47 protein-coding genes (2 of these 47 only partly in view) are annotated in these 57,671 nt (G+C 46.8%); 8 read left to right on the top strand and 39 right to left on the bottom strand.

Annotated elements, in window-relative coordinates; genetic code table 11:
* On the top strand, positions 1–119 hold the 3' portion of the coding sequence (locus tag MHI38_RS21880) for a cold-shock protein (protein ID WP_090917732.1). Its footprint begins 82 nt before the window's first position; 119 of the gene's 201 nt are visible here — the last part of the coding sequence; its start codon lies beyond the left edge, outside the window; its stop codon occupies positions 117–119.
* 484 nt (positions 120–603) lie between these two features.
* On the opposite strand, the gene MHI38_RS21875 is transcribed toward MHI38_RS21880, so the two are convergent.
* From MHI38_RS21875 to MHI38_RS21860, 4 genes are all read right to left on the bottom strand, one after another.
* A complete protein-coding gene (locus MHI38_RS21875; protein WP_154890706.1) occupies positions 604–1,341 on the bottom strand; it encodes a response regulator in 738 nt (245 codons plus the stop codon).
* Positions 1,338–2,552, bottom strand: coding sequence for a sensor histidine kinase (locus tag MHI38_RS21870; protein WP_221790725.1), 1,215 nt, complete (start codon positions 2,550–2,552; stop codon positions 1,338–1,340). The genes MHI38_RS21875 and MHI38_RS21870 overlap by 4 nt, the downstream gene beginning before the upstream one ends.
* Before the next feature lie 124 nt (positions 2,553–2,676).
* Entirely contained in the window at positions 2,677–3,147 is a 471-nt protein-coding gene (locus MHI38_RS21865) for a hypothetical protein (RefSeq protein WP_221790723.1), read from the bottom strand.
* 147 nt (positions 3,148–3,294) lie between these two features.
* Complete coding sequence (locus MHI38_RS21860; RefSeq protein ID WP_154890703.1) at positions 3,295–4,983, bottom strand: methyl-accepting chemotaxis protein; 1,689 nt, start codon at positions 4,981–4,983, stop codon at positions 3,295–3,297.
* A 612-nt stretch (positions 4,984–5,595) separates the two neighbouring features.
* On the opposite strand from MHI38_RS21860, the gene MHI38_RS21855 reads away from it, so the two are divergent.
* Complete coding sequence (locus tag MHI38_RS21855; protein ID WP_154890702.1) at positions 5,596–7,365, top strand: methyl-accepting chemotaxis protein; 1,770 nt, start codon at positions 5,596–5,598, stop codon at positions 7,363–7,365.
* Between the two features lie 433 nt (positions 7,366–7,798).
* Here the strand turns inward: MHI38_RS21855 and MHI38_RS21850 are convergent, their stop codons facing one another.
* The 3 genes from MHI38_RS21850 to MHI38_RS21845 all read right to left on the bottom strand — a co-directional run bounded on the left by MHI38_RS21850 (position 7,799) and on the right by MHI38_RS21845 (position 10,466).
* The gene (locus tag MHI38_RS21850; protein ID WP_154890701.1) at positions 7,799–8,371 is read right to left on the bottom strand and encodes a hypothetical protein; all 573 of its coding nucleotides are present in this window, start codon (positions 8,369–8,371) and stop codon (positions 7,799–7,801) included.
* A gap of 247 nt (positions 8,372–8,618) precedes the next feature.
* Positions 8,619–8,702: a putative holin-like toxin gene (locus MHI38_RS28800; protein WP_353056751.1), complete on the bottom strand. Its 84-nt coding sequence runs from the start codon at positions 8,700–8,702 to the stop codon at positions 8,619–8,621.
* 186 nt (positions 8,703–8,888) lie between these two features.
* Entirely contained in the window at positions 8,889–10,466 is a 1,578-nt protein-coding gene (locus tag MHI38_RS21845) for a hypothetical protein (RefSeq protein ID WP_154890700.1), read from the bottom strand.
* Between the two features lie 530 nt (positions 10,467–10,996).
* Between MHI38_RS21845 and MHI38_RS21840 the strand changes: the two genes are divergently transcribed.
* Both MHI38_RS21840 and MHI38_RS21835 read left to right on the top strand, forming a co-directional pair.
* Complete coding sequence (locus tag MHI38_RS21840) at positions 10,997–11,575, top strand: TetR/AcrR family transcriptional regulator (protein WP_154890699.1); 579 nt, start codon at positions 10,997–10,999, stop codon at positions 11,573–11,575.
* Between the two features lie 76 nt (positions 11,576–11,651).
* On the top strand, positions 11,652–13,838 hold the full coding sequence (locus tag MHI38_RS21835; RefSeq protein WP_154890698.1) for a YhgE/Pip family protein: 2,187 nt from the start codon (positions 11,652–11,654) through the stop codon (positions 13,836–13,838).
* A 219-nt stretch (positions 13,839–14,057) separates the two neighbouring features.
* Here the strand turns inward: MHI38_RS21835 and MHI38_RS21830 are convergent, their stop codons facing one another.
* From MHI38_RS21830 to MHI38_RS21770, 13 genes are all read right to left on the bottom strand, one after another.
* Complete coding sequence (locus MHI38_RS21830) at positions 14,058–14,429, bottom strand: hypothetical protein (RefSeq protein WP_154890697.1); 372 nt, start codon at positions 14,427–14,429, stop codon at positions 14,058–14,060.
* 687 nt (positions 14,430–15,116) lie between these two features.
* Positions 15,117–15,872, bottom strand: a complete 756-nt coding sequence (locus tag MHI38_RS21825) for an amino acid ABC transporter ATP-binding protein (protein ID WP_154890696.1) — start codon at positions 15,870–15,872, stop codon at positions 15,117–15,119.
* Between the two features lie 33 nt (positions 15,873–15,905).
* Positions 15,906–16,565: an amino acid ABC transporter permease gene (locus MHI38_RS21820; RefSeq protein ID WP_090917706.1), complete on the bottom strand. Its 660-nt coding sequence runs from the start codon at positions 16,563–16,565 to the stop codon at positions 15,906–15,908.
* 186 nt (positions 16,566–16,751) lie between these two features.
* Entirely contained in the window at positions 16,752–17,522 is a 771-nt protein-coding gene (locus MHI38_RS21815; RefSeq protein WP_090917704.1) for an amino acid ABC transporter substrate-binding protein, read from the bottom strand.
* A 128-nt stretch (positions 17,523–17,650) separates the two neighbouring features.
* Positions 17,651–18,211: a DUF4825 domain-containing protein gene (locus MHI38_RS21810; protein WP_154890695.1), complete on the bottom strand. Its 561-nt coding sequence runs from the start codon at positions 18,209–18,211 to the stop codon at positions 17,651–17,653.
* Positions 18,208–18,909, bottom strand: coding sequence for a permease prefix domain 1-containing protein (locus MHI38_RS21805; RefSeq protein ID WP_154890694.1), 702 nt, complete (start codon positions 18,907–18,909; stop codon positions 18,208–18,210). The genes MHI38_RS21810 and MHI38_RS21805 overlap by 4 nt, the downstream gene beginning before the upstream one ends.
* Positions 18,910–18,911: 2 nt before the next feature.
* Positions 18,912–19,265: a PadR family transcriptional regulator gene (locus MHI38_RS21800; RefSeq protein WP_154890693.1), complete on the bottom strand. Its 354-nt coding sequence runs from the start codon at positions 19,263–19,265 to the stop codon at positions 18,912–18,914.
* A gap of 262 nt (positions 19,266–19,527) precedes the next feature.
* On the bottom strand, positions 19,528–21,033 hold the full coding sequence (locus MHI38_RS21795; protein ID WP_154890692.1) for an alpha-galactosidase: 1,506 nt from the start codon (positions 21,031–21,033) through the stop codon (positions 19,528–19,530).
* 182 nt (positions 21,034–21,215) lie between these two features.
* A complete protein-coding gene (locus tag MHI38_RS21790; protein ID WP_154890691.1) occupies positions 21,216–21,986 on the bottom strand; it encodes a carbohydrate deacetylase in 771 nt (256 codons plus the stop codon).
* 26 nt (positions 21,987–22,012) lie between these two features.
* Positions 22,013–23,929: a beta-glucoside-specific PTS transporter subunit IIABC gene (locus tag MHI38_RS21785; protein ID WP_154890690.1), complete on the bottom strand. Its 1,917-nt coding sequence runs from the start codon at positions 23,927–23,929 to the stop codon at positions 22,013–22,015.
* A gap of 196 nt (positions 23,930–24,125) precedes the next feature.
* Positions 24,126–24,977, bottom strand: coding sequence for a BglG family transcription antiterminator LicT (gene licT / locus MHI38_RS21780; protein WP_154890689.1), 852 nt, complete (start codon positions 24,975–24,977; stop codon positions 24,126–24,128).
* A gap of 288 nt (positions 24,978–25,265) precedes the next feature.
* A complete protein-coding gene (locus MHI38_RS21775; RefSeq protein ID WP_154890688.1) occupies positions 25,266–26,351 on the bottom strand; it encodes an AraC family transcriptional regulator in 1,086 nt (361 codons plus the stop codon).
* Positions 26,352–26,431: 80 nt separating this feature from the next.
* A complete protein-coding gene (locus tag MHI38_RS21770; RefSeq protein WP_154890687.1) occupies positions 26,432–27,046 on the bottom strand; it encodes a Type 1 glutamine amidotransferase-like domain-containing protein in 615 nt (204 codons plus the stop codon).
* Between the two features lie 116 nt (positions 27,047–27,162).
* Here MHI38_RS21770 and MHI38_RS21765 point away from each other — a divergent pair, with 116 nt between their 5' ends.
* Positions 27,163–27,786, top strand: a complete 624-nt coding sequence (locus tag MHI38_RS21765) for a histidine phosphatase family protein (RefSeq protein WP_090917686.1) — start codon at positions 27,163–27,165, stop codon at positions 27,784–27,786.
* 115 nt (positions 27,787–27,901) lie between these two features.
* Here the strand turns inward: MHI38_RS21765 and MHI38_RS21760 are convergent, their stop codons facing one another.
* The 8 genes from MHI38_RS21760 to MHI38_RS21725 all read right to left on the bottom strand — a co-directional run bounded on the left by MHI38_RS21760 (position 27,902) and on the right by MHI38_RS21725 (position 40,735).
* On the bottom strand, positions 27,902–30,211 hold the full coding sequence (locus MHI38_RS21760) for a rhamnogalacturonan lyase family protein (RefSeq protein WP_154890925.1): 2,310 nt from the start codon (positions 30,209–30,211) through the stop codon (positions 27,902–27,904).
* Positions 30,212–30,926: 715 nt separating this feature from the next.
* Entirely contained in the window at positions 30,927–33,368 is a 2,442-nt protein-coding gene (locus tag MHI38_RS21755; protein ID WP_186809738.1) for a glycoside hydrolase family 6 protein, read from the bottom strand.
* Positions 33,369–33,887: 519 nt separating this feature from the next.
* Positions 33,888–34,964 carry an efflux RND transporter periplasmic adaptor subunit gene (locus MHI38_RS21750; RefSeq protein ID WP_186809737.1) on the bottom strand — a complete coding sequence of 359 codons (1,077 nt, stop codon included), beginning with the start codon at positions 34,962–34,964 and terminating at the stop codon, positions 33,888–33,890.
* 91 nt (positions 34,965–35,055) lie between these two features.
* Positions 35,056–36,426, bottom strand: a complete 1,371-nt coding sequence (locus MHI38_RS21745) for an ABC transporter permease (RefSeq protein ID WP_341181669.1) — start codon at positions 36,424–36,426, stop codon at positions 35,056–35,058.
* Between the two features lie 25 nt (positions 36,427–36,451).
* Entirely contained in the window at positions 36,452–37,147 is a 696-nt protein-coding gene (locus tag MHI38_RS21740; protein ID WP_090917679.1) for an ABC transporter ATP-binding protein, read from the bottom strand.
* Between the two features lie 257 nt (positions 37,148–37,404).
* Positions 37,405–38,562, bottom strand: a complete 1,158-nt coding sequence (locus tag MHI38_RS21735) for a hypothetical protein (protein ID WP_090917677.1) — start codon at positions 38,560–38,562, stop codon at positions 37,405–37,407.
* Complete coding sequence (locus tag MHI38_RS21730) at positions 38,559–40,025, bottom strand: sensor histidine kinase (RefSeq protein ID WP_154890683.1); 1,467 nt, start codon at positions 40,023–40,025, stop codon at positions 38,559–38,561. Before MHI38_RS21730 ends, MHI38_RS21735 begins: the two co-directional genes overlap by 4 nt.
* Positions 40,022–40,735 carry a response regulator transcription factor gene (locus tag MHI38_RS21725; RefSeq protein ID WP_090917674.1) on the bottom strand — a complete coding sequence of 238 codons (714 nt, stop codon included), beginning with the start codon at positions 40,733–40,735 and terminating at the stop codon, positions 40,022–40,024. Before MHI38_RS21725 ends, MHI38_RS21730 begins: the two co-directional genes overlap by 4 nt.
* Positions 40,736–40,946: 211 nt before the next feature.
* Between MHI38_RS21725 and MHI38_RS21720 the strand changes: the two genes are divergently transcribed.
* Together MHI38_RS21720 and MHI38_RS21715 are read left to right on the top strand one after the other, a co-directional pair.
* The gene (locus tag MHI38_RS21720) at positions 40,947–41,423 is read left to right on the top strand and encodes an RNA polymerase sigma factor (protein ID WP_090917672.1); all 477 of its coding nucleotides are present in this window, start codon (positions 40,947–40,949) and stop codon (positions 41,421–41,423) included.
* 229 nt (positions 41,424–41,652) lie between these two features.
* Complete coding sequence (locus MHI38_RS21715) at positions 41,653–44,451, top strand: chitinase N-terminal domain-containing protein (protein WP_445667242.1); 2,799 nt, start codon at positions 41,653–41,655, stop codon at positions 44,449–44,451.
* A gap of 125 nt (positions 44,452–44,576) precedes the next feature.
* On the opposite strand, the gene MHI38_RS21710 is transcribed toward MHI38_RS21715, so the two are convergent.
* From MHI38_RS21710 to MHI38_RS21685, 6 genes are all read right to left on the bottom strand, one after another.
* The gene (locus tag MHI38_RS21710) at positions 44,577–44,837 is read right to left on the bottom strand and encodes a hypothetical protein (RefSeq protein WP_154890682.1); all 261 of its coding nucleotides are present in this window, start codon (positions 44,835–44,837) and stop codon (positions 44,577–44,579) included.
* 515 nt (positions 44,838–45,352) lie between these two features.
* Positions 45,353–45,976 (bottom strand): hypothetical protein, encoded by a 624-nt coding sequence (locus MHI38_RS21705; protein WP_341181668.1) that lies wholly within the window; start codon positions 45,974–45,976, stop codon positions 45,353–45,355.
* A gap of 231 nt (positions 45,977–46,207) precedes the next feature.
* A complete protein-coding gene (gene phnE / locus MHI38_RS21700; protein ID WP_154890680.1) occupies positions 46,208–47,020 on the bottom strand; it encodes a phosphonate ABC transporter, permease protein PhnE in 813 nt (270 codons plus the stop codon).
* A complete protein-coding gene (phnE, locus tag MHI38_RS21695; RefSeq protein ID WP_260510943.1) occupies positions 47,017–47,874 on the bottom strand; it encodes a phosphonate ABC transporter, permease protein PhnE in 858 nt (285 codons plus the stop codon). The genes phnE (MHI38_RS21700) and phnE (MHI38_RS21695) overlap by 4 nt, the downstream gene beginning before the upstream one ends.
* The gene (phnC, locus tag MHI38_RS21690) at positions 47,871–48,668 is read right to left on the bottom strand and encodes a phosphonate ABC transporter ATP-binding protein (protein ID WP_090917664.1); all 798 of its coding nucleotides are present in this window, start codon (positions 48,666–48,668) and stop codon (positions 47,871–47,873) included. Before phnC ends, phnE (MHI38_RS21695) begins: the two co-directional genes overlap by 4 nt.
* 346 nt (positions 48,669–49,014) lie before the next feature.
* The gene (locus MHI38_RS21685) at positions 49,015–50,001 is read right to left on the bottom strand and encodes a phosphate/phosphite/phosphonate ABC transporter substrate-binding protein (RefSeq protein ID WP_154890679.1); all 987 of its coding nucleotides are present in this window, start codon (positions 49,999–50,001) and stop codon (positions 49,015–49,017) included.
* 276 nt (positions 50,002–50,277) lie between these two features.
* On the opposite strand from MHI38_RS21685, the gene MHI38_RS21680 reads away from it, so the two are divergent.
* Entirely contained in the window at positions 50,278–51,900 is a 1,623-nt protein-coding gene (locus tag MHI38_RS21680) for a bifunctional metallophosphatase/5'-nucleotidase (RefSeq protein WP_154890678.1), read from the top strand.
* A gap of 149 nt (positions 51,901–52,049) precedes the next feature.
* Here MHI38_RS21680 and MHI38_RS21675 read toward each other — a convergent pair whose 3' ends face one another.
* The 5 genes from MHI38_RS21675 to MHI38_RS21655 all read right to left on the bottom strand — a co-directional run.
* Positions 52,050–52,364, bottom strand: coding sequence for a hypothetical protein (locus tag MHI38_RS21675; protein ID WP_154890677.1), 315 nt, complete (start codon positions 52,362–52,364; stop codon positions 52,050–52,052).
* A 119-nt stretch (positions 52,365–52,483) separates the two neighbouring features.
* Positions 52,484–53,845, bottom strand: a complete 1,362-nt coding sequence (locus MHI38_RS21670; RefSeq protein WP_154890676.1) for an MATE family efflux transporter — start codon at positions 53,843–53,845, stop codon at positions 52,484–52,486.
* Positions 53,846–54,103: 258 nt separating this feature from the next.
* Positions 54,104–54,526, bottom strand: coding sequence for a MarR family winged helix-turn-helix transcriptional regulator (locus tag MHI38_RS21665; RefSeq protein WP_154890675.1), 423 nt, complete (start codon positions 54,524–54,526; stop codon positions 54,104–54,106).
* Positions 54,527–54,834: 308 nt separating this feature from the next.
* Complete coding sequence (locus MHI38_RS21660) at positions 54,835–56,676, bottom strand: ABC transporter ATP-binding protein (RefSeq protein WP_341181667.1); 1,842 nt, start codon at positions 56,674–56,676, stop codon at positions 54,835–54,837.
* A protein-coding gene (locus MHI38_RS21655) for an ABC transporter ATP-binding protein (RefSeq protein ID WP_341181942.1) crosses the window boundary here: on the bottom strand, positions 56,657–57,671 show its 3' portion. The gene runs 806 nt beyond the window's last position; 1,015 of the gene's 1,821 nt are visible here — the last part of the coding sequence; the start codon falls outside the window, past its right edge; its stop codon occupies positions 56,657–56,659. The genes MHI38_RS21660 and MHI38_RS21655 overlap by 20 nt, the downstream gene beginning before the upstream one ends.

The following is a 57,671-nucleotide window of genomic DNA, read 5'->3' as shown; positions in this document are numbered from 1 at the left end:
TTCACTTCAGCGCCATTCAAGGTGATGGTTACAAAACGTTAGACGAAGGTCAACGTGTAGAGTTCGAAGTAACTCAAGGTAACCGTGGTCCACAAGCGGAGAACGTTACTAAACTGTAATTGATACGAGGGCTGCCTCCGGCAGCCCTTTATTTATGCCCACCGACACTTACTTTTTGTTGTTTGTTAATACCAATTCCTATATAAGTTTGGATTTTCTGTTTATACAATAACGGAGAGGACAGAAAGGTTATTCTGTCATCGGAGTATCCGTATAAGCACCTTCCTTACACTTATATCCATCACAGAAAAGAGGTTTTTATTCCAACAGATCATTATAAATCCAATGAACACGTTGTATTTTCCACGGTTGACGACATCATTAACTTCTACTCGCCTCAGCAAACGAGCACTGAACGTACCGAAGCTCACTCACGTCCTGCGCGTGCGGCTGATCCATCCAAACACACGGATCACACGAATTACAAGGCCGAACGTTAACCACGAAAAGACAGCAACCTATCCGACAAAAGCAGAAGGCCCTGAACCGCTTGAACGGTACAGGGCCTATTTCTATTTTATTTGTAGTCCTACATCTGTATGCTTATTTTACATAACCGTTTCGAATTGCAAAAACCACTGCCTGCGTGCGATCCTCCACCTGAATTTTCTGCAAAATGCGATGCACATGCGTCTTTACGGTGCTCTCGCCAATGAACAACTTTCGGGCAATCTCTTCATTCCTTAGACCGTAAGCCATCTGTTGTAACACTTCAAGTTCACGTCCCGTGAAGGCATCTGCGAGCGATGCGAGCTCTCTCGTTTCCTGTCCGAAGGTTGAATTCACAGCTTCTTTGGCTTCTTTGGCTTCTTTGGCTTTTTTTTCATCCTGGGCCGGTGTTCCGGGTGACCGTACTGCTATTCCGATCACCTTCGCGGCAACAGCGGTTCTGTAGATCGCTTCACCGCGATAAGCCGCCCTGACCGCATCAATCAGTTCTTCCGGCGCGGCGTCCTTCAGCAGATAACCTACGGCCCCGGCACGTATTCCCTGATATACATAATCTTCTTGATCAAACGTCGTTAAGATGACGACCTTGCATTCGGGCTGCAAATCCAGTAAAGCCTGTGTGGCTTCCAGTCCGTCCCCGTCCTCCATCTGCACATCCATAAACACGACGTGGGGGTTTAACTCTGCCGCAAGCCTCACCGCCTCATGTCCACTCCCTGCCTCACCAACCACTTCCATATCTTGCTGGGCATTAATAATAAAACGCAACCCATGCCTGACCAGATGCTGGTCATCCACTAGAAGCACACGAATGGTTGATTTCTCTGTCATAGCTCACCACCTCCTGAAGTCGATTTTATGCCACCATGCGGAATGCAGACAGTCAGCTTCATCCCGTGCGGATGGATCGCTTCGATGGTCATGGATCCTCCAACCCTCTCACACCTTGCTTTCATACTGGATAAACCAAAACCAGGTACAAGCAGTTGTTGCTGGATGAATACGCCGTTATCCTCTACCTGCATGAACAGATCCTCTTCCTGTTCCTTGATATGTACGCTTACTTGGGTAGCTTGGGCATGACGAATAATGTTCGATAACGCCTCCTGTAGAATCCGGTACAGTAGTTCGGACGTCTCCTGTGACCATGCTTCCTTTGGCCCAGCGTAGCGCAGTTCAATGGAACAATCGGTTAGCTTCTGTACTTCACTGACCAGACTGTTCAGCGCAACCAGCCCAAGCCCAGCTTCGCTGCTCCCCATCTGATGAGCCACCGTCCGCACTTCCTGCAAGCTATGCCGCACCACATCCAGCACGGTGCCAATGGCTTTATCCGCTTCAGTCGCGTCCACCTTCATCATATATGGAATAGCTTGAAGTTGCACAATAGCCGATGTCAGACGATTCCCGATACTATCGTGCAAATCCATCGATATTCGTCCCCGCTCTTCAAGCACCGCATAGTGCATTAAACGCACGGTTGCCCGCTCCAGTTCTTCATGCGTATGCTGAAGCTCATCATGTGCCTGGCTCAATTCGTCATGTACAGCCTGTAATTCGGCATAATGACGCTCGCTCTCTCTCCTGCTCTCCCGTTTGATCCATGCTCCCCAGCAGAAAATGTACGTAACAATATAAGCCATCGTATATAACCAAATCAGATGTAACTCCACTCCGGCAGCATACAATAATAGCCCGTTACCCACGAGAATGATTAACCCCAGCCACCAGGAACGGAATACAGGCAGATTCAACGCAGCATATCCGATGAGATAAAAGGTAAGCTCAAAAATACGATACTCTGCATGGAACAATGCCGCATAGAGAAGCGTAGCCGCCCAGGTTAAACCAATCATGATCGTACGAATCCGATCTTTTTTTAGCCAGTTCGGTGTCCAGACCAGTACAAAGTAAGGTAAACGGATAACGAGACCTGCACACAAACCGAGCCAGGTGAATGATTCCATTGGGCTGACCAGATTATACAGTAGCAACAGACTGAGAATCATATCCCCTGTGTGATCAGCTATAAATTTTCGCATGTTATCCAACGTGACCATTTGATTCTGCATAAGTTTCCCTTTCGCATCACTTTGGATCCAGCGAGCCTGATCAGATGACTCCTCGTAAGGATTCCAGTTTAATTTCTTGACTATACGTTGAAAACTATACCTTGGCAGCTTGCATGTGACGAACCCGATAATAAATGATAAACCGACGAGCAGCAATACTTCCGAGCGGTATAAATAGCAATGCACTGCTCAGAGCAACCACACTGTGATGTACATCCAGTGTACTGATGTAATGCTTAACCAGCATAATGATGATAAGTACAATAGCTGTGCCCATGGAACCTTTAGACATCACTTTGCCAGTCAACGCATCCACCCGCAACCGTTCCATCCAGGCACGCCACAAGCCTATACCGCAACCAATGACCAGAAACATAATATAAAAAAGCAACGTCAGCCCTGTAAGAGGTACTTGAGATATATTGAAAAAGATTACAACCGCAACAATCACAGGCAGCATCCACATGCGATCAAGCTTAACCTCTTTTTCCCTCATCGATAACAATACAATAATCAAACCTGTAATCACCATATTCAACATCTTACATTCCTCACTTTCTTTCATATTACGTCTCTTCTTACCGCTCCATCTAGGAACAGTATAACCAGCCCAAAGTAAATAAAAGTCCACCCGCAGGTGGACTTGATGCAATTTCACTTCAATCTGTAGGTGGATCGTGTTGAAAGATTATGGAGAAGCCTAGGCTACATGTTATATCTTAAAAGGTTTCAGGGATGCTTGCAGTTCAGCCGAAACGTCAGACAGCATCGCTGCGGACTCCTTGATCTGCTCCACAGATTTGAGTTGCTCTTGTGCAGACCCGGCGGCATGTTGAGAATTGGTGCTGGCCGTCTGTGCATGACGTGCAATCTCGTTCACCGATGCCACAATCTGCTCTACACCTGCCGACATCTCTTCACTGGTCGCCGCCATATCTTCGATCTCTGTTGCAATGCGCAGGTTCGTATCCCGAATCTGGGTAAAGCTCTGTTCGGTTTCTTTTGTAAGTCGCAAACCCTCGCTTACTTCTTGCTTCACTTTGGCCATCGCTGCCAAGGAATGCAACATGTCCTGTTCCATCGCTCCGACAAGCGCTTCAATCTGGCTCGACGATTGTCCAGCCTGTTCAGCCAGCTTCCGCACTTCGGTAGATACCACGGCAAAACCTCTACCTTGCTCTCCCGCTCTTGCCGCCTCGATGGAAGCATTAAGCGCGAGCAGATTCGTCTGGCCTGCAATCTCATGAATAGCAGATACCATCTGACCGATCTGAGCAGACTTCTCCTCCAGCATACGAATCACTTCATCCGTCGCACTGACGGAAGCTTCAATGGCTGCCATCTGTTCCACCGTTAGCTGTACCGCTTGTCCTCCAGTGTCCGCTTGCTCCCGTGAGTACACTGCGGCATCTGCAATGCTGGAAGCTCTATCTGCTATACGCTGTACGCCGATAGCCACCTCTTCCATCGCTTGCAGATTCTCTTCCGTACTTACAGTCTGACTTACGGCCCCTCGGGCGACCTGTTCCACAGAGACAGCAATCTGTTCTGACACACTTGCGGTCTGTTCCGCAATCTGTAGCAGCAATCCCGTGGAATGACCTGCTTTATCCGCTGCGTCCAGCCCGCCTTGAATAATGCCCTGCAAGCTACTTCTCATTTCATTGTAACCTGCACCTAGCATACCAATCTCATCTCTAACATGATCGACCACTGGCTGTGTGAAGTCTCCCGTTCCTGCACGTTTAATGGCAAGAGATACCCGGTTAATTCTGGCTCTCACCCTCCGGACGTACCAAACAATCAATACAATGGCAATCAACATCGCAATACCAACGACGATCAAAAAGGTTCGAAGAAACGAAGAGATAATCACATCAATTAATGATTGAGAAGCACCCACATAGAAAATACCGATGATCTCTCCTGATGCGTTTTTAATGGGTTCATAAGCAGTTTGAGTCTTCTGTCCGACAACAACAGCTTCCCCGAAATACTTTTCACCCTTCTGCAAAACAGTCTGTGCCACCTGTTCGGACACTTTCGTGCCTATGGCGCGTTTCCCGTCAACCATTACATTCGTAGCGATTCGCTCATCTCCGCGAAAAAGGGTCACGGTATCCCCTGACGCGTTGCCGATTTCGTCCACCAGATCAAAATTTTCTTCCAGCAATGCATCGCCTTTGTACAACTGCCCATCTTTAATGGCCCAGTCTCCCGGGTATTTGTATGACAAAATGTGATTCGCCATCTCGAGGTCCCGTTTCGCCTTTTCGGTAGCGAAGGTCTTAATGCCATTTCGCATCTCCATCACAACGCTGACCGCTACGGCCGAGGAGAACAAAATGAAAATACCGATCACGATCAAACTGATTTTAGTACCAATACTCATGCTACGCATGTGTGTGAGCCATCCTTTTCACGAATAAATTGTCTTGATCTCTGGCAGATTGGGTTCTGCTTAGAGATTTCACATATAGACTTATCGGTGTGGGTATACACATTTTTTATAACCTGACTGTGACCTTTATCACATTTTTTTCTGAAATATTAACTAGTCGTTTACGCATTCTCCGTAATTGTGTCAAAAGATGCATGGGGCTGGGAGATTAGCAGTGATGATTCCATGCCACATGTCCTAAAAGTGCAGATAACTCTTTGTTTAGAAAATAAAATTTTCGTAATTCAAATCAGGAGAGAACACTCATAACAATATGACACTTCTTACGTAAAATACGAAGATAATCCAAAAGTTCCAGTCCATAAGTCCTATTTTGTTTGAAAAATCTAACATTAATATGTCGAAATAACGATATAACTGAGGAGTAGAACTTACCTGGAGTTCATATACGTGAAGAACAAACACAATATAATTAGCAACTATAGTCTTCTTATCTGTAACGACATTGAAAATCTCATCGTAATTGGAGATGTCTATCCATCATGAAAGCAATGCAACACTAGCGTATACGACGTCCAGGTGAAGTCCTTTTTAATTTTACAGGAGGAGTGAATGACCTTGTTTAAAAAGCTTCGCTGGAGCACCATTCCATTTTTCGCCAAAAATCTGATCATTTCATTCGGGAGCATCGCTCTGATTGGAATTATTCTGATCACCGCAGCTTATCAGTTGCAAAAAAGTATATTAATCAAGCAATTGCAAGATCAAGCCGAGATTACGACCTTGAAATGGTCTCAGGATCTGGACACAAGTCAGGTTGAACAGGCCACATCCGAGAAGAGTTATTCCGATACATATCAGAGTAAGCTTAAGGAATATCTAGATTCCATCCACACCTTTAATCCCAATATCGCGCAAGCTTACATTTTCGGTTCACAGCTGGATCAAGAAAAGAGTGCTCCGATTTATGCGATTCCAACCAGTCTGGTTGAACCGTTTGAGAAAGATAAGTATCTGCCCGGTACAAACTATCCGTTATCTCCTCAGATTGAGCATGGTCTCGATGATATGAATGCAACCGGCGCACCTGCGTTTAGTGATTTTTATACCGATGATTTCGGAACATGGACAACACTGATGTATCCAATCAAAAAGGCTGACGGCTCCATCTACGCAGCACTGTACTTTGATGTTGATGCAAGTGCCGTTCCCAATGGGCTGAATAAATTACTGTTGTACGGACTGATGTATCTGGTCGGTTTCCTGATTCTGTTCATGGTACTGCAATTTATTATGCTGAAGAAAACCATGCGCCCGATTCGTGACCTCATGCAAGGCATTGAGGAAGTAAGCACAGGTAATCTGAACGTTACGATTCGGACAGGACGAGATGATCTCGGAGTCATTAACGACAAGTTCAATGAGATGATCGAGCGTTTCAACACGACTCTGTTCAAGGTAAAAAATACATCTCGTCATCTCTCGAATTCGTCGAAAGAACTACTGGATATTTCGGCGAAAAACAACGATAATATTCAATCGATCAGCACCAACATCCGTGAAATCTCAACTGGTCTCGTCTCTCAGGACAAAGCAACTGTAGAAAGTGCACGCGCTATGACCGAGATGTCTACCGTAGTACAGAACATTGCCGGAAGCTCGGCTGAAGTTGCCGATGAAGCGCTCAGCATGGAGCAACGCTCGAACAACGGACATGAAATTATGCAACAGGTTATCGACCAGATGGGCCTGATCTCAAGTGCGGTCCAGAACACTTATGCGTCGATTCAATCTCTAGAGAACCGTTCCAATGAGATCAGTAGCATTGTCGGAATCATTACGGATATCGCTGGACAGACCAACCTGCTCGCCCTGAATGCTTCCATCGAAGCGGCACGCGTTGGGGAGGAAGGCCGAGGCTTCGCAGTCGTGGCTGGAGAAGTACGTAAACTGGCTGAGCAGTCCCAAGAATCTGCAACCCAGATTCGTGTGTTGATCGATGAGATTCAGCGAGATATCGGACAATCGGCAGACGCAATGGAACGGGGTTCGGAAGAAGTACAAAAAGGCCTCAACGTTACACGGAAAACGGGAGTTTTCTTCGAAGATATCTTGACCGCTACCAACAAAGTAGCGAACCAGATTCAGGATATCTCCAGCTCCACCGAGGAAATCTCGGCAAGCACACAAGAAATGTCCGCAACGGCAGACGAACTGTCTGCAAGTGTCAGCAAAGCAGCAAGTAGCAGCAAACTCATCGAGAACTCCATCGCCGAACAGGAAACTTCCATGGCTGCCATCGTCAGCGCATCCGACGAATTAGCTGAAGTATCCGAGCAATTGCAAGAACTCATCTCGTTCTTTAAGGTAAAAGAAGCGTAAGCTGAGAAGTTTGGCTTGGCAGGCATACCGCGGAGGAGAGAAGTACAGATTATGCGGTCGTTGTGAATTGTATTGCATAAGAACCCGCAGAAATTGTGAGGAATTGCAGGCAATCACCAAGTACTGATCATAGGCGGTATGCGCCATAGAAGTACCATCAACCAAGGCATGAGTGTTTGTGCACTCATGCCTTGGTTTTTTAGCTTGCTCTGATTGATGTTAATTCTAACGATCTCAGGAGACGCTATTTGCCTGATTTTTTGCTTCATAGAATTCTAACGATCACCAGAAACCTTATTTGTTCCAAACACCTTGTTTTCCGACGTTTTCTGCTGTATTTCTTCCAAATAACATCTGTGGTGATCGTTAAAATTGGAAAAGGTCATAAACTGACCAAATAAGCTCTCCTATGATCGTTAGCACTCGTCCGAGACTAATTCACCGCATCAGCTATGCGGCTCAGGCCGGCCCTAACTTCGTCCACGCTTCGGTAAGCTCCCGCAATTTTAACCAGCTTCCATCTATTTTGCTGCTTCAAATAGTGTAACGTCACCGCGCTGGGCATCAGGCATACTCGCTCATCACCCATTTCGAACCATTCCAGCTGCATTCCCAAATTTGCCGCAAATTGTTGAATACGTTCTACTGTCTCCATTGCAGCTAATTTAGAAGTAACTAAAGTAGACTCTACTGAACCTGAATCTGACTCTACATCTATTTCTGTCGCTACTCCTACGCTGTTCCCTACTTCGGCCCAAACATCCACACTATCAAACAAGTACGTCCCGTCCATCTGGAATGTCATATTCACCGTGTATCCTTCGTAATCAAAGCTAATTACTTCGAGTTTTTCCGCTTCCACACTCCACACTTCATCCGCCTGTGCTCTAACCTTCTCCAATGTGATCTGAACATCTGCTGGTAAACACTGCGGCAACTTTCCCTTTTGCACATACTCTTCCAAAGAGGTCGCGCCGATAAGTGACTTGGTTTGCTCGTTATTCATCGTTATTGTCAGCACCTTTCTGAGTCTCTATCAATATTGTACTATTGCGCTTCGTTATTAAAGTTAAAGAATAAAAATATGTATACATCGGTTGTATGTCGCATGAATGTTTAATAAAATGAAAGTAAGGAAAAATAAGAGTAGCCAAGCCAATGGCTACTCCTGTACAGCATTTGCGATGGATAATCCTCCAAGTGTGCTTCGTAAGGTGAAGAAATAACCCGCTAGGCCTCCAACCTATGGCGGGTTATTTCTTTTTTCGATCAATGTATGTCAGGAGCGCAATAATTAACGTTGCGAACATGATTACATCTGAAAAAGAGAAATTCATAGACACCACAAATTGGCTGTACATTTTAAATTATCCCAGTGTGTAGGTGCTCAGACGAGCATCTTTTTTTTATTTTTTAACAACTTACTTAAGTTCACATATTTCAATCGACGAACTCCAAACAGAGACGCTCGGTCAGGTGCAATATCCTGTCTAGGCGCCTTGTTTTATGGTGTAGCTCTTTTATTACAGGTATCCTTTGGACTTCCAATATCGCTTCGCAAAGGATTCAACAGCATAGGGCAATTCCCCATCCAGCAAATCCTGATTCGCTTGCATCAGCTCTTTGCGTCCTCGTTCCAGCAATTGAACGGCATGTAGTAATTTAGGACCACCTACATAATGAAGTTCAAGCAACAATGGCTCTTCCTCATCCTCTTGCTCCTGAGCCGAGTATTCAATTAACACAATTTCCGTGCCGTCCGTATGCCGGTGTAGCGTATAGAAGTATTTCTCGACCTTCGTCTCCCCTTGTGTATCCGTATACTCTCTACCAATACGCAGCATAGCTGGCTGGGGAACATCATTATACATTTGACCTGCTTGTCGAAATGCAAAGTAGAAGTCTCCAATCCACAACCCATGCCGGTCATCATCATAATAATCGTCATACGGCTCCGCGATAGGCAACGCTAATAAATCACGAATACGTTGCGGCGAAATCAAGGTGCGTACATACTGGTAATTCGATACAGACTGTAACAAGGTATCCCATCCACGGTTGCTTAACTGCTGAATATCCGAAGGTGAGTCTTCCGTAAATACGCTCCATTCGGAGTTCTCACTGTTCACATAACGATATGCGCCTGAGATCATCCAGACAGGAGTGCCCGCTTGCTCAGCAAGTTCATTAAGAGAGCCTGAAGCTTGGCCTGCTGGCTCTATTTTGAGCAACAATGCACAGCCTTGGTCGTCTTGAAAATACAGACTCCGGAAATAGCCTTCCGTATACTCATCCCCGTAGACAGAACCTCGGCAAAACTGTCCATCCACCCAAAACTCATAGCTGTTCAGCAACTCACCCTGCTCTCTTACAGGTAATAATGAAGGGTGAGTAAGACGCTCAATGTTCTCAGCGGTGAACTTATGATTTTCGAACCAATCCGGTACATCTGGCGCTAGTTCTGCGGCATAAATATACTCTCGTTTAATGATAGGCTGTCCCTGCTGTAACCTCTTTATCATCTCTTCTCGCCATGGAAACGGCTCTTCTGTATCTTCGTCAATTACACACTCAGGAACAAATAACTCCAGCATGTCAAAGCCTTGCCATGGTCCGAGATCCTCCCACTCTTCAAGCTGACGCTTCACTTTCCGCTGTCCTTGGATCTGAATTCTATATTGCTCTGTACTTACTAGCAGCCCACCTTCTACGTTGCCTCTCACCGTCAATTCTCCATGGTTGTAATCTCCCCAGAACATATCCTCCACATAAAGATTACCTGTAATATATATTTCCTGCCCTCCAACGAGCATATAAGGCGTTGTAAGATCACCAAGCACAACCAGGTTAGAAGCAGCCGCGTCCGATCCTGTGTTTCCAATATAACGATCAACGATCAGATTTCCCTCCACCATAATTAAAAAAGGCCCCTCATCCAGCAACAGCTCATTGATATGAAGATCACCCGAATGCAGCCATACTTCCTCGGCATCAAATTCACCATCATGTGCTTCATTCTGTGTATACATCCAGCTCTCGTGAGGCAACCTCGTTTTGATATCGGCAAAAGTAACCTCTTGACCTATGTGATGTATGGACATGTCCTGACACTCCTCATCGGTAGATATATGGATAACATCTTCAAAACTTCTAATCTCGAGTGAGTAGCCGATTGCTCATTTTGATACCGACTCCCCCCCTATGATTTCAATCCACACACTCCATACGGAGTGAGACAGCGAAAAACACATATAGTACGTTCGTACACATCACAAAACTACGTTTTTTCACTACTATTCTATGTGTTCCCGCCTGCGAATTCAATCTTTTTCCAGCATATTGTTGCCAAAAGGCATCAAAATGCCCTATTTTCACTACTTTCAAGGTGCGAATCCCCCGGGGTTTTCATGTGAGCTTCACATTCGCACCTTACTCTACTCTCCCAACTTCTCCCCACCCCATCATCACAACGTTCACTTCCCAAACTATGACATAGATCACATCCAACCCCATACACAAGTGCTACATTAGATAACGACCAACTGACCAAAACAGTAAACTGGTCAATTGTAATTTGTGTTTTACCCTCTTCACCCATTACACACGTCAGACCCCAAGGAGGTGCATAGCCGTGAAAACGATAGATCGAAGGCAACAGGTGATGGACTCTGCCGAGAAATCCTTTGCCCTGTTTGGCTACAAAGCCACAACGATGGAGCAAGTGGCGAGACTGGCCAATGTGGGCAAAGGAACGATCTATACCTTTTTCGAGAACAAAGAAGAATTGTTTGATGAGATCCTGCGCTCGATTATTGCAGACATGAAACGGATTACGGAGCAGACGGTGAAGGAAGAAAACTCTTTTCTGGATAACGTGCATCAGAGTATGGACTCGTTGCTAGAATATCGGGAGGAGCACGAGCTGCTGATCAAGCTTTTCCAAGAGGTCAACGATTTCGGAACACCCCAAGCGAGAGAGGGTCTGCAAAAAGTAGAGAAGGCCATTCTCGAATATCTCGAGCGTCAGGTTAGTCGGGCCATGGAGTTACAGCAGATTCGGAGCGACGATCCCAAGCTGGTCTCGTTTGTGCTACTGAAGTTATACGTCAGCCTAACATCCGATTGGAATAAAGCGCATCCTACCCTGCACAAGGATCAGATCAAAGCGTTTGTAGGTCTTTTTCTCAAAAATGGATTATCCCCCAACTAGAGAGACGCCCGCAGACGCACACATACCATACTAAATAGAGAAACAAGGGATAAGCGTAAGATAGGGAGAGAACATCATGAAATCATTTCGTGTATTTGGGCAGGATCTGAAATCCGCCTTTAAGAAACCAAAAGTATTTATTCCAATTCTCGTGGTGCTGTTCATTCCCGTGTTATATAGCGGACTGTTCCTGAACGCCTTCTGGGACCCATATGGCAAAATGAATGAATTACCTGTCGCCGTGGTCAACACGGATCGGGGTGCAGTTTACAATGACAAATCGCTTGAAGTCGGTCAGAATCTGGTCGATGAGCTGAAAAAAAGCGATGATTTCAACTGGCAGTTCGTCACCCGCGACCAGGCAGAACAAGGCATGAAGGACAACAAATTTTACATGACCATTGTCATTCCGGAGGACTTTTCCTCCAAAGCAACCACCCTGATGGATGAGCATCCGGCTCCGGCAGAATTGATTTACGAGCCCAACGAAGGGTACAACTTCCTTGCGGGTCAGATCGGTGGTACGGCGGTGAAACAGATTCGCTCCAAAGTCTCTGCCAAAGTCACTGAATCATATACCGAAACCCTGCTGGATAAGGTCGAGAAAATCTCGGACGGTTTGGCGGATGCCGGAGATGGCGCAGGTAAAATCCATGATGGAGCAAGCAAACTGGACGAAGGGGCGGCTACGTTAAAAGAAAACCTGGCGAAACTGGCTGACGGTGCAGGCAAGCTGCAAACCGGCGCCGTTTCGTTAAAAGAAGGCACAGCCACCCTCGCCAAAGGCACAGGTGATCTTCACTCCGGCGCGAGCACATTATCCAGTGGTCTCGCACAATTAGCTGCCGCCGGCACCAAGCTGGGTGACGGCGCAACGCAGGCTGCAGCTGGCAGTAAACAGCTGCATGCCGGTATCCAAGCTGCGCAAGAAGGCGCGTCCAAACTGGACGCCGGACTCGCAGCTACCGAACAAGGCAGTGCCAAGCTGACCGCCGGACTGCAAACTTCCGTGGAAGGTAGCGGCAAAGTCAGCGAAGGCGCCAAAACGGTCGCCCAAGGTCTGGCTCAATTAGCAAAGTCCAGTCCCGAACTGGCAGCCAGCCCCGCTGTTCAACAGTTACTCGCGGCTAGTCAGGCCGTTGCCGCTGGCAGTGAGCAGGTATATCAAGGTGGACAGCAACTCGTTGCCGGAAGTCAGCAACTGCAAGCTGCACAGCAACAATTGCATCAAGGCAGTAGCCAGTTGGTTCAAGGTGAAGAACAGCTGGTACAAGGCGCTGCACAGTTATCCGGCGGACAAGAAAAGCTCAGTGCCGGACTCAACCAATTCAATGCCAAATTAAACGAAGCCGCAGCTGGCAGTGCCAAATTGGCAACAGGATCAGAGCAACTGAATACTGGTGCAAGTAAGCTGTTGTCTGGAGTAAGCCAGCTGGAGGGCGGAGTTTCCACCCTTACGGACGGTTCTCATAAGCTGGCTGATGGTGCTGGTAAGCTACAAGAAGGCACGATCAAGTTAACGGACGGTTCCGGTGAACTCGCCACCAAATTAAACGATGCTGCGCAACAAACGAGCAGTGTCAAAAAGACCGATGAACTGGTCACGATGTATGCCGAACCTGTTCATGTCGATGAACACAAATTAAACGAAGTGCCCAACTACGGCACAGGTTTTTCGCCCTATTTTCTATCACTCGGATTATTTGTCGGTGCGTTGATTGCAACGCTGGTTGTGCCAACACGTGGCAGCAGTGTAAGTGACGCAAGTGGCTGGAATCGATTTGTCAGCAAAACCCTTGCCTTCACCATTATGAGTGGCGTTCAATCTTTGCTCGCTTCCGGGCTGGTGTTATACGGACTTGGCCTGAAGGTACAGAGTGTGCCGTTATTCCTTTTGTTCAGCTTTGTGACGAGTCTGAGCTTCATGTACATCATTCAGGCATTGGTCACTTGGCTGGAAAATCCGGGACGATTCATTGCCATCCTGCTGCTCATCTTCCAACTCACCACCAGCGCGGGAACGTTCCCACTGGAACTCATTCCAAACTGGCTGAAAGTGTTCAACCCGTGGCTACCAATGACGTACTCCGTAACGGGATACAAAGCGGTCATCTCCAGCGGACAATTCGGCGTTGCCTGGGATCAGATCGGCATTCTGTGCATCTTCGCTGTTCTCGGTCTGGTCGGTACATTGACGTATTTCCTGAAACATCGCACGGTAGAAAACGAAAGTCTTGGTAGTGAAGCTGTGCTTCAAGCTTAGATAAGATATTCAGCTTTGGTATAAAACTTAGCTATCATGTTGGATTTAATATAAATATCAACACAAACGGTTATAGAAATGTAAAAGGCATATCCTTTATGTCAGACTAGCTGTGATGCAGCGAGTTGGGACAATGGATATGCCTTTTTGAATTTGTTTTTATAATAAAATAACCTTTGCCGGCTTCATGTTATAAGCAAAAAGATTCTATACTTATCGTCAGGCTCTCACAACATGTTCTTCAACAAACGCTAGAAACTCTGCTTGCAAGGAGCCGAGAGTAAGCATTTTTTTGATGATGCTAAACCGATAATGAATACCATGAGACTGAAATGACCATATCGACGCCAACGAAACCCCGGATTTGAGTCGCTGTTGCTCCAGATCTGAAAGTGGTATTCGAACCATTTGAACAACTTTGGAAGAAAATAAATTGAGGAACAAAATTTTAAGCACGTCATGATTGATCAGCAATATAGCTCGAGATGTCGTTGAGGAAATCGCTTGTGACGTAACATAACAGGCCAGCATATCTGCTTCTTTGTAAGGTTCGCTTAGTCGATTTATTAATTTTCTAGTAATAAGTAGCATATTGATCGTACTCCTAATATGTAAAATACACCCGCAGTCAAAACTATAACACTAAAGACTGCATCAACCAACTGGCATAGTTTTATCAAAAATAGTGGTGCGTGTCTCTTGGAAAGATCGTATGAACTCGAGGTTTCTCTCACCTATATTATCTATGGGGAAAGTTTCGTTTTAAATGCACACTAGTGTGGGCGATCTCCGGTTTCCAGATTCTAACGATCACCAGCGACACTATTCAGCCTATTTTAGGCATTTATAAAATCTAACGATCACAAGAAAGCTTATTTACTTGATGTACAGTGATCTACGCTACATTTTGAGGGTTTCAGCCCAAATAACGCTTGTGGTGATCGTTAGAATTCCAAAGGTCGCCGAAACGACAAAATAAGCTTCTCTGTGATCGTTAGCGTGTTGGTTGTAAGCGAAGCCGAGAAAATCAGATTTCAATCCACGCACTCCATACGGAGTGCGACAGCGAAAAAACACGTAATAAAAGCATAGATTGTATACTTTATTACGTGTTCTCGTTTAATTCTTCTACTAATTAGTTTCATCTTAATATAAAGCCCTTAAAATATTCAAGGTAATATGCCAAAAGGGTTCAAATCAGCCTATTCTCAGGTGCGAATCCCCCAGGGATTTCATGGGAGCTTGGCATTCGCACCTGTTTTAAATCACGCTCCACCGTTACTCTTCCATATCTACTCTCTTTAAAAACGTCTGGGTACGTGCGAGCTTGGGTGCACCGAACAGTTGATCGGGTGGGCCTTGCTCGGCAATTTCGCCATTGTCCATGAAGAAGACACGATCCGCAACATCACGAGCAAAGCTCATCTCGTGCGTGACAATCATCATCGTCATGTTTTCCTGTGCCAATTGCTTGATGACGCGAAGCACTTCTCCCGTCAGTTCCGGGTCGAGTGCTGAGGTTGGCTCATCAAAGAGCAGGATGTCCGGTTGCATCATCAGGGCACGGGCAATCGCTACGCGCTGCTTCTGTCCACCGGACAGATTCGCCGGATAAGCATCGGCCTTGTCCGACAATCCGACTTTGGCAAGTAATTCCGCACTGCGGCTACGAATGACTTTGGTACTTTCCTTTTTCAACGTCTTCGGTGCGAGTTCCAGGTTAGCCTGTACAGTCAGATGCGGGAACAAGTTAAAATGCTGAAACACCATGCCCATACGATCGGTAATCTTCCGAATCTCTGCAGCACCTACGTACCTTCCGTCATCCGCCAGTGTCTGATTCTGAATTCGAATCGTTCCGCCTGTAATATCCTCCAAGTGGATCAGGCTGCGCAGCATCGTGCTCTTCCCCGAACCCGAAGGCCCGATGACCGCAATGACTTCCCCTGGCGCCACGTTAAAAGATACCTGTTTCAGCACATCCAGTGTGCCAAATGATTTTTTCAACTGATTTACTTCTATACTATAGGTCATATGCAGACAGTCCTTTGATTGAACAGATTTGATTTATTCATACGAAAAGCGCTTCTCCAGAACCTTGAATAGCAAGGTAAGCACCAGAGTCATAAGCAAATACATAATCGCCGCTACGAAAAATGGAATGAGTTGCAAATCCCGATTCACTGCGGCTTGCGCATAATAGAGCAACTCGGGTACAGCTACAGCGTAGAGCAATGCCGTATCTTTAACCAGCGTAATGGCCTCGTTCGCTGTGGCTGGAAGCACCACCCGAACCATCTGTGGAATGATAACTTTCGTCATGGTCTGCCACTTCGTGAGTCCAAGCACTTTGGCCGCCTCATGCTGACCTTTATCAATGGACAACAATCCGCCCCGAAAGATTTCTGCAAAGTAAGCTGCGTAGTTCAGAATAAATGCGATAGCCGCTGCAATGAAACGATCAAAGACCAGATACTCTCCGATGACAGGAAGTAATGGAAGGCCGAAACAGAAAAATAATACTTGCAAAAGTAACGGTGTCCCACGCATCACATAGACGTATGTGTGTGCAATCCACGCCAGCGGTTTGAACTGGCTCCGCATCGCCAACGTTACCGCGAATCCTAGGGGTACCGATAGCACAATCGCAAGTAAAAATAAGAAAATCGTCGTTTGTGCACCTTCCAGCATCGGTTTTATAATCGTTGAAATATAGTCCCAATTCATGAATTAGTTCTCCTCTAATCTGTTAACCCCGCACTCCTTGGAAGCATATCGCTCCATCATGGAATACGGGGTCATCGTTTTCGTGAGTACAGTTTCCCCAACTGGGAAAAGCTCACATCATTATTTGTCAGGTGTGTTTCACCTGGCTACTTTCAAATTCGCAAATTCAATTCTAAATGATTCTTCTTACTTCAGAACCTTATCCTCACCAAGCCATTTCTTAGAGATTTCAGCGGCTTGGCCGTCCGTGTTCAGCTCATCCAGCGCATTTTGCAGCTGATTGAGAAGTTCTTCATTGCCTTTTTTGATCCCGATGCCATATTGCTCTGGCGCAAGTGATTCATCCAGCAATTTGAAAGTGCCTTCTTCCTTCGACATATAATATCTTGCGACCACTTCATCAATGATGACTGCGTCCAGACGTTTCGTTTTCAGATCAGTCAGTGCCAGTACATTGTCTTTGAATTCTGAAGCTTTGACTTTATCCTTCAGAGGACTTGCCGCCAGCGCATCTGCCGCTGAGGACAGTGCCTGCAAACCTACATTTTTGCCGTCCAGTTCGTCCAGCTTCGTAATCGGGGAGTCTGCCAGAGTAATCGCCACCTGACTGTTCTCCAGATAAGGCTTGGTGAAAAGCACTTTCTCTTTGCGCTCGTCTGTAATTGTATATCCGTTCCAGATCATATCGATCCGGCCGCTGTTCAGCTCCGACTCTTTGGAAGACCAATCAATCGGCTGGAAAGTCACCTTTTTACCCATTTTCTCCGCAGCTGCACGGGCATAATCAATGTCAAATCCAACAATTTCATTCTTCTCATCCCGGAATCCCATTGGAGCAAACTTATCGTCGATCCCTACAATAATCGTATTCTCGTCTTTACTTGCCGAGCTGGAACAGCCCGCCATAATGATCATACATATGCTAATAAATAATAGTAGAATTGCTTTCTTTCTCATCTCTCGTACCCCTCCATGTCTATGACCAAGCTCAAACGCTTTAGTTCGTTACCACGTTATCAGAGACTTATAATAACATAGCATGAGAGAAGAGTCGAGCACCTTGCCCATTTCCAGCGAATTCAACCCTAAGAATTGTCAACAATTTGTGAAAATAAAGCCCGCACGTCAGCCGGTTCCACCAGCTTCTCGCGAACGATAGAATCCCAGAGCTCCGGCTTTTGTAGCGCTTTAAGCTCTGTTCCAGCCCATTGCTGCGCGAGCTTGCGGTCGAACACAACCCGTGTGTCTTTGAACTGGTAGACAATCTGCTCCAGATTATCGATCAGTACAAAGTTTGCAAGAGCGTTATACACGAGGATTCGATCAAGTTGCACCGCATCCATCTCATCTGTATTCAGACTGTAATTAATCTGAGCGGTCAATTTCTCGGGAAACAGCTGATAACCATCCAATTGCTCATGTAACGGCAGATTCTGATTCAGATGACTTAGATTCGAGAAATTCCCCATGTACGCATTTTGATATTTGGCCAAGGCCGTAAAATCATGCGTCAGCGGACTATTCTGCTCGGCTTCATATCGACTCTGATCTGCCGCAATTTTAGGATTAACGAACCCTTCCACCACGACAAGACCCAATAACCCGATAATAAATAAGGAAACAATCCACCGATTCTTTCCGTTCATATGTTATCACTCACTTCGTATTTGCTAACGATCCGGTATGCCCGGTGAACGACCAGAGGAATGAGGATACTAAGTAGCGGTAATGCAAAAGCAAACAAAATGACAGCGAGCTGGTAGGGTCCATTCACCTGAATGGGTCGGTCAAACCAAATATTGCTTCCAAATCGCAATGCTGCCTGCGTACCCCAAAGCACAAGCACAACGGCTGCCCACAGCCACCATGCTCTACGTTGCCACTGCTTCAACACTAACACACGAACCCGTGTGGTCTTTTCTGTATCGGAAGATCCACTGCCATTCTCTCTGTTGCTCATCGAGTAAACTACATAAGCGGCTCCCACAATCAGGCTAATGATCAAAAGCAGATTGTTCAGAGCAGCACCGCCTAACATCACTCGTGTAGGAATCGTGATAATCCAGGCAACCAGGCTGTAGATAAGGGTCGATTGCCACAGCGCTGTCCAATAAGGAACACGTTTCACATGTCGGTAATCACTCATGAATTGTTCCATACCATCCATATGCTGTATCGCTGTCTGGAAAGCTTTCTCCTCGCTCATGCCTTCAGCCAGATAATCATCTATTCGTGCGGCGAGGTTGCTACGAATTTCTTCTTTCAACTCCCGATGCTCCAGTGTATCCTGTGCACCTGCAAATAAACTCTCCAAATGCCGATTCATCCGTCTTTCGAGCGTCATCCTTACTCATCTCCTTCTTCACCGGTGGCAATCATGCAATCGATTAACGTTTTGGCTGCATGCCAAGCTTGAACCTGCAATTGATAAACTTCACGTCCCTGGCTGGAAATCCGGTAGTATTTCCGCCTTCCACCCTGCGTCTCCTCACCCCAATAAGACTCCACGTACCCACTCTTCTCCAGCCGTTTCAGACTGGAATACAGCGTTGGCTCCTTGAGTTCAAACTGCTCCCCGCTTTTACGATATATTTCCTTAATAATGCCATATCCGTAGTTGTCTGCTGGAATAAGCACACTCAAAATAATGGGGTCAATATTTCCCCGAATCAGGTCACTGTTAATCACTTGAACATCCATCTGTGCGTCTCACCGCTCTCCCTCTTACTCTGAGTATACTATAAGACATATTACTATGTCTGTAAAGGTAATATGTTGTGCATTGTAATTGGTTTTATGTGCCCACAACAAAAAGACGAAGCAGTTCTAATGCTGCTCCGTCCTCGTTTCTCTTCTTTTCCGCTTCATTCACGCTGTTATCTATGCCTCATTATCATGCTGTTTTTATGCTTTTGCGCTGGTTATTGTTATCCTGCTATAATGACTTTTGTTTCTGCACTCTCTACCTCTGTACCTTCTCGCGGTCCTTGCCTTTATCGGACTCACCTGCATTTTTATTCGCGGCATCCCGATCTTGTTGCATCTCTTCTACCGTTTTGACCTTCAGACGTGCTGCGCCTTCGTATGCCTTGGTTGGAATAAGATCACCCGTAGCAAGTCTCTCTTCTGCAGCTGTAATCGCATCACTGTACTGTGGCAACCACTTCGCCTGTGCAACCAGCATCTCATCGACCATCTGCCAGATTTCCTTCGGATTACAAACCGCGCCTACCAGCGGGTCCATCATAAATGCCTGTCGTAGCAGCTTATCGTCCCCATGCACTGCTGCCTCCACCGCAAGGCGCTGCACGGAAATACTCACATTGCACACCGCCGCTGGGCCCAGAGGCAGTTCGCCGATATGCGGCATCGAGATGCCGTTACGATCCACATAACCCGGTGCTTCAATGATGGCATCATCCGGCAAGTTGGAGATCACCCCGTTGTTCACAGTGTTAAAATGACCCCGATACACACGTCCCGTCTCCAGGCTCTCTATGATATAGGAGCCGTGCTCTTCGCCGCGTTTCTCCGGTAAATACTGCATCGGATCATCCTTCATCCAGTTTGGGAAATCCGTTTCGAACCAGTTACGCCCCTCGGTACACACGCGCAGATATCCACCCGTTTCACCGTTAATCCAGCTTCCCATGTCAATCCAGTCATTAATCTCTTCAGGACGTTTGCGATACCATGGCACATATTCACTTAAGTGACCATTGGATTCAGTACTGTAATAACCAAAACGGCGTAACATATCGATCCGAACTTTCTCCGTACGACTGTACTCGGGATGCTTCTCAAAAGCTTCCAGCAATTCCCCCGTAAGATCCTTACCTTTGTGGGACGCCTGAATATACCATGTCTGATGATTGATACCTGCACAGATAATATCCACTTCACTCTTTTCTAGCCCGTACACTTCCGCAATCTGATGATGTCCATGCTGAACGCCGTGACATAGTCCGATCGTCCGCACACCACCGTACTTGTTGCACGCCCAGGTCAGCATCGCCATCGGATTGGAGTAATTCAGGAGCAGCACATCCGGCGCACTCTGTTCGCGAATATCTTTGCAGATCTCAAGCATCTCGGCAATCCCGCGCTGTCCATACATAATGCCGCCTGCACACAGCGTATCCCCGACACATTGATCCACCCCGTATTTGAGCGGAATATCGACATCGGTTGCAAAAGCTTCCAGTCCCCCTACACGAATCGTACACAGAACATACTTGGCGTCTTTCAACGCTTCTCTCCGATTGGTTGTCGGCTGAATCTGAATATTCAATCCATTCTCTCGGATATCCCGCTGGCACAGCTCGGTGACCATGTCGAGATTGTGCTGATTAATATCGCAGAATGCGATCTCGATGTTATTAAATTCCGGTACGGTGAGCAGATCACGCAATAATCCTCTTGTAAAACCAATGCTACCCGCCCCGATAAACGCTACTTTGAACGACATGTACATGTCCTCCCGTAATCCGAACCTTCCGGCTTCGGTTAATGACTTGCTTCATGGGTTCATTGTAGCAACAGTAAGACGGAGAGCGTTATCAAAATCATGACCTGTTCGGAGGCAGAGTGTCAAAAATCCTAACTTATCTTATCTTTTCTTATTATTCTCAATTCTTCTCATATCCTCAACTACAGTTGACTATAGCTAATGAGTTGAATCCCTTGTTCCTCCACATATTCCCGTAGTGCCGGATTGAGCAACACCGCAAGATCATGCTCACGCTCCTCTACCAGAGAAGAGATACTTCGCAGTTCATCATCCGCATAACCTGGATGTCCAGCAATCTCAACGATATTTTCCGTATCCGTATCCTTATACTGATCCAGTACCCCGCGCAACCATGATTCCTGCAGAGTAGGCATAGCCGGATCACCACACAATATATCCGTAGACCGAATCCCCGCATCCACAAGCTTGCCGTTCAACTCCGGAGATAAGATATCATCTCTTCTCATAGGAACGTTATATTCCCGAGCCAGTTCCATGACCAAGTCCAACATTTGTGCATCTTTCACACTCACCCCATGATGGGTATCCAGATGATTTAACGTTAACCCGGAAGCGAGAAACTTCTCGATCTGTGCCTTCAACTCCGCGCGTACTTCCCCAGGATCATAGGTCGAAGGAATAAGTCCAGGTTTTCGATAGAAACGGCCCGACTCGTCCACGATACTCTGAACAGCCGAAGCTTCCAGCACAGGGGTCATGAACGTCAGGTTCAGATGAACCCCCATAGACGTAATGCCCGCTTCAAGGGCCATAATGCTACTCTTTTCAAAATGTACCGAATTCACCAACGCCGAGGTATCTGTAATCAGACCCTGTTTCATTCCATGAATGATGCCTTCGCTCACTCTCATCGTGATGCCATAATCATCTGCATTAACAATCAGCTTCATCTCGCTCTACTCCTCTCTGATCTGATTTAGGATCGAACAGATAACAGTTCCTCTGTGACAGCAACCGTTCCTTCTGACAGCAACGGCGTAATATCGCGGAATTGATCGGAGTTCGTCACCACAATTGGCGTGGTCAGCTTAAAGCCTTCGTTCCGAATCTGATCCATATCAAATTCAATCAGTACCCCTCCCTTACGGATTCGGTTCCCTTGCTGAACCTTCTGAGTAAAATACTTCCCTTTTAATCTCACCGTATCTATGCCGATATGCATGAGAATTTCGACACCTTCGTCCGAGGTGACTGCGATGGCATGTGCACTTTTCATCGTGACCGACACGACGCCGTCTACCGGGGATACGAGCTGACCTTTGGACGGAATGATGGCTACGCCCTTCCCCATCGACTCCGAGGAAAATACGACATCCTCCACGTCATGAAGCGGAATGACCGTTCCTTCGAGTGGACTTGTAATCAAGCATTCCATCGCAACGTTCGCGTCGATCCCGGCAGCGTTTTGTTCCATTTTCGCCGTGGACGATTCAGGTGTTGGGTGCTGGTTATTCTCGTCTCTCTGTACCTTCGGACCTTCAGCAACCTGATTATTTTTCTTGCTCTCGTAACCAAACAGCACCACACACAGGGCTCCGCCCGCAATCGCAGTCAACACGCCAATAATGTAATACAACATTGGACTCTGGGCCGGCAGTGTGAACACATTAAGGAAGAAATTGAATACAATCAACTTCACACCGAGATATCCCATCAATCCACCGGCAATGGCTCCAGCGGCTACCAGATAAATAAGTGTTTTGCGATAACGCAGAATGATACCGTACAGAATCGGTTCAGTAACCCCGGACAGGATTGCAGAAAGGAAAGATGAACCGCTCAAAGCCTTAAGATCTTTATCCTTTGTTTTCAGGAATACCCCGAGACCAATCCCCATCGAAGCCGCAACGGATGTTGCCGCAAGAGGTGCAATGAGATCGCCCCCAGCGCTCAGATTACCCATAATAATAGGCACCGTTGCCCAGTGTAGTCCAAGCAATACAAGGAAGGACCACGTTCCCCCCAGAATAATTCCGGCGATGACCGAGTTGCTGTTAATCAGGAAATTAACGATATCCCCGATCCATTGACCTACATACTGCCCGAATGGACCAATCAACATGGCCGTGAGCGGTACCATAATGACAAGGGAGAAGAACGGAACTGCGAACAACTGCACATTTTTGTGCATGATTTTCTTCAAAAACTTCTCCAGAACCGCGTAGATGCTAACGGCGATAAACATCGGAAAGACCGACGAAGCGTAGTTCATTAACGATACCGGAATGCCTAGAAAATGAGTTGTAGTTCCCGCTGCTGTCAAAGCCGTAAAATTCGGCTCCATTAATGCGGCGCCGATCGCCGCTGCCACATAGGAGTTCACGTTCAGAACTTTAGCAATCGTAATCCCAAGTAGAATCGGCAAGAAATAGAAGATAGAATTCCCTGCCGCAGCTAATATGGCATACGTTCCACTATCCACGGCAATCCATCCCGCTCTCTCAAGAACGATTAACAGCGCCTTGACCAGGCCCGCTCCGGCAAATACCGGGATTAATGGCGTTAGACTGCCCGATATCAAGCCAAAGATGGCTGAACGAATGCTCTTCTTTTCTTTTTCAGAGCTTGCACCGGAACCTGCTCCATCGAATTCCCCTTCCGCAACGATATGTTTGTACACCTCTGACACGTCATTGCCTACAACAACCTGAAATTGTCCGCCGCTTTCAACCACCTTCAGGATGCCTGCTGTGTTTTCGAGTGTGTCTGCATCGGCCTTCCGGTTATCGTTCAAGACAAATCGCAAACGGGTAGCGCAGTGAGTCAGCGATTGAATGTTCTCCCTTCCTCCAACGCGGTCTACAATGTTTTGAGCTAATTTGAGATAATCCATGTTGTTCCCCCCATACTTTGTATAATCCCTACAATTCAGATCTTCACTTCATCATTTCGGATGACGTACTACGATGACAAAATAAAAACCTGAACTGAAGCTCGTCTACTGACCTTAGTCAATACACAAGCCTCAGTTCAGGTTTCGCCTGCCGAACAGTCACAATCCCTAATGTATAATTTGTATACGTATTTCTTCATTCTTCCGCCAGATCATGCTCACGGTTCGTGACCCGGTGAATGTGGATCATGAAATAAACCATTTCCTCATTCGTTGTTTTCTTCTCGTAGTTAATCTCCAGATAGTTTCTAATCTTTTTCGCGCACGCGTACGATTCGGGGTACTTGTCCTTTACATGATCGTATAGAGAATCCCGATCCTCCGGAATCAACTCATCATGAAGAATTCGGTACGCAAAATATCGCAAATGTGTGAGGAAACGGCTGTAATTAATCGAGTTTTCGTCCAGTTTGATTCCAAAATGGTATTTCACAATGTTCGCTAGATCGTTAACAATCTTCGTCATCTGATAGGTTTGTTTCATATCCTGCCCACGCTGCTGTGCATTCACAAAATGAAGAGCAATGGAACCAGCCTCATCCTCTGGCAGCTTCACGCCTGTTTTCTGCTCAATAATGCGGAGCGCTTTAAAGGCAACTTCATATTCGGCTGCATAGAATTTTTTGATCTCCCACAGCAAAGCATTCTTTACAATGATGCCCTCAGGAAACCTTCTCAGTGCAAAACTGATATGATCCGTTAGGGTGATGTAGATGTTGTCACTGAATTTGAGGGCAAGCTGTTGTTCGGCAAATTCAATAATTTCATTCGACAACTCCAGATGTTCGGTTGGAATCTCACCAATCAGCCCCATCAGCTTGTCGGACGTTGCTTTTTCAACGACAAACTTTTTCTCCACTTGCGAGAAATCAATCGCATCACTGTTATGTTTGTTATATCCGATCCCTTTGCCCATCACGATCATCTCGTGCCCGTTATCATCCGTCAGTAAAATCACATTGTTATTAAAAATTTTCCTAATCTTCATCTGCATCACCCCCACTCATCACATGCTCGTCCGTTAATATTCCATACAATTCTTCAAAAAATCAAAATCTCCTATAAAAAAAACCTAAATTGAAGCAGTAACATGCACAACTCATGTTTACTACGAACAATTTAGGTATCGCCTGCCGAACAGTCACAATCCTGAGTATATTAAATTAACTACTGCATTATCGACGAATTGGTTACTTCTGAACAAAGGATATCATGAATACCCTTTCAGTTCAACATTTAGTTTCTACCCGCCTGTTCCAGCCTCGCGGCCCTGCTGCTACTCCGATTCCTCCGGATAGCTCCACTGTATTCGCTCCATGGATTCTCGGTATTGAACAGGCGTATTACCCGTATATTTTTTGAAAAGCATATGAAAATACTGCCGACTGCCCACACCCACATAGTCTGAAATTTCAGAGATGGGAATATTGGTCTGCTGTAGCAACATCTTGGCCTTCTCCATCCGTAGCATCGTCAAATAGTCAGTCGGAGTCCATTGCATATAATTACGGAAAATGCGGTGCAGATACCCCGGATGTAAATTGACTGCTGCCGCCATATCTTTCATTTGAATACTGCGATCCATATTATGATGCATGAATTCAATCGTTCGTTTTATATATATCTCTGTCTGATCCAGTGCACTTCGTTCCATCTCGCCTCGCAGTCTTGCAATCCGAACGAGCAGTTGGATAAAAAGAGTTCTTACCAACGTTCCCTGCTCCGGGGATGTCAGGTTTCGGGCTTCACGATGAAGCGTGCGCTCTTCGGCAGGAATCACTCCCATGTGTACTGGAGAAAGTTCAGACTTCGTTTGCTCTTGCGATTGTTCCGGTGCCTGCTCTTGTCTCAGCCTCTGTTCCATCAGACCACGCTGATCCAGCTCAAGCACCAGGCTTTTCATCGTGTAATACACCTCTTCCGGGTCAGGCAAAACAAGATAAGGAGTAGATCGAGTTAGAAAAGCATGAACCGTATCCTCTTCCTGCGCAAGTTGCTTTATGGTAAGTTGTCCAGATGCAGTACGCGCAAAACCGAATTCTACATTGAGCATTCGGCACGGCACGCCGTCCTGCACCAACAGCCGATGGGGAACCCCTGCATCCAGCAGGATGAACTGTCCTTTTTTCAACACCGCCTGTTCCGAGCTTCCGTCTGCCATCCTCACATCCACTCGGCACATACCCGTAATGATGTACATAATTTCCGTGGAGTCATGAGTGTGGTAGGACATCTGATAATCATCCCATTGTTTGTAATAATAAGCGAAAAAACGCGGACCCCAATCTTCGGTGCGAAGGCGTTCCTGAAAAAGACTGCCTGAAAAGGATGGTGTATGATTCGTTACTGATCCTGTCCCCATCTCTACAACCTCCCTCCAAGCGCAATATGGCGTACAGATGTATTCGCTCTATTTTTGAATAAACATCGTTAAAATTGACGTTAGATGCTACTAATCCGGTACTGCTCCCCATCCATGATAATAACCTGGGAGTTCGTTATCGGCACGAGAGGCAGTGCGGACTGATACTCTTCCATAACCTGAGCTGCCGACTCTACAAATGGGGGACAACCCACATGCGGCACGGGATAAAAATCAACCGCATTCAGCCCTTCGTAACTGGACAAGTCCGGTGCTACCGCGCAATCATCCATAGCTTTCACATAGGCAATATCAGGGGCGAGAATGATGGAACCCGCCGACTCTCCGATGTATATTTTCCCTTCTTGGATGTGAGCCTGTATGTATTTCTCTGCTCCACTTCTGCGAAGCTCCTGTAATAGAAAAAAGGTGTTGCCACCCGACACGTAGATCAGGTCACTTTGTTGCAACTTGGTTGCTACTTCTTCAGAAGATGCCGTGGATACTTCCAACTCTTGTACGATAAGTCCCCACTTCTCAAGCTCCTTCCTGCCCGCATGTACATATGCATCATATGGCTCAGGAACCGCAGCTGTCGGAATAAAGGTAACGGTTCTTCCGGTTAACGTTTCTTCCAGTGTGTTCAACAAGCTTGCTGTGTCAACAAAAGAAGATGACAAAAACAATTTTTTCATATTAATATCCTCCAAATTGTAATGGATCGAAACGTTCAGTTCCTATAAGCTTAGTATAAAATCATTATATCATGATCTGCCATTTCTAAATCCAATGTTGAAGGAGATTTCATGCGATGAGTACAACCTTTTATCTGGTCAGACATGGTGTCAAAAAAAGTGATATTGGAGACGTGCCACTTACTGCCGAAGGTAGCCGTCAGGCTCAATTGACCGCCCGGCATTTCTCGAAAGCTCCGTATCCCATCCACCGGATCGTAGCGAGTCCACTCCGGAGAGCACAAGAAACCGCCGAAGCCATTGCTTCCCTTACCGGGTCTGACGTCTCGGAAGATGCACGCTTGCGTGAGCGAGCGAATTGGGGTGATGATCCCGAGCAGACTTTCGAACAATTTGTAGCTTTGTGGGACCAGTGTACCGCAGACCCGGAGTTCATTCCACATGTTGGTGACTCTGCCAAACAGGCAGGCACACGGCTGGCCTCTTTGCTCGGCGAACTGGCAACACAGGCGCCAACCGGCAGTCATATTGTATTGGCTACCCATGGCGGTCTGATTACCGATTTCCTGGTGCAAACGTTTTCCGAACAAGAACTGAACAGATGGCATCCGAATTTCCTGGTTGAGCAGAAACGTCTCGTTCCCGAGTGTTCCATCACCAAGTTACTGATTCAGGACGGTCAATATACGCTGGAATCCTTTGCTTCCGCAACACACTTGACTGAAGACATCGAGAAGTAGTTGGATGTACAAAAAAGCTCTGGAATCTCTCTGCGTGATCATTACACAGAAGCGAATTCCAGAGCTATTTGCGGTTAGCTTACATCATTTCTCTTTCTAATCTGAGCGGACAGTCTTATTTATCCCCTTTGCCTTTCCCCGGAGTATAGAAGTTCGGCAACGTCACCTTCGACCAATCGATATCCGATGCCATGTAGAAGGAAGGATACGAAGGCTGGTTATATCCGCTGTTCTGTCCAGCAATACCTACACGATACATCGCATCATGCATGAGCGTATAGAGCTTGCGATCTGTTTTCTCGGTGCTCAAATAGATGCGGATCGCTGAACTGTCGGCTGTACGCACCAGCATCTCCTCACGCCAGTCTCCGAATACATCGGCAACCAGCGACGGTGTACCTTTCGTGTGGTTATTGGTTAAGGTTCCTGTCGCGGTCAGCACTGTGCCGCGTGTCCAGTCTTTGATTGTAGGAGTGACATCGATGGCACCGTCTACGATTTGGGTGGTCATGTCGGCGGCCCAGCGAATGCTCATATTGGTTCCGGGCGCCTGATCACTTATTTTTTCCCCCTGTGCCGTCCATAATCCGACAGCCCATGTCTCCAGCCCGCGCCGGGTTGGATCGACATCTCCGACCATACCGCGTCCGGTATCTTTGCCTGTATATCCGCCATAAATGACTTCTCCGGTCTTCGCATCACGCAGGGAATATCCGTACGGCGCCCAAGGTCCGCCCTCATGTACCATAAAGATCTCCAGTCCCGGGCGATCCGGGTCGATATCTGCCACATGCAGTGCATCTCCGTGTCCTAGACGGGCAATCGTTCCCGGTGCAGCACTCTCGGGCGGCATCACATCGGTGGAACTATATAACACACTACCATCGTGGTCAATCGTAGCCGAACCATAGATAATCTCCTGTTTGCCGTCACCGTCTACATCCGCCACACTGAAATAGTGTGCTCCCTGTGTTGTAATCGAACCGTACTGCGGGTCTGTGCCATCTACACCATGTGGCCCGTCATTGAACGGATTTTTCATCGGTGTCCAGCCACTGTCTACCATCCACTCTTTTTTCAGTTTCTTGCCATCCCAGTTGTAGGCAGCCATGGTGGAGCGAGTATAATATCCGCGTGCAAAAATCGCAGACGGTTTCTTGCCATCCAGGTACGCAACCCCAGCCAGGAAACGGTCTACCCGGTTTGCCGGTTCAATGCGTGCCATCGCATAATCGCCCCACATCAGGCCGTCATCATGACGTTCGGGTTCATACGGGACGGTCTGTAATTCTTTTCCCGACTTGCCTTCAAACACGGTAATATACTCCGGCCCGTCCACAATAAACCCTTCGAACTTGCGCAATTCATTGCGGGCGCTCCGCTGCGGTGCGTATACATCTATAAAATAGTCAGCCAGACTTTCCGCATCCTGCTGGGATAACGGATAGTTGTATTTTTTCTCGATTCCAAACGCCTCTTCCAGTGTCGCAGGCCAGTTTCCTTTCACAACCTCTTCGTGTTTATGCCAGTTCCGGAACATATCGACCACATGGTCATAGTACCCTTCCGCACTGAGGCGATAATCGTCCTCGTGTGTCACCCCGGCTTTGCGATCTTCCTTCGGCAGTGTGATGTACTTTTGTGAGGTTGGTTTGCCCTTTTTGTTGTACTTCATAATTTGTGTGCCCGGAGCGGTCTTGAACATCAGTTCAGCCTTGCCATCTCCATCAAAATCATAGACAAGCATCTGCGTATAATGCGCTCCCGCACGAATGTTAACCCCGAGATCGATCCGGTACAACAGCTGACCGTCCAGCGTATAACAATCAACGTAGGTATTACCGGTATATCCTTTTTGCGATACGTCCTTAGCATTGGATGGGTCCCACTTCACAAAAAATTCGTACTGACCATCCCCGTCCACATCACCAACACTCATGTCATTGGCACTGTAGGTGTAAGCTTCACCCGCAGGTGTCACACCGTCAGCCGGCTTTTGCAAAGGAATATCCATATACCCGTTCGCCCAAGGTTTGACGGATGCGCTTCGTTTGCTTTCTTTACCTTTGTTATTCACGGCGGCAACTTCATAACGTGAAGATGTCGTACCTGTGCTGTCTACATAGTTCGTGCTGTCTGTGACCTTTGCAATTCTTTTGCCATCCCGATACACGTTGAAATCCGTCCCGGTCAGCCCCTTGTCACTGTACCCTGTTGCCTCGTCCCCAAGCAATCTCCAGCTTAGAAACACACCTTCGGACGTCGAAGCCGCTACCAGCCCGCGATCCAGCTTCTCCAGTTGAATGCTTTTCCCTTGAGATTGGGCTTGGGATTGTGAAGCATCCGCTCCACTGATCCCGGCAGTTCCACTAAGAATTAAAGCCAAGCTGAGTGCAGAAGAGAGCACTTTGGCCCCAAGAGGCATGCGCGATCGTTTTGCCCTATGAGTGCTAGCGCTCTTCTTTTGGCTGACATTCGTACTGACATGGGTTCTATCGTCAGTGCTGTTACTATGTTTAATTCGATTATCTTCTACTGATCTTAAGTTCATCAACCTTCACTCTCCCTGGTTAGAATGGGTAATGATACTTCTACCTGAACATGTTAATGGTCTGGTCAATTTCGTGTTCATACGAAGATCAGATTCGTGCTCATGTTAGGTCAGGTTCATTTTCATACATCAAAGGAAAAATGGTTGCGCTTACATTATGAAGCGAAATGAAATTCAAGAAAGAATTTAGTTGCCTGACGTACTTCCTTCTCCAGTTCCTCCGATCCCCCTTCCACTCTCTTTACTTCCTTCGTAGCAAGAGTTACCATCCATCGGGTACTATTATAGACATCCTTACCGCCTAACCATAGGCAAATATCCGTGCAAAACGATCAATATTCAGTGTATCTCGGTCAGAGTGTACAACGGTGAATAATGAAAAATGAACAATCTTCAAAGGCTTATCATTATAGCTCATTCTTCCAAACCGTCGGATAGCGCTCCAAGCTCATTCATCCCAAGCTCCTGAGATCGTTAGACAAAAACAGAGCTGCCCCCGGTCAATGAATGACCAGAAAACAGCTCTGTTTTGATAAGTTGTGCGTACACTCACACGTACATTAGCACTAAACCACCAAATGTATGACCTTTAAGGCTCAATTCCCCATACAAGACTACCGTCTTGATAGAGTGTGACTTTATCCCAATCCTGATAGGATGTTTTCGTTGGGTCATAGGAATAGTCATCACTCTCGTCAAAGTTGGACCAGTCAGTTTTGAACATACGAAGCTGAATGTCTCCGGATTGTCCGCCCGCAGCAATGCTTCCTGCGCCGGACTTAAAGCTCAGCTCAACATATCCATCTCCAAAGGTACGGTCGATGTTGGCTGCGCCAACCACTGCCCAGTCAATGGCAGAATCCATCGCCGCCGAACCTTCTTTGGTGAAATAATAACGAAGTTTCAAATCACTCAGATCCACTGCAGTGCTGCCCAGGTTTTTGATGTTGAACAACGGTCTGATCTGGTTATCCGTTGCATTGGTATCCCCTGCACGATATTGCACCACCAGATCACTTGTTGGTACAACCACACCCGCTGGTGTCGCAGAGGCTACAGTAGAATTAGCACTTTGCCCAGCTGCATTCACCGCACTCACCACATAATAGTAGGTTGTGCCATTGGTCAGCGAAGTGTTAATATACGACGTTGCAGTTACATTCGATGCAACCGTCGTGAATGGACCCGATGCCGTCAGGGCACGTTTTACGTTATAGCTTGTCGCACCTGCCGAAGCTGTCCATGACAGGCTCACCTGTGCATTGCCAGCTGTTGCTGTCAACGCTGTTGGTGCCGCCGGAGCCGTTGCAACGGCTGCCGGTGTTGCCATGGCCGATGCAGAGTTCACACTCTCACCTGCTGCATTACTTGCTGTCACGACATAATAGTACGTTGTCCCATTCGTCAAGCCCGTGTTGGTGTAAGTTGTTCCGCTGACATTGGCAGCAACCGTTACAAATGGACCGGATGCCGTCAGCGCACGTTTCACCGTATAACTCGTCGCACCTGTCGATGCCGCCCATGTCAACGTCACTTGAGCATTACCGGCCGCAGCTGTTAGTGTAGCAGGAGCTGCCGGTGCTGTGTTTCCACCTGGAGGGTTGCCTCCACCATTCTCAGAGAGTACAGGGAAGGAGTTCTTCACCAGTTGTACGAACTGATCATGGAACCAGTGACCTGATACCGGCGCGTTAGGCAATGCACCAGTCAGCACCCCATCTTTCGTTGTATACGTTGGATCACACATCCGGTCGAAGCCTTTACCCTCATTGTTCGGAATTTCGGAACTGGAGCCATCGGATTCACCTGGAGGTTTCACCCATACATAGGCATCCAGATGCGCTGGTCCCGGAGCTGCCTTCGGTGCTTCTCCGATACCTGCTCCGCTTGCATTACACCAGTTCCCCCGGTGCTCACGGCGATCCACACGACCTGAATTTACATAGTCATTGATATTGCTGCCTGTAGCTGTAGCTGGACGATTCACACCGCCCCATCCGTTACGGCTGGTATCAATAAGGAAACCCGTGCTCGCTGGCCATCCTGCCTGTACGAAATCGGCATACAATTTCGCTGTGAAATCGGTTTCGTCAAAGTACGGATTCCATTCATAGAACTTCGCTGAACGAATCGGTTGTCCACCGATGTTGAGATCCGGGTTGGTTAGGTTTGGTTCAGCCAGCGGTGTAGTATTGGCAGTATTCGTAATGAATCCATCCGCACTGCTCAGTCCACCCAGCGTATCCCCGACTACATCGGTATAGAGCGCGACCGCTCCAGAACGGTTGTTATCCCATCCGAGCCAGCCGGAGTGACCGATATCGAGATAGTTGTATACGTTTGGAATCGCATGGAGCTTGTCGAGCGTATATTTAATCCCAGCTTCATAAATCCCCGTTGAAGCCGCTTGACCACAAGCCGGTGTGCTCAGATTGGTTACCAGGTTAGGCAAACTATCTGGCTCAATAACAGCGATAATGCGGATGTCTTGATATTTAGGATCAGCAAAAATATCTGCAATCACGTCAATGTAATCCGTTTTATACGTTTGCAATGCTGCCTGGGTTAAAGGAAGCTCCCCGTTAGAAGCGAGGGCATGGCAGTCCCGACCCGGCAAGTTATAGATGACAAAGGAAGCCGTAATAGGTACGCCTGGCTTCTTCTGAGCGAGAACCGCATCCAGATGCTCTTCCACGCTCTTGCGACCAGCATTCTCGGCCCCGCCATAGATGGCTGCAATACGGTCAATCCATACCGCAGTAGGGTAAGATTTCACCGTTTCCATCTTCGCTTTCAGCGAAGCATCACTGGTAATTGCAATAGAGGTGTCCACAAGTGCAGAGTAGTCCTCATTGAGATAAGCCGTGGCGCCCACAAACGGATTGTTCACATGCGCCTCCGCTGCCTGTGTCACACCTGGAGACATGCCAGGGAAGATCCCTGCTGCAAGCAGCGCAGCTGCCATCATTTGTTTTACACCTTTACGCAGCAGCTTCTGGCCTCTTGATTTGGTTTTCAATGTTTTCTTCATAGTTCCACCTTTCCCTTAGATAAGATTGGTCTCGACTCATGTCTGCTGTTCCTCTGTGTAGAAGCAGGATGCATGGCACAAAGTGCATGAAAAAATGTGTGGTGTTTCGGTCACCTCCATCATTAAAAGGGCTGAAGTCAAAGAGCAAATAAAAATAAACGTCGGGTGTTTTCAGTAGAATTGCTGTGTGTGAGCTTGTGTGGGGGTTGAATCTTGAGAGTAAACCGTGGTGGAGTAGTTAAATCATCATCTTGGAATTGAAGTGTGAAGAGAACGTTGAATGCGAACTAACTTTGCGTAAGCGCTTTCCATTAAAACTTGAAAAAAAATGTGATCTCGCGTATGACTGCTTGTTCACCTCCTTATAGTGTGATTATACGACATGTAAATATTACTGTAAATTGAATTATATAAATTAAATTATATTTTTTTCCACATAAAAAGAAGGAATTTGCTCCTCTCTGTCGCAATAGAAAAAGCTCATTACGGCACAAAACCGCAATAAGCTTTTACCTCCTTCTATGGAATAACAACAACATCCCCTGGCTTCAATCCACTAACAACCTCGGTTTTATCTCCGGATTCCATGCCTGTCTTAACCGCTTGCTGCTCCGTCTGTCCGTTCCCTTTATCCAGTAGCACGTAAGGTTCGGGCTGATCACGCATAATGGCGAGACTCGATACGGCAGTCACCTTGTCCTTGCGCATCGTTTCAATGTCTCCTTCCAGACTGACACCTCCATACATGCGAGCATCTGGCTTCAGATCGATGACAACATCAAACTGAGAGGCCTGCTTCAGATCGGTATCCGTACTTTTCCGGGCAAATTTGGATACCTTGCTTACTTTTCCGGTAAATTTCAGATCCTTCTGCGCACTCATGCGCACCTGTACCGGCATGCCCTCCTTCAGCTTGAACATCTCTTCCTCACCGACAATAGTATTGAATTTCATTTTGCCCGTGTTCGTGATTGAGCCGATTAACTGCCCTTCCGTAACGGCCCGTGTTTTGTTATCCTGCTCATTCAACTGAAAGATCCCTGTGGTCGTAGCATGCACCACTGCCTTGCTCATAACATCCTGCTTCTTGCGGATCTCCTGCTCTTTGAGAACCAAAGCCTTTTGGCTAAGCTCGTTCGCCAGACGTTTGCTCTCCCGGTCCGCGAATGCTTTTTTACGTTCCTCTTCCGTCACACCTAATGTTTCAGTCATGCCGGCCTGGTCGATGCTGATCTGATTCATCTCCACATCTAACCGTGCTTTGTCCAGGTCACTCTGCATCTGACTGACTTCTGTCTGTAATGCCGACGTATCGAGCGTGAACAAAACATCCCCTTTTTTCACTTGTTCCCCGTTCTTGACATGCCACTGTTTAATATTGGAAGCATACGGTGCAAACACGTCCGTCTGCTCGGTATAGACCGATTTCCCTTTCACTTGGATGGTCTGTGTCATCGTCTCCTGTGTCACATCAAAAGTGATAGGCGGAGGAGTCTCAACGGGCGCTTCCGGCTGGGGTTTGTATTTCTCATATACCCAATACCCTGCACCTGCCATAAGTACAATCGTAGTGATGATGCTGATCCATTTCTTCATGCTTAGTTCCCTTCCACTGAAAAGTTTGAGTCTGTTCATATCTCCAAATGTTCCACGTTCAGCCATGCACGTTAGCCTTTCCGTAGATCCATCACATCGATTTAATCACACTTAGCGCATTGGTTCGCGATGCGCTGATGGCTGGATAGATACCCGATACCACACCGACAAGTACGGCAAAAACAATCCCCAGCGGCAATGCCGATTGCTGAATGATTACTGTCATCGGTCCGCCCGCCTGATCCGCCATCTGACTTGCAAGTAGCTGGTTCACCCCGCCGAGCGCGGCAAAGGCAATCCCCGCCCCAGCCACACCACCAATGAACCCCAGCATGGCTGCCTCCGCAATAAACATCTGACGGATCTGCCACAGGTTGGCGCCAAGCACCTTCATAACCCCGATCTGCTTACGCCGCTGATGCGTGGACATGATCATCGCCACAATAATAGACAGTGAAGCCAGCACCATAATAAAACCGCCAATACCGATGGCTGCTTTCTGGTACATCGCAAGCTGTCCTGCCATGGCCTCTTCCTGAAAAAGATTACTTTGCGTGTTTAACGTCAGCTTTTTGATCTGCTCTTCCACCTGAGCTACATGCCGCTTGTTATCTACCTTCACCAATGCGGAATTGAGACGTTTGAGTGCCGGGCTGTCCGTTTGTTGCAATCCCAGCTCATCCTGCAGAGCACGTGCTGTATCCAGCGGAACATATACTTTTTTGTCATTCTGAGCGCTCATATCATCCATATTGGACGGTTTGGCTAGTTCACCCGATACACGTATCGTTCCACTCATCTTGGTCTTTCTGCCATTCGTAAAATCCTCATACCGAAATTGTATACGTTGCTGCATCAGTTGATCCTGCTTCATCATCATCTCATTGTACTGTTGCAAAAGATCATTGTTATAGGGATCGGAATTCAACTGCTCAAAGAGCTTCTGAGTCACTTTGGAATCGATAAAGCCGTAGGTCGCTCCATAATTCACAATTGCAACTCGGCCATTGCCAGTTCCGCTGCCCTGTGCATATTTGTATCCGAACCCGCTCAACGTCTGCATCTCGGTTCCAATCACTTCCACGTAGGAGCTGCGCCCATCCGGAAGCACCATATCGAGCGCATCCAGTTTCAGCATAGGAGCCACAGCGACAACGTGAGGAAGGCGCTGAATAATCCGAATTTTCTCCATCGTCAGCGCGCCGCGTTCAAACTTACTCTTCGTGCCTCCGCCGCTTCCATTTCCCGTTTTGATTCCCTCGTTCGGGCTGATCGTAATCTCGTCCATCTTGTAGTTATCATTCAACGTTTTCTCGCTGTATGTCTGTACCGACTGCCCCACACTCAGTGCAATAATCATCGCTGCCGAACCGATTGACAGACCGGTCATACAGAGTAATGTGACCACTTTGCGCCGAATGATCTGTCCCCAGGCCATGCGCACTACGTCCCGTATTCTCACTGTTCCTCTCCTTTAACATTAACTCTCATACATGCTGCAACTGGGCAACCTGTTGCTGTTCGACCAATCTCCCCTGCTGTAACGTCAGTACAACCTGCATCTGTTCAGCCACCTCGGCTTCGTGTGTCACAATGACAAAGGTTGTTTTCATCTCTCTGTTCAGTTGCTGCAAAATGGAAAGAATCTCTTCCTCGGTCTCTGTATCCAGATTACCCGTCGGTTCATCTGCAAAGATGACCGAAGGCTCCGTGATGAGCGAGCGGGCGATACTGACCCGTTGCTGCTGACCACCTGATAACTGCGACGGAAAGAGATTCGTCTTATCGCCGAGCCCCACTTGTTCTAGTAGGCGAAGCGCCTTTTCTTTACGTTTGGATGGTCTTATTCCCATAAATACCAGAGGCAACTCTACATTTTCCCGGATCGTCAGATTGGACAACAGCTCGTAGGATTGAAATATAAATCCAATGTGACTACGCCGAAACTCCGCCAGACGATTCTCACTGAAACGCACAATATCCTGTCCTGCGATCCAAATCTTGCCTTGTGTTGGCTTCATCAAACCAGCCATCAGATTCAGCAGTGTGGACTTCCCTGAACCTGAACTACCCAGCAGCGCAACCATCTGCCCCTCTTGAATCGTCAGATTAATATCTTGCAGCACGGGAACATCGCCCTGTGCATTGCGGAAGGCATGGGATACCTGTTCAACTTGAAGCATTCGTGGCTTGTCTTCCTTTCCATTTCCTGATTATGTATTTCTGTGTATCTCACTTTATTATAGTGCGCAGATGTATCGGGGCAGGACGCAGTTGTATCCAACTTGTAACATGTCAACACATATATCCCTGCGGCAGAGCGTACAATGCTTGCCCGCAGGGATATATGTTCTTTCTAATATCTGAATAAAACTAAGGCTGTGGCAGCAAATTCTCTACATGAATCGACCTCTCGCTGGGTAGTGCTCCTGTCATAAACCTACCATGCCTTAAAGCTAAAACGATACAACTCACTCTTGCTGGCGGTGCTGCTTGCCATGAACAGTTCTTCCTCAAACCATTTCAGCTTGATAAAATTGTTGATATTCCGGTAGATCACCGTATCAGAGGACAAGTTCTGATCATTGAGGAAGGCAATATGAAGCTCATTTTTCTGATTTTCCAATGTATTCAGATAAGCAATTCGGGATTCGTCCGCGCTCAGATCAAAATTCCAGAATGTGCCCTTGGCCAGCAAGTTCAGCTTATTTTTTTCCACCTGATATCGATATAGTCCCTGCACCTGATTCACTTCACCCTGAAAGATCATATCCCCATTTTTCAACAGATGGTATTGCTGGATATCCTTCGATCTCAGGTATAAGGACACGTCCGGATTTTTCTCCAGCGACACACGATAGACGGCAAAATCATCCTTGTGCATGACCAGAACATAAGCCTGCTTCATATCCTGACTAATCTCAAAACTGTCAATAACGATGTAATTCTTGCCCGACTTATCCTCATGTGTCTCTACTCCGACTTTCTTCATCATGACCTCATCGGAAAACAGGATCTCTTCTTTGCCCGTTCTCAGATCGGTCTGAATGAAACCACGATCATCATGACTGATGGATGTGTCGTTACTGAGAAACTCCCTGAAATAGGAATGTTCCTTGCCCAGTTTGGTTCGTTCACCACTTTTCATATCGTATATAAAAGCCGTGCGTTGGGCTTGTCCCGAACGATACTGAGCATACATCAGCTTGGTTCGATCCGGGCTCAGTACAACGCCAAAATCCGTGTTGCCACTGATCTCTTTCACCTGGTTATCATCCAGATGCAACTTGAGCAGCCGCAGTCCTGTATACGAACGTTCGGTACTGTTAACAACAATCGTATTCCGATCCCCCATATCAAAATCGTAAATAACAAAATCATTCGGAATTTTAGTCGCTGACTCGATTTGGATTGTACTGCTCGATGGGGGCGCGAGACGACTGTTGAATTGCTCACCAGGCAATATCACAGTACGTGGTTTAAGGTGACTCATGCTGAACAGGCTGCCAATCCCGAATATCCCCCCGACAAAGGCAATGAGTAGCCCGGACAGCATCAGCTTATCGCGATGTTTACGCCAAAAGCCGGTATATTTCATGTGTTTCGATCCCCCGGCAGGCGGATATGGACTTGCGTCCCTTCCCGCATGATGCTTTTCATCTCCACTGTTCCTCCATGACGCTCCACAATGTTTTTCACAATCGACAGCCCCAGGCCGGCGCTGCCTTTTTCGACACGGTTCATGCCCTTATCCTGGTAAAAGGGTTCAAACACATGATTCAGGGCTTCTGCACCGATGCCTTCACCCTGATCTCGAATCATAATGGCAATAGACTGTTCTTCCCGCGAGGACTGCACTTCAATGATCGAATTCACATCACTATACTTGACGGAGTTATCCAGTACGTTCAGGAATACCTCTTTCAGCTTGTCCCGATCCCCCCGTACATATAGCTCTTCTTCAAGTTCATAATGAATGCCGATATTGTATTTGCCTGCCTTGATCGACATGTCCTCACACGCTTCCCGGATAACTTCCGAGACGTCAACCCGTGCAAAACGGTAGTTCTCAATCACTGCCGAAGACACGGACACTTCCAAAATATCCGCAACCATCGTATTCAGACGACGGCTTTCCTTGATGATATAATTCATGCCCTTGTCGAAGAAATCCGGGTCGGTGAATCCATTATCCCGCAAAATCTGCGCATAGCCCAGAATAGTCGTCAGCGGTGTTTTTAATTCATGTGTCACATTGTCAAAAAAAACTTTGCTTCGTGCCTGTACTTGTTTCACTTCGTCCCGTTCTCGCTCAATCACATCAATCTGCTCTCTTACCCGGTCAATCATGACCGTGAAGCTCGCCGCCAGTTCCCCAATCTCATCCTTCGTGGCAATCTGAATATCCGCATTCAGGCTACCTTGAGCCACTTCGGCAGAACGTTTCGTCAGCACACGAATCGGCTGTGTAATTTTCCGGGAAATAAAAATCGAAGCAATGAAAACGAACACAAATATCGTCGCTGCGAACAGCTTAATTGTATCCTGAAAGCGCATATTGCGTCGGTAAAGATCCGTATAATCCTTTTCGAGTTGCACAATGCCGACAAGTTGCTGGTCACTCTGAATCGGAAAAGAAAGGCTTGCGACAACCCGTCCTTGATCCACTTTTGTCGTATAGGCAATGCGGGATTGCATCGCTTCTCTCAAATCCTCTATCTCTGTATGTTTGACCAGTTTCCCTTCACTGGTGCTGGAGCCATACATAGAGGCATCGGGACGATAGAGCGTAATGCTTCCACCCACAGCAGAGCCAATCTGCTCTTTTAATTCCCGGCTGCCTGCCTCCAGCGAATCTTTGCTGATCCGTTTGTTATGGATGAGAAAGTACTGATTCAGGGCGATATCCAGATTTTTTTTGGATTGCACCATATCCTCTCGCACTTCACGATACATATTCTCTTGAGCAACCTTGTTGGACAGAATTAGCAGTGCCGAGAAACCGATAAAAACGATCACCGAGAACAGCACAACCATCTTGAACTGAATCGTCCATTTCATGTCTGCACCTGAATATTCAGCTTGTATCCTACGCCAAATACCGTTTCAATCATCGATATGCCTTGATCGCCGCTGTCCAGCTTTTTGCGAATGCGCTGCACATGGATGTCCACGGTACGCGTATCTCCTGCAAAATCAAATCCCCACACTTTGTCCAGCAGCTCTGAACGTGTATGTACTTTGCGGTGGTGGTTCACGAGAAACAGTAGCAGATCATACTCCTTATTGGTGAGCCCTGCCCGTTCTCCGTCCTTCCACACCTCGCGCTCATCCTTACGGATCTCGATATGTTTGCCTAACCTAACGACTTCGTAAGACTGGTTCTCCAGCGTTTCGCTGATGAGATCGATCCGGCGGAAAATCGCCCGGATGCGGGCAACTACTTCGCGGATATCAAAAGGTTTTGTAATGTAATCGTCAGCCCCCAGCTCCATGCCAAGCACCTTGTCCAGCATATCGGACTTCGCCGTGATCATGATTACCGGGATTTTGGAGTTCACAGACAACTGCCTGCACACATCGAAGCCGCTCATATCGGGCAACATCAGGTCAAGCAGAATCAGATCGGGCCTCGACTCCCGCAGCAGATTCAATCCTTCCCTGCCCGAAGCCGCCTCCTTGATCTCGAACCCTTCTTTGCGAAGCGAATAGGACAATATATCGCGAATGGACTCTTCATCTTCGATGATTAATATCTCTTTTGGTCTCATAATACATTCGTAATCTCCCTGCTCTATGAATTTCATCTGTCTATATTCTGTATCCCAAGCCGACTGCTTGAACAGAGGAAATCAAGAAATGTTACAACTCCGATACAACTCTGAACCTTTTGGAAACAACCTCCCGCTATACTGGCATTAACAGAACGCCAAACGGACCGGAACCAAGGTTTGATCCATATCCAAGGGGGATTCACATCTTATGAACCACACACAGATTAATGATGCTTACATTAACTATAAATCAGAAATCACCAGGTATCTATCCCAAATCGTCAAACAGCCGCAGGATGCGGAAGACTTGGCGCAGGATTGTTTTATCCGTCTCATGAACGTCACTGTCCATATTCCTGAAGACCGAATTCTCTACTATCTTAAGCGCATCGCCCGTAACCTGGCTATGGACAGCTTTCGCAGACGTACCCGGACCTTACGCCGAGACAGCCGGCTGGAAACCCCTGCTCACCATGTTGATACTCCTCAGATGGAGATTAATGAAGGAGTTAACGAAATTGTCTCCCATATCCACAATACCGAACATCGCAAAATTTTGGAGCTGCGCCTGATTCATGGGTATTCAATTAAAGAAACAGCCCAGATGGTGAACCGCAGTGAAGGCATGATCAAATCTTCCGTTTTCCACGCCGTCAATCGTATTCGTGCCAAAGTCATCTCGTAGAGATGGCTTTTTTACGTTGTGTTCCCCTACTCTGTTATCCACCACATTATTATTTCCATTCCTGTAATAACCAATAATCCAAATGACCTATTCATATGCCGAAATACCTAATTTTACAAAGTTCGATCTAATTTTTACAATTTGTTATGACTATGTGAGATTTTCATGTGGTAGAATATGGACGAACTCATGAATCAACTAATATTTGGGAGGGATTTGGTTGGGTAAAATGAAACGTTTGCGGGGAGTTTGGTTAAAATCACTCCTGGCATTATCCATGGCTTTGCCACTTCAGATCGGATTATGGAACGGAGATGCTTCGGTTCATGCGGAAGGACCGACAGACCCGGCACCATTCATTCAAGCCAAGGTCGTTAACCAGAATGCTGGTAAGAAAGTGCTGTTCGACAATTCGCACGGTCAGACTGCCGGAGCAGCCGATTGGGTTATAGATGGTGGCTTCTCGGATTTCGGTAATGCTCTGGCGAACGACGGTTATTATGTGAAAGAACTGCGCAAAACGACACCTTTTACCTATGATGATCTGAAAGAATACAACGTATTTGTCATTGCAGAACCTCAAATTCCTTTCAAAACGTCTGAACAGGCGGCATTGAAACAATATGTTGAATCCGGCGGGAGCATTTTCTTCATTGGAGATCACTACAATGCCGACCGTAACAAAAATCGCTGGGATGGCTCTGAAGTCATTAACGGCTATCGCCGCGGTGCATATGAAGATCCAACCAAAGGCATGAGCACAGATGAGCGCAATTCAGCAGCCATGCAAGATGTAACCAGCACGGACTGGTTGTCCGATAACTTCGGCGTACGTTTCCGTTATAACGCACTCGGGGATCTTAACGCCAATATCATCGTGCCAGCGAATCAGGCATTCGGCATTACCGAAGGCGTATCTGCGGTAGCGATGCACGCAGGCTCCACGCTGGCAATCACAGACCCGGAGAAAGCCAAAGGTATTGTGTACTTGCCAAAAACCAATGCCAAATGGAATAACGCCGTTGACCAAGGTGTATATAACGGTGGCGGTATCGAAGAAGGTCCATATGTGGCTGTATCCAAACTGGGTGCAGGTAAAGCGGCCTTCATCGGTGACTCTTCCCCGGTGGAAGATGCATCCCCGAAATATTTGCGCGAAGAAACAGGCACACGCAAAACAACATATGACGGCTTCAAAGAAGTCGATGATGCTGTATTACTCGTGAATACGGTAAACTGGCTGGCGACACAAGAAAACTATACTAAGCTGTCCGAAGTAAACGGCCTTACATTGGATACGGCTACAGCGCTGTTACCATTCGAGGAGCCAGCGGCTTCCACTGAACCGCAAGCTGAACCTTGGGCTGCACCTGCGGCCGGATACAAGTGGTATGATCGTTCCACGTTCAAGCCAGGCTCTTATGGCGGCCCTGCATCCAGTGCTAACGCAGCGTACAGCTTCGTGAAGCAAGATACATTGCCGAATGCCGAAGACTTCCAGATTCGTGTGGTTGTAGAAAATATGGCTCCAAACACTACCGTTTCCGGTTACAGTGCCGGTATTTATCTGACAGGCGGAACACAGGTAGCTATGATCCAGAATGATAGCGGAACATGGCCAACTTCATACGGATACAGCTCGGCGTTTAGCGTAACGTCGGACAGCAAAGGACGCGGGATCAAAGATCTGAATGTACGCATCAAGCCCGGTACGAATGGTAACGCCAGCTTACGTCTGCGTCAGAACGGTAGCAACCTGATTACCAGTGCGGTGAGTATCGCTAACGTACCTGCACAGCCACTACCAGAAGAACAAGGTCCAATTCCAGCAACCATTAGCGTAGCCGAAGCACGCACCAAAGCGGCTGGCACTACAGTTACTGTTGAAGGTGTTGTCACAACGAAACCAGGTTCTTTCGGTGGACAAGCCTTCTATCTTCAGGATGATACAGCCGGAATCTACGTGTTCCAGCACACGAGCGGATTCGATGTAGGTGACAAAGTGAAAGTGACTGCACCCACAACGATCTACAACAGCGAGTTCGAGTTAACCGATGTGGTTGCGATTGAGAAAACAGGAACGGCTTCTGTGCCGGCTCCAGCGCTGGTTACAGCCATCAATGATGCGAATCAAGGTCAACTCGTTCAATTGAAAAATGTAACGGTCCAGAACATCATCAGCGCTACACCTGCCGGTTCATTTGAATTCGATGCGGTAGCTGCGGACGGGACAAGCACACATGTGCGTGTGGATACACGTACTGGTGTGAGCGAAACGACTTTCCCTTATGTTGCTGGTGACAAGATTGATATCACAGGTGTGTCTGCCATTTTCAAAGATGTCTATCAATTAAAACCAAGAAGCTTGGATGACATTGTAGCTTCGGAAGAACAAGGTGGAGGCGAAAACCCTTCTACTCCAGCCGAAGGAGCGCCGGGCAAACCGGTGCTTTCTTCCGATAACGGACATACCACCGGGCTGTCTGATGGTTCATTCAACGTTAGCATGAATCTGTGGTGGGGTGAAAATGCCACCGAGTACAAGCTGTATGAGAACGGTGTCCTTGTGGATACGCAAAAGTTAACAGCAACTTCCCCTTCTTCACAGTTTGCTAAAACGGCGATTAAAGACAAAGTGAACGGAACCTATACGTATGTTGCCGAGCTGATCAACGACAAAGGTGCTACTCGCAGTGACGAGTTAACGGTTCTCATTGCGAACGCGGCTCCAGGTAAAGCCGTATTGTCTCAAAACAACTGGGACGGCGATGGTAACTACACCGTAACGATGAACCTCTGGTGGGGTACTAACGCAACCGAGTATCGTCTTTATGAAAATGATGTACTGATCGATACGCAAGCGTTGAACGCTGCTACACCATCTGCTCAAACGGCGAAAACGGAGCTGAGCGGTCGTGCGAACGGAACATACACGTATCGCGCGGAACTGATCAATGTCGCTGGCGTAACTAACACGGAAACCGTCACGGTACAAGTCAGCAAAGCAGCTTTGCCTTTGGCGAGCTAGTCTAGTAGTAAGCAAGCTTAAAAGCAATAACGAAAAACCGAAACCAGTCCGGCGGCCAGAAACAGGCGGCGGTGGTTTCGGTTTTTTTGTAGTTTTTTTAGGTCTTTTTCGTTTTTTGAATCAGCTCATCTGAGGCGTGGATTTTCATAACCGTCCCTTACAAAAAGAATACTGTTCCACACCGCACAATAAGCCGCAAAGGCCAAGATACCAATGACAAAAATAAGGTTCATCTGCGTAAATGAAGCGCCGCTACCTATAAAAATAATAAGAATCGCACTGAGTCCGATATTTTCCCGGTTATGCTTTTTAAACTTCTGAAAGATCATTCGGTACAGCAATATAAGCACCATAAAGACGATCCATATCAAATAAAATGTTTCCATAGCATAGTTACCTCCTTGCAAAAAGGTCGACTTTAACGTTAAAAGTTAACGTGTCGAGCCATATATCCAACATCATTATGTACGTTCCAACTTGTCCAGCGGCTATATTCAACAGGCAACACCGACACGATCTATCACTCTCGCCACTACTGCAATTGTAACACAGATAACATTCTAATTTTACCAATATATCTAATTTCTAAGAATTAATAAACCACATAAACCCAAGTATCCAGGATGCAATAGACAGATACACGATAATTGTAATGAACACATTTTCTTTTTTTCGCTTAAGGAAATACACCACAACAACAAATGGGAACAGCGTTAGCACCATGTTCAGTACAATACGAGTCTTCCAGCAATACTCAAAATCCCGGTTAGAATCAACAAAATAATCAGTATAATAACCTACGCCCTTTAATTAGAGCATCGGTATCTTATACGGATAAACGAATGATAACTAGAAATTCTTGCGATCGGGAAAAAAATATGTAGAGTTAATTCCGACCCATCTACCTACAATAAGACTCATTTGTACAATATATTTCTTTTCCCCTGTCAATTACAACTGTTGCATAATTATCTTCCGCTTGTCCCCTAAAAGTTAGCTTAACATCCGTCTCAAATGTTGTATTAACAAATGGCTTTACCTCGTTTTTTTCTATATCTCCTTCTTGTATTTTTCTCATATAAACAACGGTTCGTATGACTTCGTGATCGGTCCGGCCTTCACTTTCTTTCTGGTCTATGACAAAAGGCAAGTGTTGTTCATCAATAATGTGCTGCACTTGACTTTGAATCTCCGATTGGACATGTTTCGAAGGCGTTCTAAAAAAGTCGAATACTGCACTTTGATATGGTATTAATATAAAACTCATTACAAAAGATGCTACAAAAGAAACGATTATTGTTTTTTTTATTGCATGCTGCTGCTTCTTGTTAAGAACATATACCGCGACAACAAACGGCAGAAGAATTAAGGCAAGCTTGAGAAGAGTCTCGCTTTTAGGCGGACCAATGAAAATACGAAATCCACCATCGTCTATAGATAAAAGCAGTATAAACAAAAAATAGGCAAAAACTCCCCCTCCTCCAATACTCAATATCGATGCAATAATAGGAAAAATAATTCTCAAAATGAAATTCACCTCCTTCTCATATTAAAATCGGAATAACTTACAAATAATTGAATATAGAATTAAGCAAATTGTACAACTATTTTTACAAAAAATTTCAAGTGAAAAATTAGGCAACTACCAATATATCGCTAGATTTAGAGCCTGTTTATTTTAAATCAAAAAAAAACTACCTCCTGCCGTATCATCCAGCAAAAGATAGTCCTTCTCTCTACCGCTTCATTCCGTCACCTACACCAGCTTCTTCCGAATATACCCCGAGATCAGGTCAATAATCGTGATCATCACGATAATGCCGAGCAGGATAATGCCGACACGCGGCCAGTTGCGTGTGCTGAGTGCAAAGATCAGCGGTGTTCCGATACCGCCTGCGCCGATCACACCGAGGATCGTGGCAGAACGAACATTAATTTCGAACCGATACAACGTATAGTTCAGGAATCCCGGGATAACCTGCGGCAAGATGGCAAACCATAGCTGCTGCATCCGGGTCGCTCCAGAAGCCAGTAACGCTTCGGACGGGCCGTAGTCAATATTTTCAACCTCGTCCGCGTACAGTTTACCCAGCATCCCGATCGAGTGAAGTCCAAGGGCTAACACCCCTGCGAATGATCCGGGACCTACGGCCTTAATGAACAAGAGGGCCATAATAATCTCGGGAAACGTACGGATGAAACTAAGCATCATTTTACCCGCACCCGAGATCGCCCGATGTCCACTCATATTCCGTGCAGACCAGAAAGCGAACGGGATACAGAGCACAGCGGAGATCACAGTACCCAGCACAGAAATCGCCAGAGTATCCAGCAGTCCGCGCAGCAAATCCTCGCCTTCCGGCAAATAAACGAAATTCCAGTCGGGCGAGAAAATACCCGCAATAATAGCTTTCATGATCTGTCCGGCGGTTTCCTTGAATCCGGTAAAGGGTACGCCCGCAAGCGCCCATGCATAGACCAGAATTAACAGCAGAATGATAAGCCAGCGCAGCGGATTTTTCCGTGGTTTGGGTCTTGGCCGAATACGGCTCGCTTCATTTTTCATCATAACAATTTCTCCCGCAGCTTAGTGCTCACATAGTCGATAATCAGAACGATGGCTAGTGTGAAAATAATAATGGTATTCGTCTTGTCATACTCCAGGAATCCAAGTGTCGCTTCGTAATAAAGTCCGATACCACCCGCTCCGACGAGTCCAAGGATGGCGGCGGCACGTACGTTAATTTCGAAGGCATACAGCACATAAGACGTGAACTGGGCTGCCAGTTGCGGAACGACACCATAGACAATAAGCTGAATACGGTTCATGCCCACAGCGGTCATCGCTTCAAGCGGCCCTTTATCGATCGTCTCCAGCGTTTCATAGGTGAGCTTGGCGATCAGACCTACCGAGAATACAGCCAGTGCGAGAATACCCGGAACCGGCCCCAGTCCAAATACAGCAACGAACAACGCTGCCAGTAGCAAGTCAGGAACCGTACGAATCAGATTTAATAGAAAGCGTGCCGGATAATAGATCCAGCGGCTCGGCGCCAAATTACCTGCACAGATGATGGAAATAGGAATAGCAATGATTGCACCGATGGTTGTCCCGAGCAAAGCCATACGGATCGTCTCCAGCATGCCCTGTACGATATTGTCAAAATAACTCCAGCGCGGCGGAAACATCTCCTTCAGCAGCTTCCACATCTCCGGGCCACCCGTGAACAGTTCTGCAAAGCTCGCATCCGTCTGCTTGGCGCTCGCCCACAAGAGTAGCACAATGATGACTAGCGTCAGTAGATGTTTGGTCTTCCCCGGTGGTTTGGGGCGATTCACGATCTGCTTCGGGCTTGAGCCAGGTTCCTTGCCTGCACCTGAGCGCCCTTCATGTTCAAGTGAAACGTTGGATTGTCCTTTCATACCAGCACTTCTCCCTGCTCATGCACAGCCTGCTTGTCCAACAACTCATCCGCCAGAATCGGTCTGCCGTAAATTTCAGCAAAACGCTCATCCGTCGCTTCTTCCACCGGACCATCAAATACAACCTCTCCTGCCCGCAAACCAACAATACGTGTCGCATATTCTCTCGCCAGATCAATAAAGTGCAAATTAACAATCGTGGTAATGCCGAGATCCTGATTAATCCGTTTGAGGTCATCCATGACCTGTTTCGTTGTCAACGGATCGAGTGAAGCCACCGGTTCATCGGCCAAAATAATTTTGGCTTCCTGAGCGAGTACACGGGCAATCGCCACACGCTGCTGTTGTCCACCAGACAACTGATCTGCACGAGAGTAAGCCTTCTCCGAGATATTCACCCGATCCAATGCATCAAAGGCCAGTTCTACATCCTCTTTCGGAAAACGACCCAAAATGGTACGAAGTGTGGAATGGTACCCCACCCGACCAGCCAGTACATTGCGCAACACGCTGGATCGTTTCACCAGATTGAAGCTCTGGAAGATCATGCCGATATCCCGGCGGATCAGACGCAGGCGTTTGCCTTGTGCCTTGGTAATGGAGCTACCGTTAATCAAAATCTCACCTTCACTAATATCATGCAGCCGGTTGATCGACCGCAGCAACGTGGATTTGCCTGCACCAGACAAACCGACTACCGCGATGAATTCTCCCTGCTTAAATTTCAAATTTATGTTATTGAGGCCTTTCGTGCCGTTTGCATACGTTTTGGTCACGTTGTGAAGCTCAATCATCGCGTTAATCCTTCTTTCATCCATAATATTTATCGATATAAGTTGAACTAAAGGATGATTTACACAGGCACTTCGATGACAGAATAACCTTACAATCGCTGTTATCCCCAGATTTTTTTGATCCCCTTTTCTAAAAGGGTAAAATCCGGTGATAAAGGCGAACGCTCCGCTTTTCCAGGTTTTTTCTGCCCTCTCCGTTGTTGTGTAAATTAAAAGTTCAACATATATCGTTTCCGCTGTTCCCTAGCAGAAACTTATAATAACGGCACAAGCCAGAACAGCGTCAATTACGCTGAACTGGCCTGTTCACTGTGCAAAGTCACGAATGGCTTGTTGGAACGAAAAACTACTCGGTTTTCACTTTCTCGTTATACTGGCGAACGATATCGAACTTGCTGTCATCGGACTCCACATAACCTTCGTGCGTGTAGATTTCTTTGATGATCTTGTGGCCTTCTGTATCTTTACCGATATCGATGAAGGCTTGTTTGATCTTCGCTGTCCAATCTGCGTTCATGTCGGTACGAACGGCGATCGTATCGTTAGGAATAGGCTCAGTGAAAGCAAGTACTCGTGTATCTTTGAACACATTCGGGTAGTCTTTGGAAACCGTGTTACGGGCATCCTGGAAAATAGCTGCTGCATCTACGTCACCGTTCAATACGGCAAGAACAGCTTGGTCATGGCCTTTAACGGTTACAGGCTGTACATCTTTGAGCGGATCAATGCCGCGATCCAGCAACAAGGCTGCAGGCCATACATAACCAGCGGAAGACGTTACGTTCTGATAAGCCATTTTCTTACCTTTCAGATCCTCAACCGATTGGATCGGAGAGTCTTTTTTGACAATAATCATCGATTTATACGAATCTGCCAGTTGCTCTGTCGGAGCGCCAGTCTCATCATTCACACCAAAACGCTGTGCTTGCAAAATGACTTGTGCTGCTCCTTTTTCTTTCGCAAGTACATAAGCCGTCGGAGGCAGGAAACCTACATCTACTTTTTTGGAAGCCATCGCTTCGATAATCGTGTTGTAGTCCGTGGATACGCTGACTTTCACCGGGATACCCAGCTTGTCGCCAAGCAGTTTTTCCAGCGGTTTTGCTTTTGCTTCAAGGGTGTCTGCATTCTGTGAAGGAACGAATTGCACTGTCAGTTCCGTAGGTACATAACCTTCAGCGGTTTTGTCTTTCTCTGCTGTTTCGGTTGATGTGCCGGACGCGCTTGAATTGGCTTCAGCGCCATTTGACGAATTGGATGTAGCATTAGACCCACATGCACTCAGGAACAGTACCAAAATCAACAATGGTAAAAATAAAGCAGACTTCTTCAATCGAACACCCTCCAAAAGTTTTTCTGATTTTCAATACTTGTCTACTATAATTGGCAAATATTTGCGTGATGTGAAACGAAATTTGGAGTTTTGTAAAGTTTCTTGGCAGGCTGTCAACGTGACATTCTTCTGTTAAAATAGGCTCATTATCGTCGATGAATTCGGAGAAATTACGCTTGGATTAAGGCTTAACATCCGTTATTCAGGCTAGTTTTTCTGCTTCTTTCTACGGTTTATGCCATATATCTAAACTTATATATTAGAGGAGATTGTAAAATGACACGCATTCCCCCTACGACAAACTTCGATATCTTGTTCACAAGTGACCTTCACGGGGCGATTCGCCCGGTCCATTACAATACCAACGCATATCGTCATGCCGGTCTTGCTTTGCTGGCTTCCCTGATTCGGCAGGAACGTGAACGTTCGCCTGAATTACTGTTAATCGATAACGGAGACTTGCTGCAAGGCTCCCCTCTGGCTTCTTATGCAGCTTCTCATGCACCCAAAGCGCAGGCACATCCTTTTATTCACGTCTTAAATGAGCTTGGATACGATGCCGCAGTGATGGGAAACCATGAGTTTAACTATGGCCAGGAATTGTTACGCAGTGCGGTGGAAGGTTCCTCCTTTCCTTGGCTGTCTGCCAATATTGCAGAACTGCCGCTTGCTCCTGAAGGAGCAGGTATTCCGGCTTTTGGCGAACCGTATCTGATCAAGACGCTCTCGACTGGTGTAAAAATCGCCTTGCTCGGTGCAACCACCCATTACATCCCCAACTGGGAGCATCCGAAAAATATTGAAGGGCTGCATTTCATGAATGCGATGGATACGATTCGTACTTGGGTGAAGTACATTCGGGAACATGAACAACCCGACGTACTGGTGGTCAGTTATCATGGGGGATTCGAGTGTGATCTGGAGACGGGTGAACCCGCGGAGCGCTTAACGGGGGAAAATCAGGCATATGCCATCTGCCGAGAGATTGATGGCATTGACATACTACTGACGGGTCATCAGCATCGCCAATTGACCGGCGAAATCCATGGAGTAACTGTAATTCAACCAGGGTTTAATGGCAGTGGATTAGGTCAAGTGTCTGTGCAACTTCAGCAATCGCCGGACACGGGCAAATGGGTGGTAACGGAGAAAAAAGCGAAGTTGCTGTTGCTTGAGGATTACCCTGATCTAAGGCCTGATCCTGCTGTAATGAAGCTAACTAATGAGCTGGAAGCTTCGGCACAAACTTGGCTCGATCAGCCGATTGGCGAAGTAGACGGGGACGGGGATTTATCGATATCCAGTGCCACACAGTTGCGGCTTCAGGCGCATCCTTTTATTGATTTTGTACACCAGGTTCAGATGGAAGCGACAGGGGCACAGCTCTCCAATACCGCAATGCTTAGTGAAGAAGCCCGCGGATTCGGCCACCAGATTACAGTGCGTGATGTCTTGTCCAACTTCATTTACCCTAATACCCTGACTGTGCTCGAACTGAGCGGCAAGGATATTCGGGATGCTCTGGAGCAGACTGCACGTTACTTCGAACTGAACGTATCGGGGGAAGTCATCGTAAATCCGGCGTATATGCAGCCCAAACCTCAACACTACAATTACGACATGTGGGCTGGCATCGAATACGAACTGAACATCTCCAAGCCTGTAGGCAGCCGTGTCGTGAAACTGGAACGTGATGGAAAACAGCTGGAGATGGATGGTACATACTCCGTCGTGATGAACAGTTACCGCGCGGCAGGCGGTGGAGATTATGCGATGTATCCAGGCAAAAAGGTGCTACACGAAGGCGCCACGGACATGGCTGCACTAGTAGAAGATTTCATTCGCAGGAATCAGCCATTACAAGTTCGGGAAGTGCATAACTGGAAGGTCACCAACTGAAGTTTGGATTGTGGAAAACGAAAAATGAACAAGTACATGAATTAAACGAGTACGTGAAAAAGGACGGAGCCGGCTTTATCCGGTTTCGCCCTTTTTACTTTTTATGGAACGAAGACTATGGAATCACTGGTAGGATCAACATTGTTCTATTAAAACAATGAATCCGAGAGAAGCAGTACAATGAGAAAAGCCCCTAACCAGACCAGAAACAAATTTGCAGTTGCGACAGCCCACTTGCTTTTGCCCGAATGATAGAACGCCCAGCATACGAAGGAAAATAATACACCCATGGGATACGTAGCCATAAGGATTGCTGCTATCGTATCTAACAATGGGTGGTCACCAGACTCCCGATAGCCATAAAAAAACAAACTAATCATCAGTGCATACGGATAGGCTACAAGCGTTAATCCATAAATAATATTGAAGAATATAAGCCGATATGCAAGTTTGGGATTTTTCAAAACAGATGGACAACCTCCTTGTGAACAATAAACTCATTTCAGTATATCCACCTGTTCCTATCACGTCATGGTATATTTTACCATTAAAAGCATTAGTATATATCCATGTACATCTCCTTTCAAACAGCAACCTGTTTGTGCATTCTATTCACGCGTCTGTAGTGGTAAGCAAACAGGATGAGTCCCAGCGCACTTGTAATGATCTCCGTTACTGTCATAGACCAGATGATACCTGTAAGGCCATAGAATTTATGGAATACGATAATTACCGGAATAAACAGTGTACCCTGGCATATCGCCATGACATTGGTTGGTATGCCTTCTCCTGCCGCTTTGAAAATGCCTGTAAACAGTCCTGTTAATCCAGTGAACAGAGCAGAGATCAACATCGCTACCAGAATTGAACTTCCCGCCTCCAGTACGGCTACATCCGAAGAGAACAACCGAATGACAGGTTCCTTGAACATATATACAACGCCTATAAACAGAACACCAATACCGACGATATATAGCGAGGCCTGTTTATACGTGGCTTTTAAACGACCAAACTTCTTACTCGCGAAACTGTGTGCCACCAGTGGGATAATCCCCATAAAGATCCCCATTGCAAGAAACTCGGGAAGCTGTACAACCCGTAAAGCAATACCGAATCCCGCGACTACGTTTTCTCCATAGATCATGGCATAATGGTTCAGTAGTAGTGTAGATACAATTAGAAAAGAGGTCTGTAGCAACTCGGAAACTCCGATTTTGAATACTTCCATCTGGTCTTTGACCTGAAGTTTCCAATGTCCCAGAAACCCTCTCAAATTCTCGCTGCGGCGGGACAAAAACCAAACATAATAGGCCGCGGAACATGCATTGGCTAATACAATGGATAAGGCGGCTCCAATCACATGCCAATTCAATATCAGAATCAACAGCACATCCAGAACGATGCTGGCTGCAATACTGATAAACATACCGATCATAGATTCTTTGGATGCGCCTTCCGAGCGAACCAGCTGTTCCAGTGTAAAATTGAGAATAACGATAGCCCCGCCTGCCAAAAGTGTAATGGCATATTGACTGGTGTATTCATATACAGCCTGATCCGCTCCCAGTCCCTGAACAATGGGTGAGGTGAATAACCAGGCAATCAGGGCAATGAGCAAACCAATACCCAAGCTGGAATAAAAGGAATACCCTGCAACTCGTTTCGCTTTTTCCTGCTCCCCTGTTGCCGCTAAACGTGTAATGAATGTGCCACCTCCGACCCCGAACATATTGCCAAAAGCCATTAATACCGTAAAGATCGGCAGTCCCAGCGTAATGGCGCTAAACATGCCCGTATCATGAACCAGACCGATAAAAAACGCGTTGATGAGGTTGTACAATGTCCCCGCAGACATACCAAGCATCATCGGAATGGACAGATGCATAATCGATTTGTGGACAGGCGCTTTGTCCAGATAATAGGAGTTTGAATGTTTTTCTTTCATGGTAACTTCCACCTTTCTTAACCCTTTAACAATTAGAGTTCTAAGTATTTGTTTAAAAAAATACGAATCGAAGTTCATAATATTCTGCAAAGAAATATACAGCTTGATGCATTTACGTTCATAATTACATTTACAACTACAGCCACAATAACAGCTACATTTACAACTTGATTAATAGAACATTAATAGTTTGAATTCTAAGTTTTTGCTGAAGAGCAGTTCATCTGCTCTATACATCCCCAGTTACCGTAATCAAACTTATAAATTCTGATTAACCTTGGTCAGCAAACGCATCAATGTTGCCTGCTCTTCATCCGTCAAACTTTTCACGATCTCGTTCTCCACGGTCGCAAACATCTGCTCTATATCTTGAATCACCTGCTCGCCCTTCGGCAGCACATACAGATTCTTTTGCCGTTCATTGTCAGCAGGAATTTTTCGAACGATATAACCGTTCTTCTCCAGTCCTTTTAACATACTTGTAATCGTTGCATCTCTGCGATTGAATGCGTCAGCCAGATTTTTCTGAATTAATCCTTCGTCCTGATGCTCGTAGATATATCCAATGATTCTTCCTTGCTGTGCGTTCAATCCCAGTTCGTTAACCTGCTCATCGGCTTTGCGTTTGATCTTGATTCCAATCGTTTGAAACAGATCCGAATACGGCGTATTTTCGCGCATGAATTCTCTCCTTCCTGTTTTTCTTTCTCTTTAATTTGTTTCATCACTGTTCGCTTACTTACTTACTTACTTACTTACTTACTTACTTACTCGAACAGATCAAATATCTAAATATTAGATATCTAACTATTCATGATCTAAATATACAACTGTGACTTCCTCTCTGTCAAGGATCAATATCTTTTTCTTCACTGCACATATCAACATATATAAAAAGGATTGAAGCCCCCTTCCGAGCTCCAATCCTTCTGCTGTTACATCGCTAGCCTAAGTCCCACTCTCCTGCTTGCTTCATGCCAGCCTACACTCTACTGTGCTTTCTTCCGCAGTTGGCTGTTATACAGATCACTATAAAATCCACCCTGTTTCAGCAGCTCATCATGTGAACCCTGCTCCAGCAGTTTCCCGTCCTTAAGTACCAGAATCCGGTCGGCCTGACGAATCGTATTCAGCCTGTGGGCAATAACAAAGCTGGTGCGGCCATGCATCAGACGTTCCAATCCCTCCTGAATTTTGATCTCAGTCACCGTATCAATGCTGCTGGTCGCCTCGTCCAATACCAGAATGGACGGATCAGCCAGGATGGCCCGGGCAATAGCAAGCAATTGCTTTTGTCCTTGGCTAATACCGCTCCCATCCGCTTGAAGCACCCGGTCATACCCGTTCTTCATTCGCATAATAAAGGAATGTGCATTCGCCAGCTTGGAGGCAATCTCCACTTCTTCATCGGTTGCATCCAGACGTCCGAACCGGATATTTTCACGAATCGTTCCCTGGAATAAAAATGAATCCTGCAATACAAACGCCATGTGCGACCGCAGGTTTTCCCGCCGAATGGTTGTCATCTTGTGCCCATCGACGGTAATCGTTCCACTTGTCGGATCATAAAAGCGGGACAGAAGTTGAATCAGCGTTGTTTTGCCTGCTCCTGTTGGACCAACCAGCGCAATCATCTCGCCCGGCTTCGCTTCAAAACTAATCCCGCGCAGAATATCACGACCCTCATCATATCCAAAGGACACCTTATCGAACCGAACGTTGCCCTGAATGTTATCCAAGGCAATGGCAGCCCCTTCATCCTTGGATTCCTCATCCTCATCCAGCACCTCGAATACCCGCTCCGCCCCCGCGATCGCAGACAACAGCGTGTTCCACTGATTCGCCAGATCATTCAACGGACGTGTAAACTGACGAGCGTACTCTACAAAAATAATGATGACCCCTACCGTAACGGAACCCTGTATCGCCAAAATACCGCCAATCCCCGCAACGATTGCAAAGCTTAGGTTGTTGAGTCCGTTCATCAGTTTGGGAATAAAACCTGAAATCGTCTGTGCCCAGAATGCGGAAATACGGATGCGCATATTACGCTCCTCAAAGCCGCGAATGACCCGTTCTTCCTGAGAAAAGGCCTTGATGATCCGCTGTCCGGATAACGTTTCCTCAATATAACCGTTGAGTTCCCCCAGATTTCGCTGCCGCTCTTTGAAAAGCGGACCCGTTCTGCGCGTTATCCAGCGCATCCCCAGAGCCATTAGAGGTACAACAATAAATGTGAGTAACGTGAGCAACGGGCTGAGCCACAACATCACACCTAATGTGCCGATTAGCGTTAACACACTCGAAAAAATCTGAATCGCTGAGCTGTTCAGCGTACTGCTGACGTTCTCAATATCGTTGGTGACCCGGCTCATAATCTCACCTTGCTGGCGCTTCCCAAAGAACGGAATCGGCAGCTTATGCAGATGAGCAAACAGATCATAACGCATACGGAATACGGTCTCCTGCGCAATTTCAATCATCCAAATATTCTGGAGCCAGGATGTGAGTGAAAAGAGCACATACACCGCTACCAGTCCGAGTAGAAACCAAGTCCAACTTGAACTGGTCACCTCTCGAGAGATAAATTGGTCCACTGCTACACCGACCATATAAGGCCCAAGCAGAGCCAGCGCAGAGCTGGCAAATACCATCAGTAACACAAGTGAAAGCTTGACTTTACGGCGTGAGAGGTAACTCCAGATCCGACCAAGCGTGCCTGACCAGTTTTTGGCTCTCACTTTTGGTTTACGCCGCCCCCCTGAACGGAGTGACTCGGAATCCAGAACAGGCTGTGGCTGACGGAAAGGCTCAATGAGTGCTTTGAACATACTGTGCGCCCTCCCCATATTGTGATTCATGAATTCGGCGGTATAACTCCGACGACTTCATCAAGTCTTCGTGTTTTCCCTGTCCAATCAGGCGTCCATCATCCAGGAGCAGAATCAGGTCAGCCGAAGTGGTTGAACTGATCTTCTGCGTAATAAGAAACGTCGTACAGGAGAGGTCTTCCAGTGCACCTAGAAGCCTGCCTTCAGTAGCTACATCGAGTGCACTTGTGCTGTCATCCAGAATAAGTATGCTCGGACGGCGTACCAAAGCTCTCGCAATGGAGAGGCGCTGCTTTTGTCCACCCGAAAGGTTAACACCCCTTTGACCGAGCAACGTATCATATCCGTTCGGCAACTGCTCGATGGTCTCATGAATCTGAGCCCGCTTTGCCGCTTCCACAATTTCATCCATCGTGGCATCTTCTCGTCCCCAAGCAATGTTTTCACGCACAGAACCCGTGAACAGTACGACTTCCTGAGGAACATAACCAATGGCTTTACGAAGGGTAGGCAAATCCAGCTCGGATGCATCCACAGCATCAATACGTACCTTACCTTGTTCTTCCGTATACAAGCGTGGAATGAGTTGCACCAGAGAGGATTTTCCTGATCCGGTAGCTCCCATAATCGCAATCCGCTCACCTGCTTTTGCAGAGAACGTAATATCTTCCAGCACTTTAATCTCACTATTGGGATAACTGAAACCAACTCCGCGGAACTCAACTTCACCTTGTACGGCTCGCTGCTCCTGCTTATGCTGATCGGAGCCATAGCTATGCACATGATTCAATGAACTTTGGGTATCCGTGTGTCCGGCCTGTTCCCGTTGACCCGTACGCTCCGTCTCTGACGTATCCTCGGTTTCAAACACTTCATTCAGACGCTGTGCTGAAGCGCTCGCCCGTGAAAAGGTCACCAAAATCCATGACAGTGCCGACATCGCTCCAATGGTACGTAGCAAATAGTTAATAACCGCAACGACTTCACCCACGGTT

Origin of the sequence: Paenibacillus sp. FSL K6-1558, from assembly GCF_038002565.1 — a bacterium.
Lineage (GTDB): Bacteria > Bacillota > Bacilli > Paenibacillales > Paenibacillaceae > Paenibacillus > Paenibacillus polysaccharolyticus.
This window is presented reverse-complemented; position numbering and strand designations above follow the sequence as displayed.

What these genes read in the sequence shown, in the direction of transcription:
- MHI38_RS21875 (WP_154890706.1), bottom strand. Translation starts at nt 1,341, where the DNA reads ATGACAGAGAAATCAACCATTCGTGTGCTTCTAGTGGATGACCAGCAT.
- MHI38_RS21870 (WP_221790725.1), bottom strand. Translation starts at nt 2,552, where the DNA reads ATGCGAAAATTTATAGCTGATCACACAGGGGATATGATTCTCAGTCTG.
- MHI38_RS21865 (WP_221790723.1), bottom strand. Translation starts at nt 3,147, where the DNA reads ATGAAAGAAAGTGAGGAATGTAAGATGTTGAATATGGTGATTACAGGT.
- MHI38_RS21860 (WP_154890703.1), bottom strand. Translation starts at nt 4,983, where the DNA reads ATGCGTAGCATGAGTATTGGTACTAAAATCAGTTTGATCGTGATCGGT.
- MHI38_RS21855 (WP_154890702.1), top strand. Translation starts at nt 5,596, where the DNA reads ATGACCTTGTTTAAAAAGCTTCGCTGGAGCACCATTCCATTTTTCGCC.
- MHI38_RS21850 (WP_154890701.1), bottom strand. Translation starts at nt 8,371, where the DNA reads ATGAATAACGAGCAAACCAAGTCACTTATCGGCGCGACCTCTTTGGAA.
- MHI38_RS28800 (WP_353056751.1), bottom strand. Translation starts at nt 8,702, where the DNA reads ATGAATTTCTCTTTTTCAGATGTAATCATGTTCGCAACGTTAATTATT.
- MHI38_RS21845 (WP_154890700.1), bottom strand. Translation starts at nt 10,466, where the DNA reads ATGTCCATACATCACATAGGTCAAGAGGTTACTTTTGCCGATATCAAA.
- MHI38_RS21835 (WP_154890698.1), top strand. Translation starts at nt 11,652, where the DNA reads ATGAAATCATTTCGTGTATTTGGGCAGGATCTGAAATCCGCCTTTAAG.
- MHI38_RS21830 (WP_154890697.1), bottom strand. Translation starts at nt 14,429, where the DNA reads ATGCTACTTATTACTAGAAAATTAATAAATCGACTAAGCGAACCTTAC.
- MHI38_RS21825 (WP_154890696.1), bottom strand. Translation starts at nt 15,872, where the DNA reads ATGACCTATAGTATAGAAGTAAATCAGTTGAAAAAATCATTTGGCACA.
- MHI38_RS21820 (WP_090917706.1), bottom strand. Translation starts at nt 16,565, where the DNA reads ATGAATTGGGACTATATTTCAACGATTATAAAACCGATGCTGGAAGGT.
- MHI38_RS21815 (WP_090917704.1), bottom strand. Translation starts at nt 17,522, where the DNA reads ATGAGAAAGAAAGCAATTCTACTATTATTTATTAGCATATGTATGATC.
- MHI38_RS21810 (WP_154890695.1), bottom strand. Translation starts at nt 18,211, where the DNA reads ATGAACGGAAAGAATCGGTGGATTGTTTCCTTATTTATTATCGGGTTA.
- MHI38_RS21805 (WP_154890694.1), bottom strand. Translation starts at nt 18,909, where the DNA reads ATGACGCTCGAAAGACGGATGAATCGGCATTTGGAGAGTTTATTTGCA.
- MHI38_RS21800 (WP_154890693.1), bottom strand. Translation starts at nt 19,265, where the DNA reads ATGGATGTTCAAGTGATTAACAGTGACCTGATTCGGGGAAATATTGAC.
- MHI38_RS21795 (WP_154890692.1), bottom strand. Translation starts at nt 21,033, where the DNA reads ATGTCGTTCAAAGTAGCGTTTATCGGGGCGGGTAGCATTGGTTTTACA.
- MHI38_RS21790 (WP_154890691.1), bottom strand. Translation starts at nt 21,986, where the DNA reads ATGAAGCTGATTGTTAATGCAGATGATTATGGCATCACGATGAGAGTG.
- MHI38_RS21785 (WP_154890690.1), bottom strand. Translation starts at nt 23,929, where the DNA reads ATGGATTATCTCAAATTAGCTCAAAACATTGTAGACCGCGTTGGAGGA.
- licT (WP_154890689.1), bottom strand. Translation starts at nt 24,977, where the DNA reads ATGAAGATTAGGAAAATTTTTAATAACAATGTGATTTTACTGACGGAT.
- MHI38_RS21775 (WP_154890688.1), bottom strand. Translation starts at nt 26,351, where the DNA reads ATGGGGACAGGATCAGTAACGAATCATACACCATCCTTTTCAGGCAGT.
- MHI38_RS21770 (WP_154890687.1), bottom strand. Translation starts at nt 27,046, where the DNA reads ATGAAAAAATTGTTTTTGTCATCTTCTTTTGTTGACACAGCAAGCTTG.
- MHI38_RS21765 (WP_090917686.1), top strand. Translation starts at nt 27,163, where the DNA reads ATGAGTACAACCTTTTATCTGGTCAGACATGGTGTCAAAAAAAGTGAT.
- MHI38_RS21760 (WP_154890925.1), bottom strand. Translation starts at nt 30,211, where the DNA reads ATGCCTCTTGGGGCCAAAGTGCTCTCTTCTGCACTCAGCTTGGCTTTA.
- MHI38_RS21755 (WP_186809738.1), bottom strand. Translation starts at nt 33,368, where the DNA reads ATGAAGAAAACATTGAAAACCAAATCAAGAGGCCAGAAGCTGCTGCGT.
- MHI38_RS21750 (WP_186809737.1), bottom strand. Translation starts at nt 34,964, where the DNA reads ATGAAGAAATGGATCAGCATCATCACTACGATTGTACTTATGGCAGGT.
- MHI38_RS21740 (WP_090917679.1), bottom strand. Translation starts at nt 37,147, where the DNA reads ATGCTTCAAGTTGAACAGGTATCCCATGCCTTCCGCAATGCACAGGGC.
- MHI38_RS21735 (WP_090917677.1), bottom strand. Translation starts at nt 38,562, where the DNA reads ATGAAATATACCGGCTTTTGGCGTAAACATCGCGATAAGCTGATGCTG.
- MHI38_RS21730 (WP_154890683.1), bottom strand. Translation starts at nt 40,025, where the DNA reads ATGAAATGGACGATTCAGTTCAAGATGGTTGTGCTGTTCTCGGTGATC.
- MHI38_RS21725 (WP_090917674.1), bottom strand. Translation starts at nt 40,735, where the DNA reads ATGAGACCAAAAGAGATATTAATCATCGAAGATGAAGAGTCCATTCGC.
- MHI38_RS21720 (WP_090917672.1), top strand. Translation starts at nt 40,947, where the DNA reads ATGAACCACACACAGATTAATGATGCTTACATTAACTATAAATCAGAA.
- MHI38_RS21715 (WP_445667242.1), top strand. Translation starts at nt 41,653, where the DNA reads ATGAAACGTTTGCGGGGAGTTTGGTTAAAATCACTCCTGGCATTATCC.
- MHI38_RS21710 (WP_154890682.1), bottom strand. Translation starts at nt 44,837, where the DNA reads ATGGAAACATTTTATTTGATATGGATCGTCTTTATGGTGCTTATATTG.
- phnE (WP_154890680.1), bottom strand. Translation starts at nt 47,020, where the DNA reads ATGATGAAAAATGAAGCGAGCCGTATTCGGCCAAGACCCAAACCACGG.
- phnE (WP_260510943.1), bottom strand. Translation starts at nt 47,874, where the DNA reads ATGAAAGGACAATCCAACGTTTCACTTGAACATGAAGGGCGCTCAGGT.
- phnC (WP_090917664.1), bottom strand. Translation starts at nt 48,668, where the DNA reads ATGATTGAGCTTCACAACGTGACCAAAACGTATGCAAACGGCACGAAA.
- MHI38_RS21680 (WP_154890678.1), top strand. Translation starts at nt 50,278, where the DNA reads ATGACACGCATTCCCCCTACGACAAACTTCGATATCTTGTTCACAAGT.
- MHI38_RS21670 (WP_154890676.1), bottom strand. Translation starts at nt 53,845, where the DNA reads ATGAAAGAAAAACATTCAAACTCCTATTATCTGGACAAAGCGCCTGTC.
- MHI38_RS21665 (WP_154890675.1), bottom strand. Translation starts at nt 54,526, where the DNA reads ATGCGCGAAAATACGCCGTATTCGGATCTGTTTCAAACGATTGGAATC.
- MHI38_RS21660 (WP_341181667.1), bottom strand. Translation starts at nt 56,676, where the DNA reads ATGTTCAAAGCACTCATTGAGCCTTTCCGTCAGCCACAGCCTGTTCTG.